This window comes from Pseudomonas sp. HY2-MNA-CIBAN-0224 (assembly GCF_040310285.1).
Lineage (GTDB): Bacteria > Pseudomonadota > Gammaproteobacteria > Pseudomonadales > Pseudomonadaceae > Aquipseudomonas > Aquipseudomonas helleri.
Genome location: NZ_JBEOPQ010000043.1, coordinates 1 through 48,677, shown reverse-complemented (window position 1 = coordinate 48,677; position 48,677 = coordinate 1). Strand labels below are relative to the sequence as shown.

39 protein-coding genes are annotated in these 48,677 nt (G+C 58.8%); 30 read left to right on the top strand and 9 right to left on the bottom strand.

Translation table 11 applies throughout. The features are described from left to right. Window positions 1-252: 252 nt before the first annotated feature. Entirely contained in the window at window positions 253-1,779 is a 1,527-nt protein-coding gene (pap, locus tag AAEZ03_RS18175; RefSeq protein WP_123750424.1) for a polyphosphate:AMP phosphotransferase, read from the bottom strand. Between the two features lie 138 nt (window positions 1,780-1,917). Here pap and mnmC point away from each other — a divergent pair, with 138 nt between their 5' ends. The 4 genes from mnmC to AAEZ03_RS18155 all read left to right on the top strand — a co-directional run bounded on the left by mnmC (window position 1,918) and on the right by AAEZ03_RS18155 (window position 9,001). Next, complete coding sequence (gene mnmC, locus AAEZ03_RS18170) at window positions 1,918-3,897, top strand: bifunctional tRNA (5-methylaminomethyl-2-thiouridine)(34)-methyltransferase MnmC2/FAD-dependent 5-carboxymethylaminomethyl-2-thiouridine(34) oxidoreductase MnmC1 (protein WP_350580449.1); 1,980 nt, start codon at window positions 1,918-1,920, stop codon at window positions 3,895-3,897. 308 nt (window positions 3,898-4,205) lie between these two features. Next, window positions 4,206-5,978, top strand: coding sequence for an N-acetylglutaminylglutamine amidotransferase (locus AAEZ03_RS18165; RefSeq protein ID WP_350580447.1), 1,773 nt, complete (start codon window positions 4,206-4,208; stop codon window positions 5,976-5,978). A gap of 3 nt (window positions 5,979-5,981) precedes the next feature. After that, window positions 5,982-7,727 carry an N-acetylglutaminylglutamine synthetase gene (gene ngg / locus AAEZ03_RS18160; protein WP_350580445.1) on the top strand — a complete coding sequence of 582 codons (1,746 nt, stop codon included), beginning with the start codon at window positions 5,982-5,984 and terminating at the stop codon, window positions 7,725-7,727. An 86-nt stretch (window positions 7,728-7,813) separates the two neighbouring features. Next, a complete protein-coding gene (locus AAEZ03_RS18155; protein ID WP_048387757.1) occupies window positions 7,814-9,001 on the top strand; it encodes an osmoprotectant NAGGN system M42 family peptidase in 1,188 nt (395 codons plus the stop codon). Between the two features lie 92 nt (window positions 9,002-9,093). Here AAEZ03_RS18155 and cysG read toward each other — a convergent pair whose 3' ends face one another. Genes cysG through AAEZ03_RS18125 form a run of 6 tightly spaced genes read right to left on the bottom strand, consistent with a single transcriptional unit; the run spans window position 9,094 to window position 16,630 of the window. Continuing rightward, a complete protein-coding gene (cysG, locus tag AAEZ03_RS18150; protein WP_048368530.1) occupies window positions 9,094-10,488 on the bottom strand; it encodes a siroheme synthase CysG in 1,395 nt (464 codons plus the stop codon). Beyond that, window positions 10,489-11,769, bottom strand: a complete 1,281-nt coding sequence (serS, locus tag AAEZ03_RS18145; protein ID WP_123750419.1) for a serine--tRNA ligase — start codon at window positions 11,767-11,769, stop codon at window positions 10,489-10,491. A gap of 16 nt (window positions 11,770-11,785) precedes the next feature. After that, complete coding sequence (crcB, locus tag AAEZ03_RS18140; RefSeq protein ID WP_048368532.1) at window positions 11,786-12,160, bottom strand: fluoride efflux transporter CrcB; 375 nt, start codon at window positions 12,158-12,160, stop codon at window positions 11,786-11,788. Then, window positions 12,157-13,482, bottom strand: coding sequence for a replication-associated recombination protein A (locus AAEZ03_RS18135; RefSeq protein WP_048368533.1), 1,326 nt, complete (start codon window positions 13,480-13,482; stop codon window positions 12,157-12,159). The genes crcB and AAEZ03_RS18135 overlap by 4 nt, the downstream gene beginning before the upstream one ends. 27 nt (window positions 13,483-13,509) lie before the next feature. Beyond that, window positions 13,510-14,133, bottom strand: coding sequence for an outer membrane lipoprotein periplasmic chaperone LolA (lolA, locus tag AAEZ03_RS18130; protein WP_350580440.1), 624 nt, complete (start codon window positions 14,131-14,133; stop codon window positions 13,510-13,512). A 52-nt stretch (window positions 14,134-14,185) separates the two neighbouring features. Next, complete coding sequence (locus AAEZ03_RS18125; protein WP_502947931.1) at window positions 14,186-16,630, bottom strand: DNA translocase FtsK; 2,445 nt, start codon at window positions 16,628-16,630, stop codon at window positions 14,186-14,188. A 372-nt stretch (window positions 16,631-17,002) separates the two neighbouring features. On the opposite strand from AAEZ03_RS18125, the gene aat reads away from it, so the two are divergent. The 3 genes from aat to infA all read left to right on the top strand — a co-directional run bounded on the left by aat (window position 17,003) and on the right by infA (window position 18,764). After that, a complete protein-coding gene (gene aat, locus AAEZ03_RS18120; RefSeq protein WP_123750417.1) occupies window positions 17,003-17,680 on the top strand; it encodes a leucyl/phenylalanyl-tRNA--protein transferase in 678 nt (225 codons plus the stop codon). A gap of 58 nt (window positions 17,681-17,738) precedes the next feature. Next, window positions 17,739-18,446: an arginyltransferase gene (locus AAEZ03_RS18115; protein ID WP_153327865.1), complete on the top strand. Its 708-nt coding sequence runs from the start codon at window positions 17,739-17,741 to the stop codon at window positions 18,444-18,446. A gap of 99 nt (window positions 18,447-18,545) precedes the next feature. Continuing rightward, entirely contained in the window at window positions 18,546-18,764 is a 219-nt protein-coding gene (gene infA, locus AAEZ03_RS18110) for a translation initiation factor IF-1 (RefSeq protein ID WP_002553999.1), read from the top strand. 284 nt (window positions 18,765-19,048) lie between these two features. On the opposite strand, the gene clpA is transcribed toward infA, so the two are convergent. Together clpA and clpS are read right to left on the bottom strand one after the other, a co-directional pair. Then, entirely contained in the window at window positions 19,049-21,319 is a 2,271-nt protein-coding gene (gene clpA / locus AAEZ03_RS18105; RefSeq protein WP_123750415.1) for an ATP-dependent Clp protease ATP-binding subunit ClpA, read from the bottom strand. Between the two features lie 29 nt (window positions 21,320-21,348). Next, window positions 21,349-21,711 (bottom strand): ATP-dependent Clp protease adapter ClpS, encoded by a 363-nt coding sequence (gene clpS / locus AAEZ03_RS18100; protein WP_048368539.1) that lies wholly within the window; start codon window positions 21,709-21,711, stop codon window positions 21,349-21,351. 225 nt (window positions 21,712-21,936) lie between these two features. Between clpS and AAEZ03_RS18095 the strand changes: the two genes are divergently transcribed. From AAEZ03_RS18095 to nuoN, 23 genes are all read left to right on the top strand, one after another. Continuing rightward, the gene (locus tag AAEZ03_RS18095) at window positions 21,937-22,215 is read left to right on the top strand and encodes a cold shock domain-containing protein (protein WP_123750414.1); all 279 of its coding nucleotides are present in this window, start codon (window positions 21,937-21,939) and stop codon (window positions 22,213-22,215) included. 462 nt (window positions 22,216-22,677) lie between these two features. Beyond that, entirely contained in the window at window positions 22,678-24,903 is a 2,226-nt protein-coding gene (locus AAEZ03_RS18090) for an NADP-dependent isocitrate dehydrogenase (RefSeq protein ID WP_123750413.1), read from the top strand. 193 nt (window positions 24,904-25,096) lie between these two features. Further along, entirely contained in the window at window positions 25,097-25,543 is a 447-nt protein-coding gene (locus tag AAEZ03_RS18085; RefSeq protein WP_350580430.1) for an NUDIX hydrolase, read from the top strand. A 59-nt stretch (window positions 25,544-25,602) separates the two neighbouring features. Then, the gene (gene mnmA, locus AAEZ03_RS18080) at window positions 25,603-26,736 is read left to right on the top strand and encodes a tRNA 2-thiouridine(34) synthase MnmA (RefSeq protein ID WP_048368543.1); all 1,134 of its coding nucleotides are present in this window, start codon (window positions 25,603-25,605) and stop codon (window positions 26,734-26,736) included. Next, window positions 26,733-27,356 carry a high frequency lysogenization protein HflD gene (gene hflD / locus AAEZ03_RS18075; protein WP_048368544.1) on the top strand — a complete coding sequence of 208 codons (624 nt, stop codon included), beginning with the start codon at window positions 26,733-26,735 and terminating at the stop codon, window positions 27,354-27,356. The genes mnmA and hflD overlap by 4 nt, the downstream gene beginning before the upstream one ends. Before the next feature lie 128 nt (window positions 27,357-27,484). Then, window positions 27,485-28,855: an adenylosuccinate lyase gene (purB, locus tag AAEZ03_RS18070; protein WP_048368545.1), complete on the top strand. Its 1,371-nt coding sequence runs from the start codon at window positions 27,485-27,487 to the stop codon at window positions 28,853-28,855. An 83-nt stretch (window positions 28,856-28,938) separates the two neighbouring features. Continuing rightward, the gene (locus tag AAEZ03_RS18065; protein ID WP_350580426.1) at window positions 28,939-30,105 is read left to right on the top strand and encodes a ribosomal protein uL16 3-hydroxylase; all 1,167 of its coding nucleotides are present in this window, start codon (window positions 28,939-28,941) and stop codon (window positions 30,103-30,105) included. Continuing rightward, entirely contained in the window at window positions 30,098-30,520 is a 423-nt protein-coding gene (locus tag AAEZ03_RS18060; RefSeq protein WP_123750410.1) for a GNAT family N-acetyltransferase, read from the top strand. Before AAEZ03_RS18065 ends, AAEZ03_RS18060 begins: the two co-directional genes overlap by 8 nt. A gap of 202 nt (window positions 30,521-30,722) precedes the next feature. Beyond that, window positions 30,723-31,466, top strand: coding sequence for a secretin N-terminal domain-containing protein (locus tag AAEZ03_RS18055; RefSeq protein ID WP_350580423.1), 744 nt, complete (start codon window positions 30,723-30,725; stop codon window positions 31,464-31,466). Window positions 31,467-31,698: 232 nt separating this feature from the next. Then, window positions 31,699-33,024, top strand: coding sequence for an isocitrate lyase (gene aceA, locus AAEZ03_RS18050; RefSeq protein ID WP_048387738.1), 1,326 nt, complete (start codon window positions 31,699-31,701; stop codon window positions 33,022-33,024). Between the two features lie 557 nt (window positions 33,025-33,581). Then, window positions 33,582-33,995 (top strand): NADH-quinone oxidoreductase subunit A, encoded by a 414-nt coding sequence (locus AAEZ03_RS18045; protein ID WP_003446990.1) that lies wholly within the window; start codon window positions 33,582-33,584, stop codon window positions 33,993-33,995. 10 nt (window positions 33,996-34,005) lie between these two features. After that, window positions 34,006-34,680, top strand: a complete 675-nt coding sequence (locus tag AAEZ03_RS18040; protein WP_350580418.1) for a NuoB/complex I 20 kDa subunit family protein — start codon at window positions 34,006-34,008, stop codon at window positions 34,678-34,680. Between the two features lie 74 nt (window positions 34,681-34,754). Continuing rightward, the gene (nuoC, locus tag AAEZ03_RS18035) at window positions 34,755-36,539 is read left to right on the top strand and encodes an NADH-quinone oxidoreductase subunit C/D (protein ID WP_048368795.1); all 1,785 of its coding nucleotides are present in this window, start codon (window positions 34,755-34,757) and stop codon (window positions 36,537-36,539) included. A 2-nt stretch (window positions 36,540-36,541) separates the two neighbouring features. Then, the gene (gene nuoE, locus AAEZ03_RS18030; protein WP_048368551.1) at window positions 36,542-37,039 is read left to right on the top strand and encodes an NADH-quinone oxidoreductase subunit NuoE; all 498 of its coding nucleotides are present in this window, start codon (window positions 36,542-36,544) and stop codon (window positions 37,037-37,039) included. After that, on the top strand, window positions 37,036-38,391 hold the full coding sequence (gene nuoF, locus AAEZ03_RS18025; RefSeq protein WP_048387736.1) for an NADH-quinone oxidoreductase subunit NuoF: 1,356 nt from the start codon (window positions 37,036-37,038) through the stop codon (window positions 38,389-38,391). The genes nuoE and nuoF overlap by 4 nt, the downstream gene beginning before the upstream one ends. Window positions 38,392-38,524: 133 nt before the next feature. Continuing rightward, on the top strand, window positions 38,525-41,239 hold the full coding sequence (gene nuoG, locus AAEZ03_RS18020) for an NADH-quinone oxidoreductase subunit NuoG (RefSeq protein ID WP_048368553.1): 2,715 nt from the start codon (window positions 38,525-38,527) through the stop codon (window positions 41,237-41,239). Further along, complete coding sequence (nuoH, locus tag AAEZ03_RS18015) at window positions 41,236-42,243, top strand: NADH-quinone oxidoreductase subunit NuoH (protein ID WP_048368554.1); 1,008 nt, start codon at window positions 41,236-41,238, stop codon at window positions 42,241-42,243. The genes nuoG and nuoH overlap by 4 nt, the downstream gene beginning before the upstream one ends. A 12-nt stretch (window positions 42,244-42,255) precedes the next feature. Further along, the gene (gene nuoI, locus AAEZ03_RS18010) at window positions 42,256-42,804 is read left to right on the top strand and encodes an NADH-quinone oxidoreductase subunit NuoI (RefSeq protein ID WP_016780194.1); all 549 of its coding nucleotides are present in this window, start codon (window positions 42,256-42,258) and stop codon (window positions 42,802-42,804) included. A gap of 9 nt (window positions 42,805-42,813) precedes the next feature. Next, entirely contained in the window at window positions 42,814-43,317 is a 504-nt protein-coding gene (gene nuoJ, locus AAEZ03_RS18005) for an NADH-quinone oxidoreductase subunit J (protein ID WP_048368555.1), read from the top strand. A gap of 1 nt (window position 43,318) precedes the next feature. Next, on the top strand, window positions 43,319-43,627 hold the full coding sequence (gene nuoK / locus AAEZ03_RS18000; RefSeq protein ID WP_003446970.1) for an NADH-quinone oxidoreductase subunit NuoK: 309 nt from the start codon (window positions 43,319-43,321) through the stop codon (window positions 43,625-43,627). Beyond that, complete coding sequence (gene nuoL / locus AAEZ03_RS17995; RefSeq protein WP_350580412.1) at window positions 43,624-45,477, top strand: NADH-quinone oxidoreductase subunit L; 1,854 nt, start codon at window positions 43,624-43,626, stop codon at window positions 45,475-45,477. The genes nuoK and nuoL overlap by 4 nt, the downstream gene beginning before the upstream one ends. A 38-nt stretch (window positions 45,478-45,515) precedes the next feature. Further along, a complete protein-coding gene (gene nuoM, locus AAEZ03_RS17990) occupies window positions 45,516-47,048 on the top strand; it encodes an NADH-quinone oxidoreductase subunit M (protein WP_048387732.1) in 1,533 nt (510 codons plus the stop codon). A 7-nt stretch (window positions 47,049-47,055) separates the two neighbouring features. Further along, window positions 47,056-48,525 (top strand): NADH-quinone oxidoreductase subunit NuoN, encoded by a 1,470-nt coding sequence (gene nuoN / locus AAEZ03_RS17985; RefSeq protein ID WP_350580410.1) that lies wholly within the window; start codon window positions 47,056-47,058, stop codon window positions 48,523-48,525. Window positions 48,526-48,677: the final 152 nt, after the last annotated feature.

Below are 48,677 nucleotides of genomic sequence, written 5' to 3'. Positions count from 1 at the left end.
CACTTTGCGCTTTTCAAAGTGGCACGGCGTAAGGCCGGAACCCTAAGTGGCCGTTGCCGCAGCAACGGATATGTACATAAAAGCCAAAGCCCCCTCACCCTAGCCCTCTCCCGAAGGAGAGGGAACCGATTGGGGGATGCTGAAGATACTCGCTGTCCTGATTGCTGCGCGACAGCGCGGCGTCGAAGACGGGGCGGCCCCTCCTACAGATCGTATGAAATCGGATTCAGGAGGCGTAGCGCAGTTCAACGCCTAGATACGAATCATGGCCTTGCCCTTCTTAACGTGTTTGTCGCTTTTGGCAAACGCGGCTTCCAGCGCTTCGTTGATGGTGCGCAACACTTTGACCCGTGCACAGCGTTTGTCATTGGCCGCGACCAGTGTCCAGGGCGAAATTTCCGTGCTGGTGCGGTCAACCATGTCGCACACAGCGGTGCGGTACAGGTCCCACTTCTCGCGGTTACGCCAGTCTTCCTCGGTAATTTTGAAACGCTTGAACGGGATAGCTTCCCGCTCCTGAAAACGCTCCAGTTGCGTGTCTTTATCGATCGCCAGCCAGAACTTGACGACGATCACCCCCGAATTTTTCAGTTGTTCTTCGAAATCATTGATTTCGCCGTAGGCGCGCATCCAGTCGGCCTGGGTGCAAAAATCCTCGACCCGCTCTACCAGCACCCGCCCATACCATGAGCGGTCAAAGATGGTGAATTTTCCGCGCCCCGGGATCTGTCGCCAAAAGCGCCAGAGGTAAGGTTGTGCGCGCTCGTCCTGGGACGGCGCAGCAATCGGCACGATGTTGTATTGACGCGGGTCGAGTGCCGCCGCAACGCGGCGAATGGCACCGCCCTTGCCCGCCGCATCGTTGCCCTCGAACACCGTAATCAAGGCATGACGGCGCATGCGCTTGTCACGCATCAGGCCCGATAGCCGTGCCTGTTCGGTGACCAGTTGCTCTTTATAGTCATCCTTCTCCAGTACCTGGGTCATGTCCAGACAGTCGAGCAGGCTCAACCCATCTCGGCTTTCAGGCAGCAACGGCACGTTGATTGAGCGCGGGCGAGCCTTGGGTGCGCTTAACGCGGCTTGCAGCCCTTCGAGTAAAATCTTGCCCACGGTCAGGCCGCGGTAGTGCGGGTCTACACCCTCAACGATGTGCCAGGGCGCGTAATCACGGCTGGTGCGACGCAGTACACGCTCGCCGTAACGCACAAACTTGTCGTAGGTTTTGGATTGCTGCCAGTCCAGCGGGCTGATTCGCCAGCTGTGCAGCGGGTCATCCTTCAAAGCTTTGAGCCGTGCTTTCATTTGTTTTTTGGACAAGTGAAACCAGAATTTGAAAATGACCGCGCCTTCGTCACAGAGCATGCGCTCCAGGCGCTCGGCCCCGGTGATCGCTTGATCCAGCACCGCGTCCTTGATCACCCCGTGCACCCGGGCCTGGAGCATCTGGCTGTACCAATTGCCGAAAAACACGCCCATGCGGCCTTTGGCCGGCAAATGACGCCAGTAACGCCACGCCGGCGGACGCGCCAGTTCTTCGTCCGATTGCTGATCAAAGGTACGCACCTCAATCAGCCGAGGGTCCATCCACTCACTCAGCAGCTTGACTGTTTCACCCTTGCCAGCGCCCTCGATGCCGTTGATCAGCACAATCACCGCTGCGCGCTTTTGCTGGTGCAAGTCGTACTGCGCCTCAAGCAAAGCCTCGCGTAGGGCAGGAACTTCTCTGTCGTAGGTTTCTTTGTCGACGCAATGACCGATTTCTGCAGATTCGAACATGGAAAGCTCCCTGGCAAGATGTCACAAGCCTAGACGATTGATGCCTGCGCGTAACAACAAAACGCATAAAACTGTCATCAATCCGTCGTGCTGTGGCCGATCAGCTAGAATGGCCGCCTTGCCGATGCAGAGCCTCACATGACCATTGAAATGCCCAATGCCCAGCTCGACTGGGATGACCAGGGTCGCCCCCATTCGCGACTGTTTGACGACGTGTATTTTTCAGACAAGTCCGGCCTTGAAGAAACCCGTTACGTCTTTATTGAACAGAATGCCTTGCGCGAGCGCTTCAGCGCCTTGCCCGCAAACGCGCATTTTGTGATTGGTGAAACCGGCTTCGGGACCGGCCTCAACTTTCTCTGTGCGTGGCAACTGTTCGACGAAACGGCGCACCCTGAGGCCCGGCTGCATTTCATCAGTGCCGAAAAATACCCGCTGACCCGCGCTGACCTGCAACGCGCCCTCGCCCTCTGGCCGGAGCTGGCGCACTACAGCGAGCAACTGCTGGCCAGCTATTGGGCCATTCATCCGGGGTTTCAAACCCTAAGCCTGGCCAATGGCCGGGTCACGCTCACGCTGCTGATCGGCGATGCGCTGGAGCAACTGCCACAGCTCGATGCTCAAGTCGACGCGTGGTTTCTGGACGGCTTCGCGCCCGCGAAAAACCCGGACATGTGGACGCCAGAACTGTTCGCACAATTGGCCCGTTTGGCGGCTCCCGAGTCCACCCTCAGCACCTTTACCAGCACCGGCTGGGTACGCCGCGCCCTGAATGAGGCCGGGTTTAAAATGCGCCGCACGCCGGGTATCGGCCATAAGTGGGAGATCCTGCGCGGGGTCTTTCTCGGCCTGCCGGACACCGCTGCGCCCGGCGCCACGGTCAAACCCTGGTTCGCTCGCCCACCACAGATCAGCGGCCCGCGCACCGCGCTGGTGATCGGCGGTGGTTTGTCGGGTTGCGCCAGCGCCAACAGCCTGGCCAAGCGCGGCTGGAAGGTGCTGCTGCTGGAGCGTCACGAACGCTTGGCCAAAGAAGCCTCCGGCAACCCGCAAGGGGTGTTGTATCTCAAACTGTCCGCCCACGGCACGGCACTGTCGCAAATGATCGTCTGTGGCTTTGGCTACACCCGCCGCGTGCTCGAGCACTTGCAGCGCGGACGCGACTGGGATGATTGCGGCGTGTTGCAACTGGGCTTCAATGCCAAAGAGGCCGAGCGTCAGGAGCAACTGGCCGCTGCCTTCCCGCCCGCGCTGGTGCACGTGCTGGATCAACCCCAGGCACAAGCCTTGGCAGGCATAGACCTGGCCCATGGCGGGCTTTTTTACCCGGAAGGCGGCTGGGTGCATCCGCCCGCTTTATGCCAGTTTCAGACGCTGCACCCCAACGTCAGCGTCTTGACCCACCATGATGTGCTGCAACTCAATAAAGTGCAGGGCCAATGGCAGGCATGCCAGGGTGAACAGGTACTGGCCAGCGCACCTGTGGTGATTCTGGCCGGGGCGGCCGAGGTCAAACGCTTCCCGGCCAGCAGCGGTTTGCCGCTCAAGCGCATTCGCGGGCAAATCACCCAACTGCTCGAAACCCCGCAAAGCGCGGCGCTTAACACCGTGGTGTGCGCCGAAGGTTATGTGGCGCCGGGGCGTTTGGGCGAACACACGGTGGGCGCCAGCTTCGATTTTCATAACGAAGACCTGACCACCACACCTGAAGGCCATCAGGGCAATCTGGATTTGCTTGAAGAAATTTCGCCTGACCTGGTACAGCGTCTCGGCGGAGCAAACCTCAACCCGCAGACCTTGCAAGGCTGGGCCGCGTTTCGTTGCACCAGCCCCGACTACTTGCCGATTGTCGGGCCGCTGGCCGATCCCGAAGTATTCAGCCAGGCCTATGCCGTGCTCAGCAAAGACGCCCGGCAGGTGCCCGATACCCAATGCCCGTGGCTTGACGGTTTGTATGTCAACAGCGGCCATGGCTCACGCGGCTTGATCACCGCACCGCTGTCCGGCGAACTGCTTGCCGCCTGGATCAACGACGAACCCCTGCCTCTGCCCCGCCCCGTCGCCGAAGCCTGCCACCCCAACCGTTTTGCTGTGCGCGCCTTGGTGCGCAGGCTTTAGAACCGGCCTTCAACCCGGCAGTGCGCCCCCGCACTGCCGGGGCCAACCGCCCCTTGTGTAGACCCGATCCACGCCGCGAACAATCACCGTTGGTAAATTTTATTGAACGATCCAGACCACGATCACTCGATAAAACACGGTCATTCATCGCGGCGCGCGGCATTTTTATCGCCTGTGCGTCGTTTGGGCTGAAGGCATGGCAACCCGCCAAGTCTTCTCTAAACCGTGCCCGCGCTGCCCGCATCCCCTAGGGATGGCGACTGAAGCGGTAGTGACACACATGCCGAAATACCAAGGATTTACACACCATGTGCGGATTAGCTGGCGAGTTACGTTTTGATCATCAACCTGCCGACCTGGCGGCCATCGAACGCATCACCCACCACCTTGCTCCACGTGGCCCCGATGCCTGGGGTTTTCATAGCCAAGGGCCAATAGCCCTGGGCCATCGTCGTCTGAAAATCATGGATTTGTCGGACGGCTCAGCGCAACCCATGATCGACAACCAGTTGGGCCTGTCGCTGGCGTTCAACGGGGCGATCTACAACTTCCCGGAATTGCGCGCCGAACTGGAAGCACTCGGCTACGCCTTTTACTCCGGCGGCGACACCGAGGTCCTGCTCAAGGGCTACCACGCGTGGGGCGAAGCCTTGCTGCCCAAGCTCAATGGCATGTTCGCTTTTGCCATATGGGAGCGAGATGCAAAACGCTTGTTCATTGCCCGCGACCGTCTGGGCGTAAAACCCCTGTACCTGTCACGCACCGGCGAACGCCTGCGCTTTGCCTCCACCCTGCCCGCCCTGCTTAAAGGCGGCGATATCAACCCGATGCTCGACCCGGTCGCGCTGAACCACTACTTGAACTTCCACGCCGTGGTCCCGGCCCCGCGCACGCTGATTGCAGGCATTGAAAAACTGCCGCCTGCTACGTGGCTGCGCATTGACGCCGACGGCACCACCGAGCAGAAAACCTGGTGGACACTGCCCTACGGCCCGCATGCAGATGAGACCAATCTAACATTTGAAGACTGGCGCGAACGCGTACTGGACAGCACCCGTGAAGCCGTCGCCATTCGCCAGCGCGCTGCGGTCGATGTCGGGGTGCTGCTGTCAGGCGGTGTCGACTCCAGCCTGCTGGTCGGTTTGCTGCGGGAAGTCGGCGTACAAGACCTGTCGACCTTTTCCATTGGCTTTGCAGACGCAGGCGGCGAGCGCGGGAATGAATTCGAGTATTCGGACCTTATTGCCGAGCATTACGGCACCCGTCATCACCAGTTACGCATTGGCGAAAACGAAATCATCGAGCAATTGCCGGCGGCCTTCCGGGCCATGAGCGAGCCGATGGTCAGCCACGACTGCATCGCCTTTTACCTGCTGTCGCGCGAAGTCGCCAAACATTGCAAGGTGGTGCAAAGCGGCCAGGGTGCTGATGAACTGTTTGCCGGTTACCACTGGTACCCGCAAGTTGACGGCGCCAGCGATCCTTACGCGGCCTACCGCGAGGCCTTTTTTGATCGCAGCTATGCCGAGTACCAGGCCACGGTGCAGCCACAATGGCTGACCGCCAACGATGCTGCCGGTGACTTTGTGCGCGAGCACTTTGCCCAGCCCGGCGCGGATGCGGGCGTCGACAAGGCGCTGCGTCTGGACAGCACCGTCATGCTGGTGGATGACCCGGTGAAACGCGTCGATAACATGACCATGGCCTGGGGCCTTGAAGCGCGTACACCGTTTCTGGATTACCGCCTGGCGGAACTGTCGGCGCGCATCCCGGCACGTTTCAAGCTGCCTAACGGCGGCAAGCATGTGCTCAAGGAAGCCGCTCGCCTGGTGATCCCCAGCGAAGTCATCGACCGCAAAAAAGGCTATTTCCCGGTACCCGGTCTCAAGCATCTGGAAGGCAACACACGCAATTGGGTCCGTGATCTATTGCTGGACCCAAGTCAGGATCGCGGGCTGTTTCAGCCGGCCATGCTGGACCGCCTGCTGAGCCATCCGCAAAGCCAACTGACGCCACTGAACGGTTCCAAACTGTGGCAATTGGCAGCCCTGAATCTGTGGCTGAGCGAACAAGGAATTTGATCAATGAAACCCCTTGCCACCGCCTATAGCCAACGTTTACTGCGCGGGCAAACGCCCTCCTACGAGCGACTCCAGGCGCGCTTTGCCGAAGATGGCAGCGCGCTGGATACGCAACCGGTCGCCGTGCACTGCGGCTGGGGCCGCTTGCTGATCGGGCACACCTTCCCCGACCCGGCCCGCTTGGCCAACGAACTGCTGAACGAACAAGCCGGGGAACGCGATATCGCCCTGTATGTGGCCGCGCCGCAACAGGTCTTGGCGCAGTCACCGCAACAACTGTTTCTCGACCCTTCGGACACCTTGCGCCTGTGGTTCACCGATTACCGCCCGGCGACCCGGGTGTTTCGCGGTTTCCGCATTCGTCGCGTGCGCAGCGAAGCCGACTGGAGCGCGGTCAATGCCTTGTATCAGGCACGCAACATGCTGCCCGTCGATCCGGACTTGCTGACCGCGCGTCATAACGGTGGCCCGGTGTACTGGCTGGCCGAAGACGAGGACAGCGGCGCGGTCATTGGCAGCGTCATGGGCCTGAACCACCACACGGCATTCCATGACCCGGAAAACGGCAGCAGCCTGTGGTGCCTGGCGGTTGACCCACAGTGCTCGCGCCCCGGTGTCGGCGAAGTGCTGGTGCGGCACTTGGTCGAACACTTTATGAGCCGCGGTTTGAGTTATCTCGATCTGTCGGTGCTGCACAACAACCAGCAAGCCAAGAACCTCTACCGAAAATTGGGCTTTCGCACCCTGTCGACATTTGCCATCAAACGTAAAAACGGTATCAACCAACCGCTGTTTCTCGGCCCAGGCCCGGAGGCAGGGCTTAACCCGTATGCGCAGATTCTGGTCGAAGAAGCCTATAAACGCGGCATCGATGTGCACATCGATGACGCCAACGCCGGGCTGTTCACCCTCAGCCATGGCGGACGGCGCATTCGCTGTCGCGAGTCGCTGACCGATCTGACCAGTTCCATCAGCATGAGCCTGTGTCAGGACAAAAGTTTGACCCACAAAGTGCTGAGCGCCGCAGGTTTGAACGTGCCCACGCAACAACGCGCAGGCAATGCCGATGACAACCTCGCGTTTCTCGAAGAACACCTGCGGGTGGTGGTCAAACCGCTGGATGGCGAACAAGGCAATGGGGTGGCAGTTGATCTGCAAACCATTGAACACGTCCAGGATGCGATCAAGGCGGCGCAGGCTTTTGACAGCCGGGTGTTGCTCGAAAGCTTCCACGAAGGCCATGACCTGCGCATCGTAGTGATCGGTTATGAAGTGGTCGCGGCCGCCATCCGGCGCCCGGCGCAGGTTATCGGCGATGGCCAGCACAACGTCCGCCAATTGATCGAAGCCCAAAGCCGTCGCCGCCAGGCCGCCACCCAAGGCGAAAGCCGCATCCCGCTGGACGCCGAAACCCTGCGTGCCGTGCAAGCGGCAGGTTACGACTACGACAGCATTTTGCCTGCTGGCCAGTTGCTGGCGGTGCGTCGTACCGCCAACTTGCATACCGGTGGCTGCCTGGAAGACGTCACGGCCATCCTTCATCCGGTACTCGCCGATGCGGCCGTGCGGGCCGCCCGGGCGCTGGATATCCCGGTGGTCGGGCTCGACATGATGGTGCCTGGCGCCGACCAGCCCGAGTACGTGTTTATCGAAGCGAACGAGCGCGCCGGGCTGGCTAATCATGAACCGCAGCCCACCGCCGAGCGCTTTATCGACTTGCTGTTTCCGCACAGCCAGCCCGCCCCCTGAACAGCGGGGTCTGTTGACGTTTCTTCGCGCCTGCATTGAAGCGTCAACAGCCCCTATGTACCGCCTCTCCCGCAAAAGGAGCTTTTATGAGTCATGCCCTACCAGAACCGGACCTTGAGTACCTGCAACGGGTTCTCCTTGAAATGCTCGCCATCCCCAGCCCGACCGGGTTTACCGACACCATCGTGCGTTACGTCGCTGAGCGGCTTGAAGAATTGGGCATCCCCTTTGAATTGACCCGCCGCGGCACCTTGCGCGCCACGATTAAAGGCCAGCAGAGCGGCCCGGACCGCGCCGTGTCAGCTCACCTGGACACCATTGGCGCCAGCGTTCGGGCCATCAAAGACAACGGCCGCCTGGTGCTGGCCCCGGTCGGCTGCTGGTCCAGCCGCTTTGCCGAAGGCAGCCGGGTTAGCCTGTTTACCGACAACGGCGTGATTCGCGGCAGCGTGTTGCCGTTAATGGCGTCCGGCCATGCGTTTAATACCGCCGTGGATGAATTGCCAGTGAGCTGGGACCACATTGAGTTGCGCCTGGACGCCTACTGCGTGACACGTGCCGACTGCGACTCATTGGGGGTCAATATTGGGGATTTTGTCGCCTTTGACCCGCTGCCCGAGTTCACCGAAAGCGGCCATATCAGCGCCCGACACCTGGACGACAAAGCCGGTGTTGCTGCCTTGCTGGCCGCACTCAAGGCCATCGTCGAGAGTGGTGAACAGCCGCTGATCGACTGCCACCCGCTGTTCACCATCACCGAAGAAACCGGCAGTGGCGCGGCGGCGGCCTTGCCGTGGGACGTGAGTGAGTTTGTCGGCATTGATATTGCGCCCGTCGCCGAGGGCCAGCATTCCAGTGAACATGCGGTCAGCGTGGCCATGCAGGATTCGGGCGGCCCGTATGACTACCATTTGTCGCGGCACCTGTTGGGGTTGGCCACCCACAACGACATACCGGTACGCCGCGATATGTTCCGTTACTACTTCAGTGATGCGCATTCAGCCGTCACGGCGGGGCATGACATTCGCTGTGCGTTGCTGGCCTTTGGTTGCGACGCGACCCACGGCTATGAGCGCACGCACATTGATAGCCTGGCGGGGTTGAGCCGTTTATTGAGTGCTTACCTACTGAGCCCGCCGGTCTTTGCCAGCGACGCCCAACCGGCGCAAGGCTCACTGGACCGTTTTAGTCACCAGTTGGAGCATGATGCCCAGATGGAAAGCGATACCCGCGTGCCGTCGGTCGACAGCCTGGTGGGGGAAAACAGGAGCTGAAAATAATTTGCAGGAGCTAACTTGCCTCGTGATCTTTTAAAGGATCAAAAGATCGCGAGACGAGCTCGCTCCTACAGTGTTTTGCACCGCAGTTAAACCTGCGACTGGGCGCCTTCGAACCACGCAAGTTTCTCACGCAGCAACACCACTTCGCCGACGATCACCAAGGTCGGGGCATGCACTTCGTGCTCTGCGACCAAGGTCGGCAGGTCTTTCAACGTGCCGGTAAACACTCGTTGGTTAGACGTGGTGCCTTGCTGGATCAATGCAGCCGGGGTGTCTGCAGAACGACCATGGGCAATCAGTTGCTCGCAGATAATCGGCAAGCCAATCAGGCCCATGTAGAACACCAAGGTTTGCGCCGGAGCGACCAGGTCGTTCCATGGCAAGTTGCTGGTGCCGTCTTTAAGGTGGCCCGTGACGAAACGCACGGATTGCGCGTAGTCACGATGGGTCAACGGAATACCGGCATAGGCCGCGCAACCGCTGGCGGCGGTAATGCCCGGCACCACCTGGAAGGGAATCCCGTGGGCTGCCAGCTCTTCGATTTCTTCGCCACCACGGCCAAAGATAAACGGATCACCGCCTTTGAGCCGCACCACGCGTTTGCCTTGCTTGGCCAAGTCCACCAGTTGCTGGTTGATCTGGTCTTGCGGCACCGCGTGATCAGCACGTCGCTTGCCTACGTAAATACGCTCGGCATCGCGGCGGCACAGTTCCAGAATCGCCGGCGCCACCAGACGGTCGTAGAGCACCACGTCCGCCTGCTGCATGAGGCGCAAGGCGCGGAAGGTCAGCAGATCCGGGTCACCCGGCCCGGCACCCACGAGGTAAACCTCACCCGTGGTCACCGTCGCTTCGCCATTGATCTTGGCCTCTAGCAGACGTTCTGCCTCAGCACCCTGCCCGGCCAGCTGACGGTCGGCAATCGGGCCCTGAAACACGTCTTCCCAGAAGCCGCGACGCTGTTGCACATCCGGGAACAGGTTTTTTACCTGACTGCGAAAACGCGCAGCCAAGCCCGCCAGTTGCCCGTACGTCGAGGGGATCCAGGTTTCAATCTTGGCCCGAATCAATCGCGCCAGCACCGGCGCATCGCCGCCACTGGAAATGGCAACGATCAACGGCGAGCGATCAACGATGGCAGGGAAAATCACGCTGCACAGCGCAGGCGCGTCGACCACGTTGACCGGTACACAACGTCGATGGGCATCAGCAGACACTTGAGCGTTGAGCGGCTCATCGTCGGTGGCGGCGATGACCAGCCCGCACCCGTCAAGGTCGGCTTCGACATAACCGCGCAATACCTGCTCACCGCCGCTACTGTTTACCAACTCGCACAACTGTGGCTCTATCGCGGGCGCAACGACCCGCAACACCGCACCGGCATCGGCCAGCAGGCGAGATTTGCGCAAGGCAATCTCGCCACCGCCGACCACCAGGACACGGCGGCCACGCAGGTTATGAAACAGCGGCAGAAACTCCATTTAGCCGATGACCTCAATACCGCCCATGTAAGGCTTGAGCACTTCTGGCACACGGATCGAGCCGTCGGCCTGCTGGTAGTTTTCCAGCACGGCCACCAGCGTACGACCGACCGCCAGACCGGAACCATTGAGCGTGTGAACCAGCTCAGGCTTGCCGGTTTCGGTGTTACGGAAACGCGCCTGCATACGACGGGCCTGGAAATCGCCGCAGTTGGAGCACGACGAGATCTCGCGGTACTTGTCCTGGCTCGGGATCCACACTTCCAGATCGTAGGTTTTGCTTGCGCTGAAGCCCATGTCGCCGGTGCACAGCGCCAAGGTGCGGTATGGCAGTTCGAGCAGTTGCAGGACTTTTTCGGCGTTGCCGACCAGGCCTTCCAGTGCGTCCATCGAGGTCGAAGGCTCGACGATCTGCACCATTTCAACCTTGTCGAATTGGTGCTGGCGAATCATGCCGCGCGTGTCGCGCCCCGAAGCACCGGCCTCACTGCGGAAACATGGCGTGTGCGCCACAAACTTGATCGGCAGCGATTTGTGATCGACGATCTCGCCCGCAACGATGTTGGTCAGCGACACTTCAGCGGTCGGGATCAAGTACAGATCGGCTTCGCCTTCACGGCTGATCTTGAACAGGTCTTCTTCGAACTTGGGCAACTGGCCAGTGCCCTGCAGCGCAGGCGCTTGAACCAGGTACGGCGTGTATGCCTCTTCGTAGCCGTGTTCGTTGATGTGCAGGTTGATCATGAACTGCGCCAGGGCGCGGTGCAGGCGAGCGATCGGCCCACGCAGCAAGGCAAAACGGGCGCCGGACAATTTGGCGGCAGTTTCAAAATCCAGCCAGCCGTGTTGCTCGCCCAGGGCGACGTGGTCCTTGATCTCGAAATCAAAGGCTTTTGGCGTGCCCCAGCGGCGAACTTCGACGTTGTCGTCTTCGTCCGCACCCACCGGCACCGATTCATCCGGCAGGTTCGGCAGGCTCAACAGAATCGAGTCCAGTTCGGTCTGGATGGCATCCAGCTCAACCTTGCCGCTGGCCAGATCGCTGCCCATGGTTTCAACACTGGCCATCAGTGGCGCGATGTCTTCGCCGCGCGCCTTGGCCTGGCCAATGCTCTTGGAGATGGCATTGCGCTCAGCCTGCAGACGCTCGGTCAGGGTTTGAACTTCTTTACGCTTGGCTTCCAGCGCGTCGATGCGCGCCACGTCCAGCTTAAAGCCACGGGATGCCAGGCGATCCGCTACGTCCTGCAGGTTCGTACGTAACAGTTTGGAATCGAGCATGTCGGTTTCTCGTTTATCAAAGTTTGGTCAGGGACAGGCCAGCCCAGGTTGCAAGCAGCCCGCCGAATACGCTGATGGCTGCATAGCCCAGTGCCAAAGGCACTTGCCCGCTTTCCAGCAGGCGCACCGTATCCAGTGAAAAGGATGAAAAAGTGGTCAAACCACCCAGGAAACCGACCATTAATCCGGCGCGGACTTCAATCGGTACTTCCGGGCGGATTAAAAAAAGTCCGTAAAGGATGCCAATCAGCAGGCAGCCCACGATATTAACGGCCAATGTCGCGGTATAGAAGTGCTTTGGCCAATTGGCGTTCACCCAATTGCCCGTGGCGAAACGCAACAATGTACCTGCAATACCGCCCACCGTTACCGCAGCGATCAAAGGAATCAAGGTTTTCTCCGCTGTAGAGGGCTGGCCCGATCAAGTGCAGCCAGGTGTTTAAGCTTCTCGCCAATCTTCAATTCGAGCCCGCGCGGGACGGGCTGATACAACGGTAACGGCTCCAGCTCATCCGGGAAGTAGTCTTCACCGGCAGCATAGGCATCAGGCTCATCGTGGGCGTAACGGTATTCGTCGCCATAACCCAATTGCTTCATGAGCTTGGTCGGCGCATTGCGCAAATGCAGCGGGACTTCGAGCGAACCGTATTCGGCGGCGCTGCGCAGCGCGGCCTTGAAGCCCATGTACACCGCATTGCTTTTCGGCGCACAGGCCAGGTAAGTGATGGCTTGGGCCACGGCCAGCTCGCCTTCGGGGCTGCCGAGTCGCTCTTGCACGTCCCAGGCTGACAGGCACAGGCTCAAGGCCCTCGGGTCAGCATTGCCGATATCTTCACTGGCCATGCGCACCACCCGGCGAGCGATGTACAGCGGGTCGCAACCGCCGTCGATCATGCGCGCAAACCAGTACAGCGCACCGTCCGGGTTGGAGCCACGTACCGATTTGTGCAAGGCCGAGATCTGGTCGTAAAACGCCTCCCCGCCTTTGTCGAAGCGACGCTGGGTATCGCCCAGCAAGTCATGCAACAGATCGACGCCGATTTCACTGTGGTCTTCGGCCAGGTCAGAGGCGTTCTCCAGCAGATTAAGCAAACGTCGACCATCGCCATCAGCGGCCCTGAGCAACGTCTGGAAACCCTCATCGCCCAAGGTCAAGCCGCGTTTGCCCAGGCCTTTGTCTTCGGTCAACGCCCGGTGTACCAGCTTGCGCAACGCCGCCTCGTCGAGGCTTTTGAGCACGTAGACCCGCGCCCGTGACAACAGCGCGTTGTTGAGTTCAAAGGAGGGGTTTTCGGTGGTCGCACCGATAAAAATCAGGGTGCCGTCTTCAACGTACGGCAAGAATGCATCTTGCTGCGACTTGTTGAAGCGGTGCACTTCGTCGACAAACAGGATGGTCCGCCGCCCGTACTGGCCGGCTTGCTGCTTGGCGATTTCCACCGCCTGGCGGATCTCTTTGACCCCGGCCAGGACGGCCGAGACCGTTTCAAAATGAGCATCCGACACTTCAGCCAGCAGCCGCGCCAGTGTTGTTTTACCCACACCGGGCGGCCCCCAGAAGATCATCGAGTGCAGCGCGCCCTGCTCCAGCGCTTCACGCAGGGGCTTGCCCCGGGCGAGCAGGTGTTGTTGACCGACATACTCATCCAGATTGGTCGCCCGTAGACGGGCGGCCAAGGGCTGGGCAATCGGTGCACTTCGAAACAGATCCATAGCAGCGTTTGAAACCTCGTCCAGGGCTTATTCCTGGATGACATCAGCCCCTTTCGGGATATCGAACTTGAATTTGGACGCCGGGATCGGCTCGTTGGCCTTGACCCCGGTGAACAGCAGGTCAGTGCGCTGACCCACGCTATCAACCAGACGCATGTTATTGATCAGGCCATTGCGAAACGACAGGTTCAGCGAGTCAAACAGGGTGTCTTTGGTTTTTGGCTTGAGCGTGAAGTCGATCACTTCACCCGACTGTTTGGAGGTGATATCAAAACTTTCGCTGATTTTTGAGACATCACCCGAGAGCAGCAAGGCCGGGGTCTGGGTCAGGCGCTGATCAAGCTTCTTGATGGTGACTTGCTCCAGGTCCGGGTCCCACAAGGTGACTTTCTGGCCATCGGAAACCATGGTCTGCTCATTCGGCGCATCAGTGTGCCAGTAGAACAGCCCCGGACGCTGCAAGGCCATTTGCCCTTTAGTGTCCTGGAGCTGTGTCCCGCCACCATCCAGGGTCAACTGAGAAAAATTGGCCGTCAACGTTTTCGACCGTTCCAGAAGGTTGGTCAGACTCTGTACATCCGCCGGAGCGGCACTGGCGGAAAAGGCTGTGAAGGCCAAAACCGGTAGCAACAACATGCTGACAAAACGCATGGAAATCCTCATTGATTAGTTAAACCCTGCTTGCAGATTACCTGCGAGCAGATCAGTCGCGCATTGGAGCCGGCGCTATCACTTCGCGCGAGCCGTTGGTATTCATTGCGGTCACGACCCCGGCCATTTCCATGGACTCGATCATGCGTGCCGCGCGGTTGTAACCGATCTTCAGTTTGCGTTGAACCGCAGAGATCGAAGCGCGACGGCTTTCGAGCACGAACTGCACAGCCTCGTCGTACAGCGCGTCGGTTTCAGCGTCATCGCCGCCATCACTGCTGCCGCCATCAAAGCCGCTGCCCGGCTCTTCGACGCCCGCCAGGATGTCATCGTTGTAGTCCGGTGTACCACGCTGTTTCCAGGCTTCAACCACACGGTGCACTTCATCGTCAGACACGAACGCGCCGTGCACACGAATCGGCAGGCTGGTGCCTGGCGGCATGTAGAGCATGTCACCGTGGCCCAGCAGTTGTTCGGCGCCGCCTTGGTCGATGATAGTCCGCGAGTCAATTTTGCTCGATACCTGGAACGCCATACGGGTCGGGATGTTGGCCTTGATCAGACCGGTGATCACGTCCACCGATGGGCGCTGGGTCGCGAGGATCAAGTGAATCCCGGCAGCACGCGCTTTCTGGGCAATACGGGCAATCAGTTCTTCGACCTTTTTGCCGACGATCATCATCATGTCGGCAAATTCATCGACCACCACGACGATGGTCGGCAGTTTGGTCAGCAGCGGCGCTTCGTCATGGATGCTTTCACGCTTGTACAGCGGGTCGCTGATCGGCTCACCTGCCGCTTCGGCATCTTTGATCTTCTGGTTGAAACCGGCCAGGTTACGCACGCCCATCTTGGCCATCAGCTTGTAGCGGCGCTCCATCTCGGCAACGCTCCAGCGCAGAGCGTTGGCCGCGTCTTTCATGTCGGTCACAACCGGGCAGAGCAAATGCGGAATGCCTTCGTAGATCGACAGCTCAAGCATTTTCGGGTCGATCATGATCAGCTTGGCGTCTTCCGGGCCCGACTTGAACAGGATCGACAGGATCATCGCGTTCACGCCCACCGACTTACCGGAACCGGTGGTACCGGCCACCAACAGGTGCGGCATTTTTGCCAGGTCGGTGATCACCGCCTTGCCGCCGATGTCATGGCCCAAGGCCAAGGTAACCGGCGATTTGGCATCGTCGAACTCAGGGGTCGACAGCACTTCGGAGAAGCGCACGATCTGGCGATCTTCGTTGGGGATTTCGATGCCCACCGTGGTTTTACCCGGAATCACCTCAACCACCCGCACGCTGGTCACGGCCAGCGAACGTGCCAGGTCTTTGGCCAGGTTGGCGATACGGCTGACCTTGACCCCGGCCGCTGGCTGGATTTCATAACGGGTGATGACCGGACCCGGATGAATCGAGTCCACCGCCACCTCGACGCCGAACTCCTTGAGCTTGATCTCAAGCAAATGGCCAACGGCTGCGAGGGATTCAGGGGAATAGTTGAGCTGCTTCTTCTCGGCCGGGTCCAGAATCGAGATCGGAGGCAAAGTGCCTTCAACCGCGCTGTCGACAAACAGCGGCACTTGTTTCTCTTTTTGCACACGCTTGCTCGGCTCCGGCGCTTTGGCCGGTGCCGGGGCGATCACTGCCGGCACGTGTTTTTCACGCTCGGTCATGTGTTTGGTCAGCGCCTGTTCACGTTCGATCAGGCGTTCTTTGGCCTTGGCCTGCTCACGCTTGTCGGGAACGCTTGGGGCGACCACTTCGTTAACCCGGGTGTCGACTTCACGCAGTTGCGCAACCAGTTGCTTGCGCTCGTTACGGTCAGACCACCAGCGATTCGCGGCGCCCTGGATCAACTCGAACAGATCAAGGGTGATTTTGCCGGTCACGTCCATGACCTTAAACCACGACAAATCGGTAAAAACAGTCAAACCGAACAGGAACAAGGCAATCAGCAGCAAGGTACTGCCTTGAATGTTCAGCGCGTTCTTCGCCAGATCCCCCAGGCTTTCGCCCAGCGCACCACCAGCACCGGCGGGCAAGCCGCTGGCAGAATGGAAGTGAATGTGCGCCAGCGCGGCACCTGAAAGCACCAGAAAAATCAAGCCGACCAGCCGCCACGAAAACAGCAGGCCGCTCCACTGCCACGGCTGATGCCGCTCGCGGAAAATCTGATACGCCTTGATCGCCAGCAGCAGCGGGAAGATGTAGGCAAAATAGCCGAGCACCATGAACAGGATGTCCGCACTGTAGGCGCCCGCAGGCCCGCCAAAGTTCTGCACATCCACTACGCGGCTGTTGTGGCTCCAGCCGGGGTCGTCCTTACCGTAGGTCAGCAAGGCCATCATCATGAACAGGCATAGAGCGCCAATAGCGAGCAGTGCACCTTCCTTGAGCCGGTAGTGCAATTGCTGACGCCAGAGTGGAACTGTTTTAGGTGCTGCTGTGGATTTCTTCAAAACGCGTCTTTTCCTGCGCCTGTGGCGCGCCCAACAATTGATTGACTGCAAAATACTGCTCAATTCGAGCAGGTGACAAGTTCAGACATGAAACTGGACTAGCCTTGCACACAGCCTTGTAATATGACTCGTCACCCCAAGACCAGCCCGCCAGGGAGTGAGGCGAATGTTGTGCAGTTTAGAACAGCTCAAACAGGCGGGCCATTGTACGGGTTTAAGCCGTGGATGCCACGCTGACGCCAGCGCCGGGCGCGATCATCATGTGCCCGCCCGAGAGCCGCCAATTTGAGCATGCATTGCCTTGTGTGACAAAGACTTATAGCACTGCCGCGACAGCCACGGACCCGCTCGACTCAGACCGCGGCAACGCGACAGAGTTGCAGCCCCCTCCCCTCTTCTGTAAGACCGATTGCCATGCTGACCTGGTTAAAACGCGACACCCTGACATTCCCGCCACTGACAACGGCCATGCGCGAACCCAATGGCTTGCTCGCCGCCGGCGGCGATCTGTCCCCTGACCGGCTGATCCAGGCCTATCGCCATGGCTGCTTCCCGTGGTTTTCCGAAGGCCAGCCGATACTCTGGTGGTCGCCAGACCCGCGCACGGTGCTGTTCCCGCATGAGCTGCATGTCTCGCGCAGCCTGGCAAAACTATTGCGCCAGCAACGTTACCACGTGACGTTCGACCGCGACTTCGAAGGGGTTATAAGGGCCTGCGCCGAACCGCGAAGCTATGCCGACGGCACGTGGATTACCGAAAAAATGCAAGATGCCTACATCGAGCTTCACGCACGCGGCCACGCGCATTCGGTAGAAGTCTGGGACAACGGCGAGCTGGTTGGCGGTTTGTACGGCCTGGCGATGGGCCAATTGTTTTTTGGCGAGTCCATGTTCAGTCGCGCAGACAACGCCTCAAAAGTGGGCTTTGCGACGCTGGTCAGTCACTTGAAGGCCTGGGGCTTTGTGCTGATCGACTGTCAAATGCCGACCAATCACCTCGAAAGCCTGGGCGCACGTTCAATTCCACGGCAACAATTCGCCGATTACCTACACAAACATCTCGATCTACCTACAAACGCAGAGTGGGTTTGATAGGCGAGTTTTGCTGGCTGGCTTACACTTAATTCAAAGATTTCCCTGAGGGCCCATCATGACCGAGCTGGCGCGCTTGAAGTTTTATGCCACTCAACCTCACGTTTGCAGCTACCTGCCCGATGAACAGGCGACCACGCTGTTCCTCGACCCCAGCCAGCCGATGGATGTGCAGGTCTATGCCGACTTGTCCGAAATGGGCTTTCGTCGCAGTGGCGACCACCTTTATCGCCCCCATTGCGTGAAATGCGATGCGTGTACGCCTGCGCGCATTCCGGTACAGACGTTTATCCCCAACCGCCAGCAAAAGCGTATTTTCAAACGCAATGCCGACCTCCAGGTCAAGGCAGCCAAACCCGGCTTTAGCGATGAGTACTTCGCCCTCTACAAGCGCTACATCGAACAACGGCACGCGGACGGCGACATGTACCCGCCAAGCCGTGAGCAATTTTCTACGTTTTTGGTGCGCGACTTGCCGTTCTCGACGTTCTACGAGTTCCGCCTCGACGGACGGTTACTGGCCGTGGCGGTCACTGACGTGCTGCCCAATGGTTTGTCGGCGGTGTATACGTTCTACGAGCCTGACGAAGAGCGCCGCAGCCTGGGCCGCTACGGAATTCTCTGGCAAATTGCCGAAACCCGCCGCCTGGGCCTGAATGCGCTGTACCTCGGGTACTGGATCAAGAACTGCAAAAAGATGAATTACAAGACTGAATATCGGCCCATTGAGCTGCTGATTAATCAGAGATGGAGCACTCTTTACTGAACCCCTTGGCTTAAACCCTACTTTTCGGGCACAATGCACGCCGCTTTTGCCTGGCGCAGTTGCACCGGGCCATTCACTGGACACCGAGGGCTTTACTGCATGTCGAAAGAAGACAGCTTCGAAATGGAAGGCACTGTCGTCGACACCCTGCCCAACACCATGTTTCGTGTGGAGTTGGAAAATGGGCACGTCGTAACCGCGCATATTTCCGGCAAGATGCGCAAGAACTACATTCGTATTCTTACCGGTGACAAAGTGCGCGTCGAACTGACGCCCTATGACTTGAGCAAAGGGCGCATCACTTACCGCGCTCGTTAATCAAGTCAATACAAGACGCCCGGCTCTGCCGGGCGTTTTTGTTTGTCTGCGATATGGCGAGCGCCAGCCCTGACTGTAGGAGCGAGCTTGCCTCGCGATCTCTTGATCTAAGCCACCTCGCCCTAGCCCTCTCCCGCAGGAGAGGGAACCGATTGGGGGATGCTGAAGATACTCGCCGGCCTGCTTGCTACGCGACAGCGCGGCGTCGAAGACGAGGCGGCAGCCCTACAGTGCTTACCTATAAAAAAAGCGCCTTTCGGCGCTTTTTTTATTTCACGGTCACATCAAGCCATCTCAACGTCTGTTTCGAACTCGAAGATCAGCTCGCCATCTTTGAGGTCGATGTTAACCACGCCGCCATGATCGGCCAGCTCACCAAAGAGAATCTCTTCAGCCAGTGGACGCTTGATTTTGTCCTGAATCAGGCGCGCCATCGGGCGGGCGCCCATGGTCACGTCGTAGCCGCCAGCCGCCAGCCAGCCACGCGCGGCATCGGTCACCACCAGCTGCACGTGCTTGTCTTCCAACTGCACTTGCAACTCGGTGAGGAACTTGTCCACCACGTGCTTGATCACTTCATGACTGAGGCGACCAAATTGAATGATGGTGTCCAGGCGGTTACGGAACTCAGGAGTGAAGCTCTTCTTGATCACTTCCATTGCATCGGTGGCGTGATCCTGCAAGGTAAAGCCGATCGATGCCCGCGAAGCCGTCTCTGCACCCGCGTTGGTGGTCATGATGATGATCACGTTACGGAAGTCAGCCTTGCGCCCGTTGTTGTCGGTCAGCGTGCCGTGGTCCATGACCTGCAGCAGCAAGTTGAAGACCTCAGGGTGCGCCTTCTCGATTTCATCCAGCAGCAGAACGCAGTGCGGTTGCTTGGTGATGGCTTCGGTGAGCAGGCCGCCCTGATCAAACCCGACATAGCCTGGAGGCGCACCGATCAGACGCGATACGGTGTGGCGCTCCATGTACTCGGACATATCAAAGCGAATCAGCTCGACACCCAACGCCTTGGACAACTGGCGCGCAGCTTCGGTTTTACCCACACCGGTCGGACCTGCGAACAGGAACGAACCGACAGGCTTGTCTGGCGACTTGAGGCCGGCACGCGACAGCTTGATGGCCGTCGACAAGGAGTCAATCGCCGCATCCTGGCCAAACACCGTCAACTTAAGGTCGCGCTCAAGGTTACGCAGCAGCTCTTTATCGGAGCTGGAGACGCTCTTAGGCGGAATACGGGCGATTTTCGCCACGATGTCTTCGACCTGCTGCACATCGATACGCAGAGCGCGCTTTTCAACCGGCTGCAGGCGCTGATACGCCCCCGCCTCGTCGATCACGTCAATGGCTTTGTCCGGCATGTGCCGGTCGTTGATGTAGCGAGATGCCAGCTCGGCCGCCGCACGCAGGGCTTCATCACTGTATTCGATCCCGTGATGCTGCTCGAAACGCCCTTTAAGGCCGCGCAGAATACCGATGGTGTCTTCAACCGAAGGTTCGGACACGTCGACTTTCTGGAAGCGTCGCGCCAGGGCACGGTCTTTTTCAAAGATCCCGCGAAATTCCTGGAACGTGGTCGAACCAATGCAACGGATCTCACCCGAGGACAGCAGGGGCTTGAGCAGGTTGGAAGCGTCCATGACGCCACCGGACGCCGCGCCCGCACCAATAATGGTGTGGATCTCGTCGATGAACAAAATGGCCTGCGGACGTTTTTTCAGCTCGCCGAGCAACGCCTTGAAGCGCTTCTCGAAATCGCCGCGGTACTTGGTGCCGGCCAGCAAGGCACCCAGGTCCAGCGAATAAACGATGCTATTGGCCAGCAGGTCCGGCACCTGGTTATCAACGATGCGCTTGGCCAGACCTTCAGCAATCGCGGTTTTACCCACGCCCGCCTCGCCCACCAGCAGCGGGTTATTTTTACGGCGACGCGCCAGAATCTGCGCAACGCGCTCAACTTCGTTTTCACGCCCCACCAGCGGATCAATCCGGCCCTGGCGGGCCAGCTCGTTCAGGTTGCTGGCGTAAGCATCCAGAGGATTGCTTGAAGACGACGACTCACCGCCCTCTTCATCCTGCATTTCGTTCTCGTTTTCAGCGTGATCGCCATGGCCCGGCACTTTGGAAATACCATGCGCGATAAAGTTGACCACATCGATGCGGGCAACGCTCTGCTGCTTGAGAAAGAACACCGCCTGGCTTTCTTGCTCACTGAAAATCGCCACCAGCACATTCGCGCCGGTGACTTCACGTTTGCCGGAGCTTTGTACGTGGAACACAGCGCGCTGCAAGACGCGTTGAAAACCCAGGGTTGGCTGAGTTTCACGGTCTTCGTCGTGGACAGGGATCAGGGGGGTGGTGGAATCAATAAACTCTTGCAGGTCATGCTTGAGTTTGTCGAGGTTTGCGCCACAGGCGCGTAGAACGGTTGCGGCCGCCTCATTATCCAGAAGCGCTAGAAGGAGGTGCTCGACCGTCATGAACTCATGACGCTTTGAGCGTGCTTCCTTGAAGGCCAGATTGAGGGTGACTTCGAGCTCGCGATTTAACATGGCTTCACCTCATACCCAAGTGGTCGGCGTTAACCGTCCTTCTCGATTTCACAGAGTAGCGGATGCTGGCTTTCGCGTGCGTACTGGTTTACCTGCGCCGCCTTGGTCTCGGCGATGTCGCGGGTAAAGATGCCGCACACTGCCCGTCCTTCTGTATGAACGGCCAGCATGACCTTGGTCGCCAATTCGCGATTCAAGTTAAAAAACACCTCAAGCACTTCGACAACGAAATCCATGGGTGTGTAGTCATCGTTGAACAAAACCACCTTGTACATCGGCGGCGCCTGAAGCGCAGGCTTAGCCTCTTGCACAGCCAAGCCAGCGGAATCTTCGTCATCATAATCGGGCTGATCATGATTGGATGTTAGTCGAATCTGGCTGATTGCATGCATGGAAAGAAAGGTTCGTCTTTGATCGATTACAGTGATGGAGGCAGACGTAGCAAATTTCAACTGCGCCGCCGCGTGACCTTGACTATCGGTAAAACGGTGTTACAACCAATAGAACCCACAGTGGGTAATAAAGGTCCGTGCAGTCAACCATATTTCGTGGTTTCTGCGCGAGTGAACTGGATGATACTCCAGTGATGGAGTTGTTTGCAGCAGAGGGAGATGAGTATGCAAGGCAAGGTCAAGTGGTTTAACAACGCCAAAGGCTTCGGCTTTATCAATACGGAAGCCAAGGAAGGCATCGACGAGCATGGACATCCAATCGACTTCTTCGCCCATTTTTCCGCCATTCAGATGGACGGCTACAAAACGCTGAAAGCAGGCCAGCCTGTCAGCTTTGAAATCATTCAAGGGCCCAAAGGCCTGCACGCTGTGGCAATCACCGACGCCAAGGTGCTGACGCCACCACCCGTGACTGCATCAGGGGCCACCCGCCTGTCGGTCTGAGCCCGCGAGCACAGCCCGTCATGAAGAACGGCCGATTCTCACACACGAATCGGCCGTTTTTTTATTGCACTTACCGCCATGCACGTGCGCATCCCACCTTCAAAACCCCAGAAAAACCCCGTAACCACGGGCGCATCAGGCCAAAACCAAGGGCATTTTGCCGCAGGTTCTTAGACCAATTGATGATTTGTGTTAGGCCACCCCCCTCGCAGCAACCTTAGTGACCTATGTATACTGCGCCGGTGACCACGGAGTCACTCAGCAACACCTACTGGAATGAGTCTTTCAGGCCTAGAAAGGCTGAGCCGTTACCCCGGCTCGACCGCTTGACGCTCTACTGATGCATTCACATCACAGCGAAGAACCTCGACTTTCGGCTCATTGTTCACTGTGTACGAAAGCGCCTACCCTGCGCATCTCGAGTATCTGAGCACGCTCAGCAAAGAAGAGAGTTAATCCGAAATGCCCAACCGTTCGAAGATCATCTACACCTTCACCGACGAAGCTCCGGCGCTCGCCACCTATTCACTGCTGCCTATCATCGAGGCTTTCACCGCCAGCGCTGATATTGACGTTGAGACGCGCGACATCTCTTTGGCAGGCCGCATCCTCGCCAGCTTCCCCGAGCAATTGGGTGACAAGGCCGTAGCAGACCACCTCGCCGAACTGGGCGCCCTGGCTGTTACCCCTGAAGCCAACATCATCAAGCTGCCTAACATCAGCGCCTCGGTTCCTCAGCTGCAAGCTGCCATCAAGGAACTGCAAGCACAGGGCTTCAACATCCCTGACTACCCGGACACCGCGACGACTGACGCCGAGAAAGACATCAAGGCGCGTTACAGCAAAGTCATGGGCAGCGCCGTAAACCCGGTACTGCGCGAAGGCAACTCAGACCGCCGCGCCCCGCTGTCGGTTAAAAACTACGCTCGCAAGCACCCGCACAAAATGGGCGCCTGGGCTGCAGACTCCAAGTCTCACGTGGCTCACATGAGCGAAGGCGACTTCTACGGCAGCGAAAAAGCGGCCCTGATCGAAGCCCCGGACAGCGTTAAAATCGAACTGATCGCTCAAGACGGCACCACCACCGTCCTGAAGGAAAAAACCGCCGTACAAGCCGGCGAGATCATCGATTGCTCCGTCATGAGCAAAAATGCCCTGCGCAAGTTCGTAGCGGCCGAAATCGAAGACGCCAAAAAACAAGGCGTGCTGTTCTCGGTTCACTTGAAAGCCACCATGATGAAGGTTTCCGACCCGATCATGTTTGGTCAGATCGTGGCTGAGTTCTACAAGGACGCGCTGGCCAAACACGCTGACGTCCTGAAAGAAATCGGTTTCAACCTGAACAACGGTATTGGCGACCTGTACGCCCGTATCAAGGCACTGCCAGCCGAGAAGCAAGCTGAAATCGAAGCTGACATCCAGGCTGTCTACGCCAACCGCCCTGCTCTGGCGATGGTCAACTCTGACAAAGGCATCACCAACCTGCACGTACCAAGCGACGTGATTGTTGACGCCTCGATGCCAGCGATGATTCGTGATTCCGGCAAGATGTGGAACACCGAAGGCCAACTGCAAGACACCAAGGCCATCATCCCGGATCGCTGCTACGCAACCATCTACCAGGCCACGATCGAAGACTGCAAAAAGCACGGCGCTTTCGATCCAACCACCATGGGCAGCGTGCCAAACGTTGGCCTGATGGCGCAAAAAGCCGAAGAGTACGGCTCGCACGACAAAACCTTCCAGATCAAAACCCCTGGCGTTGTTCGGGTAACCGACAGCAACGGCAACGTGCTGATGGAACAAAAGGTTGAGGAAGGCGACATCTGGCGTATGTGCCAGGCCAAAGACGCGCCGATCCGCGACTGGGTCAAACTGGCCGTTAACCGCTCCCGCGCCAGCAACACCCCGGCTGTATTCTGGCTGGACCCTAAGCGTGCCCACGACGCACAGATGATCAAGAAGGTTGAAACCTACCTGAAAGATCACGACACCAGCGGTCTGGACATTCGCATCATGTCGCCTGTAGACGCCATGAAGTTCACCCTGGAACGCACCCGTGCCGGCCTGGACACCATCTCGGTAACCGGTAACGTACTGCGCGACTACCTGACTGACCTGTTCCCGATCATGGAACTGGGCACCAGCGCCAAAATGCTCTCGATCGTCCCGCTGATGAATGGCGGCGGCCTGTTCGAAACGGGCGCAGGCGGTTCGGCACCCAAGCACGTGCAACAACTGCTGGAAGAAAACTTCCTGCGCTGGGACTCGCTGGGTGAGTTCCTGGCACTGGCTGCTTCCCTGGAGCACCTGGGCACCACCTACAACAACGCAAAAGCGTTGGTGTTGGCCAAAACCCTGGACCAGGCCACTGGCCAGTTCCTCGACAACAACAAATCGCCATCGCGCAAAGTCGGCAACATCGACAACCGCGGCAGCCACTTCTACCTGGCACTGTACTGGGCTCAAGCCTTGGCGGCGCAGACTGAAGACAAAGAGCTGCAAGCCCTGTTTGCCCCAGTGGCAAAAGCCATGACCGAGAATGAGGCAAAAATCGTTGCCGAACTCAACGCCGTGCAGGGCAAGCCTGTGGACATCGGTGGTTACTACCACGCCGACGCCGACAAGGTGAGCACCGTAATGCGCCCTAGCGCCACGCTGAACGCGATCATCGCTTCTCTGGTGTAAGAGCAACAGGCAACAGCACAGACCCCGGCCCACGACGCCGGGGTTTGTGTTTTTACGGGCCATACAAACCCTGTAGGAGCGGGCTTGCTCGCGATAGCATCAGCGCGTAAAAAGCACAGACTGAAGCGCCTGCATCGCGAGCAAGCCCGCTCCCACAGGGGATTTGCATCCACCAATAAACCGAGACCTTCACATGGAATGGAAACCCCACATCACCGTCGCCACGGTCGTTGAAGACAATGGCCGTTTTTTGATGGTTGAGGAATACAGCGGCGAGCGCGCCGTGCTTAACCAGCCCTCCGGGCACCTGGACCCGAACGAAACCCTGATTGAAGCAGCGATCCGCGAAACCCTCGAAGAAACCGGCTACGACGTCGAACTGACCGGGGTCATCGGTATTTACCTCTACACCGCCCCGAGCAACGGCGTGACGTATCAGCGCGTATGCTTTGCCGGCAAAGCCGTCAAACATCACCCCGAATACACCCTGGACACCGGCATCATCGGCCCGCAATGGCTGACCCGCGACGAGCTGATAGCGCAACGCCAGCGCTGGCGCAGCGAGCTGAGCTTGCAGTGCATCGACGATTATCTGAGCGGCCAATTGTTCGACCTCACGTTAATCCGCCCTTCGGTTTAGCCTTGAGCGCTCGGGCCTGATAGAATCGCGTCCTTTTTCAAGGCACTCATTGAAACCCTATGCGTGATCCAGCCTTAGTCGCCCCCGAACAACAGCGCGTCATCGTCGGCATGTCCGGCGGTGTAGACTCTTCCGTTTCCGCCGTTCTGCTCATGGAGCAGGGCTATCAGGTGGAAGGCCTGTTCATGAAGAACTGGGAGGAAGACGACGGAACGGATTACTGCACCGCCATGGATGACCTGGCTGACGCCCAGGCCGTGTGCGACAAAATTGGCATCAAGCTGCACACTGCCAACTTTGCCGCCGAATACTGGGACAACGTCTTTGAGCACTTCCTGGCCGAATACAAGGCCGGGCGCACGCCCAACCCGGACATCCTGTGCAACCGCGAAATCAAGTTCAAGGCATTCCTCGACTACGCCCTGATGCTCGGCGCAGATCTGATCGCTACCGGCCACTACGTGCGCCGTCGTGACATTGACGGCCGCACAGAGCTGCTCAAGGGCCTCGACCCGAACAAGGACCAGAGCTACTTCCTGCATGCCGTGGGTGGCGAGCAGATTGCCAAGACCTTGTTCCCGGTAGGCGAACTGGAAAAACCGGAAGTGCGCCGCATCGCCGAAAAACACGGCCTGGCCACCGCCAAAAAGAAAGACTCCACCGGTATCTGCTTTATTGGCGAGCGCCGCTTCAGCGACTTCCTCAAGCAGTACCTGCCCGCGCAGCCGGGTGAAATCAAAACCACCGAAGGTGAAGTGATCGGCCGCCACCACGGCCTGATGTACCACACCATCGGCCAACGCCAGGGCCTGGGCATCGGCGGCCTCAAAGACGCCAGTGACGAGCCGTGGTACGTGCTGATCAAAGACCTTGAGCATAACGAACTGATCGTTGGCCAGGGCAATGATCACCCGTGGCTGTTCTCCCGCGCCCTGCTCGCCTCCGAGATCTATTGGGTCAACCCGATCGACCTGAGCAGCCCGCTGCGTCTGACCGCCAAGGTCCGCTATCGCCAGAGCGACCAGCCGTGCACCCTTGAAAAAACCGCTACCGGCTATCGCGCCACCTTCGACGACCCGCAGCGCGCGGTCACCCCCGGCCAGTCCGTGGTGTTTTACGACGGTGAAGTGTGCCTGGGCGGCGGCGTGATTGAAGTGGCCGAGCCGTGGACCAGCAAGGGCCACCGCGCATGAACCCGATTCAGGAGCAACTGGTAGCCCTGGGCGGTGTGTTTTTTGCCGCGGTGCTGGTCGACAAGATCGCCAAGACCGGCCAGATCAGCGAAGCCGACCTGGCCTGCATGCTGGGCAGCCTGCTGGTACGCGACCCCAAGGACACCCTTGAGGTCTATGGCGGGGACGACAGCAACCTGCGCGAAGGCTATCGTGCACTGATTGGCGCCCTTGAGCGCGACCCGAACACCCTGCAGCGCGAACCGCTGCGCTACGCCCTGTCGATGCTCGGGCTTGAGCGTCAACTGGCCAAGCGCGATGACATGCTTGAGCTGATTGGCAAGCGCCTGCCGCAAATCCAGTCCCAGGTTGAGCACTTCGGCCCCGCCCACGAAAACGTGGTGGCGGCCTGCGGCGGGCTGTATCAGGACACCCTGAGCACCCTGCGCCAACGCATTCAGGTACACGGCGACATGCGCAACCTGCAACAACCGAACAATGCGGCAAAAATTCGCGCGCTATTGCTGGCCGGTATTCGTTCCGCGCGGCTGTGGCGCCAATTGGGCGGTCATCGCTGGCAGCTGGTTTTCAGCCGCCGCAAGCTGCTCAAAGAGCTTTATCCGATGCTGCGTGGCAACTGAAACACGCCAGTACCAACACGTTGCAACCTCGTTACGCGTAAGACGCCGGTCAGTTGGCAGCGGACCGGCTGTTTTTTTCATGTATGATACGCGCCCCATTTCGTTGCCCGACTGTCCGAGAACACCCCATGCAGCTCTCTTCGCTCACTGCGGTTTCCCCTGTTGACGGCCGCTACGCCGGCAAAACCCAGGCCCTGCGCCCAATTTTCAGCGAGTACGGCCTGATCCGTGCCCGCGTTCTGGTTGAAGTTCGCTGGCTCCAGCGCCTGGCCGCTCACGCTGCCATCCCTGAAGTTCCGGCCTTCTCCGCCGAAGCCAACGCCGTTCTGAACGAACTGGCCGAAAACTTCTCTCTGGAGCACGCCGAGCGCGTCAAAGAGATCGAGCGCACCACCAACCACGACGTTAAAGCCATTGAGTACCTGCTCAAGGAACAGGCCGCCAAGCTGCCTGAGCTGGCCAACGTCAGTGAATTCATCCACTTTGCCTGCACCAGCGAGGACATCAACAACCTGTCCCACGCCCTGATGCTGCGCGAAGGCCGTGATGACGTGATGCTGCCGCTGATGCGCCAGACCGCTCAAGCCATCCGCGAACTGGCCATCCGTTTCGCTGACGTGCCCATGCTGTCGCGCACCCACGGCCAACCGGCTTCGCCTACCACTCTGGGCAAAGAGCTGGCCAACGTGGTGTACCGTCTGGAGCGTCAAATCGCTCAAGTCGCTGCAGTACCGCTGCTGGGCAAAATCAACGGCGCTGTCGGCAACTACAACGCCCACCTGTCGGCCTACCCGCAGATCGACTGGGAAGCCAACGCCCGCGCCTTCATCGAAGACGAGTTGGGCCTGGGCTTCAACCCGTACACCACGCAAATCGAACCGCACGACTACATTGCCGAGCTGTTTGACGCCATTGCGCGCTTCAACACCATCCTGATCGACTTCGACCGCGATATCTGGGGCTACATCTCCCTTGGCTACTTCAAGCAGCGCACCATCGCAGGCGAAATCGGTTCGTCGACCATGCCGCACAAGGTCAACCCGATCGACTTCGAAAACTCCGAAGGCAACCTGGGTATCGCTAACGCCTTGTTCCAGCATCTGGCCAGCAAATTGCCAATCTCCCGCTGGCAGCGCGACCTGACCGACTCCACCGTACTGCGCAACCTCGGTGTCGGCTTCGCCCACAGCGTGATCGCGTACGAAGCCAGCCTCAAAGGCATCAGCAAGCTTGAGCTGAACGCTCAAAAAATCGCTGCTGACCTGGACGCGTGCTGGGAAGTATTGGCCGAGCCAATCCAGACTGTGATGCGTCGCTACAACATTGAAAACCCGTACGAGAAGCTCAAAGAGCTGACACGCGGCAAGGGCATCAGCCCTGAAGCACTGCAAACGTTCATCGACGGCCTTGAAATGCCGGAAGCGGCCAAGGCCGAGCTGAAGCTGCTGACGCCTGCCAACTACATTGGCAACGCGGTCGAGCAAGCCAAGCGTATCTGATCGCTGCAACGACCTATTAACGCCCGGCCGTGCCGGGCGTTTTTATTCCTGATTACAAAGCGCATTTTTTCAATAGGTTACACATGAATCCTGATACTCCTCTTCAACTTCTGGGCGGCATCACGGCGCGCGAGTTCATGCGCGACTACTGGCAGAAAAAACCACTGCTGATCCGCCAGGCAATTCCTGACTTCGAAAGCCCGATCGATGCCGACGAACTGGCCGGTCTGGCGCTGGAAGAAGAAGTCGAATCGCGCCTGATCATCGAGCACGGCGAGCGCCCATGGGAACTGCGCCGCGGCCCGTTCGCAGAAGACGAATTCGGCAAACTGCCAGAGCGCGAGTGGACCCTGCTGGTTCAAGCCGTTGACCAGTTCGTCCCGGAAGTCGGTGAACTGCTGGAAAACTTCCGCTTCCTGCCAAGCTGGCGCATCGATGACGTAATGATCAGCTACGCAGCCCCGGGCGGCAGCGTTGGCCCGCACTTCGACAACTACGACGTGTTCCTCCTGCAAGGCCACGGCAAACGCCACTGGCAGATCGGCCAGATGTGCGACGCCGACAGCAAGCTGCTGGAACATGCCGACCTGCGTATTCTGGCTGAGTTCGAGGCCACCGATGAGTGGACCCTGGAACCCGGCGACATGCTCTACCTGCCGCCACGCCTGGCCCACTGCGGCGTTGCCGTGGACGACTGCCTGACCTACTCGGTCGGTTTCCGCGCCCCGAGCGCAGCCGAAGTACTGACCCACTTCACGGACTTCCTGAGCCAGTATCTGCCGGACGAATACCGCTACACTGACGCTGACGCGCAGCCTGTAAGCGATCCGCACCAGATTCAGCACGACGCTCTGGGGCGCCTGAAGAACCTGCTGACCGAGCACATGAGCGACGAGCGCATGCTGCTGACCTGGTTCGGCCAGTTCATGACCGAGCCACGCTACCCGGAACTCGTGGTCGGCCCGGAACTCGAAGAGCCCGAGCTGATCGACAGCCTGGAACAGGGCGCCATCCTGATCCGCAATCCGAGCGCCCGCCTGGCCTGGTCTGAAGTGGACGAAGACCTGCTGTTGTTCGCCAGCGGCCAAAGCCGCCTGTTGCCGGGTAAACTGCGCGAATTGCTGAAAATGATTTGCGCGGCCGATGCCCTGCACAGTGATAACCTCGGCCCATGGCTGGCCGATGAAGACGCAAGCAACCTGCTCTTCGAGCTGGTTAAACAAGGAAGCTTGGGGTTTGCTGATGAATAAGACTCACGTAAGTGTCGCCGACTGGAAAAAGGACAACTCCGATATTCGACGCATTCGTGAGACGGTGTTTATTGCCGAACAACAAGTCCCGCCCGAACTGGAATGGGACGCAGACGACGCAGATGCCGTGCATTTTCTGGCTTATGAGGGCGATTTCCCGATTGGTACTGCCCGGCTGCTGCCGGACGGCCACATTGGACGAGTGTCTGTCCTCAAAGACTGGCGCGGCCTCAAAGTGGGCGACGCCTTGATGCAGGCCGCGATCAGCGAAGCTGAAAAACGCGGCCTCAAAAAGCAGCAGCTCAGCGCGCAAGTGCACGCAACGCCGTTCTATGAGCGCCTGGGTTTCAAAATCGTCAGCGACGAATTCCTCGAAGCAGGCATTCCGCACGTTGATATGGAACGCGTTAGCTAACCACTACGCCCACCTTTGTGGGAGCGGGCTTGCTCGCGATACGGATAACGCTGCTTTGCAGAAAGAATGAGTCGTCTGCATCGCGAGCAAGCCCGCTCCCACATGCGTGACAACAAAACGCCCTGCCATCTTCGGATCGCAGGGCGTTTTGCTATCTGCCACACTCCGCAGATACTTTTCACGTATTGCGGAGATAACGGACATGTCCCTACGCCCCTTCATCGCCAGCCTGCTCATGGTCTTCAGCATGAGCGCACTGGCCGATACCAAAGTCATTACCTTACAAAACCGTACCAGCGCCGATCTACTGCCGATTGCGCAGAACTTTATCGGTAAAAACGGCAAAGTCAGCGCCTATGGCAACCAACTGATTGTCGAAGCAGCTCCCTCGAAAATTCAAAACCTGGAAAACCTGCTAGCGCAACTCGACACCCCCGCCAAGCGCTTGCTGATTACGGTCGATACGCGCGACAACAGCCTGCCCGAATCCAATTCAGACAACCGCGTGATCAGCACCGCCAGCCGTGAAGGCGGCATTCAGCAAATCGAGGCCACTGAAGGTGTGCCCGCGCAAATCCAGATCGGCCAGAGCGTGCCCCTCACCAGCACCCAGACAGACGCTTATGGCCGACTGCTCACACAGACCGAATACCGCGATGTCACCCAGGGTTTTTTCGTCACCGCCACCGTCACAGGTGAAACGGTACACCTCGCGATCAGCACGCATCTGGACAGCATGAGCCAGGAGCGTCCCGATGTAGTGAACATGCAAAATTCCAACACACAGATCAGCGGCCCCCTCGGCCAGTGGATCACCGTGGCAGGCAGCAGCAACCAGAGCCAGACCGAAAATAACGCTACAACCCTTACGTACTCTACTCAAGGGCGCAACGACATGACGGTGCGGGTCAAAGTAAACACTCTCGACCAGAGGACCCAAAACTGACTGACGGGTCGTATTAGACTAAATATGTAGTACCGCGAAAAAAGCACTACAAAGTGTTTGACGACACAAAAATGCAAAGGCATGATGGCCCCGCTCCCGCCAATCAGAGCCCCGTAAAAGGGCCCTGGATGACTCTTGGCGAGCAGCCATTCACGCACTTACACAAACACAATTGCTGTGTGCTGGCGGAGCAAATTTTTCAACCCAGACCTATGCGACGAGGTTTATCTCCATGGCACTGACACGCGAACAGCAAATTGCAGCCCTTGAAAAAGACTGGGCCGAAAACCCACGCTGGAAAGGCGTGAAACGCGATTATTCCGCTGCTGACGTGGTCCGCCTGCGTGGTTCGGTTCAACCCGAGCACACCTTTGCAAAATTGGGCGCTGACAAGCTGTGGAAACTGGTGACACAGGGCGCACACCCGTCCTTCCGTCCTGAGAAAGATTTCGTCAACTGCATGGGCGCCCTGACCGGGGGCCAGGCAGTTCAACAGGTTAAAGCCGGCATCCAGGCTATCTACCTGTCGGGTTGGCAAGTGGCAGCAGACAACAACTCTGCTGAATCCATGTACCCCGATCAGTCGCTGTACCCGGTGGACTCGGTTCCAACCGTGGTCAAGCGCATCAACAACTCGTTCCGTCGTGCCGACCAGATCCAGTGGAAAGCCGGCAAAAACCCGGGCGACGCAGGCTACATCGACTACTTCGCTCCTATCGTGGCAGACGCTGAAGCCGGTTTCGGCGGCGTACTGAACGCTTACGAACTGATGAAGAACATGATCGAAGCAGGCGCCGCCGGCGTGCACTTCGAAGACCAACTCGCCTCGGTAAAAAAATGCGGCCACATGGGCGGCAAAGTACTGGTACCTACCCAGGAAGCCGTACAAAAGCTGACTGCAGCGCGTCTGGCTGCTGACGTGGCTGGCGTACCGACCATCATCCTGGCCCGTACCGACGCTAACGCCGCAGACCTGTTGACTTCTGACTGCGACCCGTACGACCAGCCGTTCGTGTCTGGCGAGCGCACCAAAGAAGGCTTCTACAAAGTCCGTGCAGGCCTGGACCAAGCCATTGCCCGCGGCCTGGCCTACGCCCCTTACGCCGATCTGATCTGGTGTGAAACCGCCAAACCGGACCTGGACGAAGCACGCCGCTTTGCCGAAGCGATCAAAAAGGAATACCCGGACCAACTGCTGTCGTACAACTGCTCGCCTTCCTTCAACTGGAAGAAAAACCTGGACGACGCGACCATCGCCAAGTTCCAGCGCGAACTGTCAGCCATGGGCTACAAGCACCAGTTCATCACCCTGGCCGGCATTCACAACATGTGGCACAGCATGTTCAACCTGGCGCACGACTACGCCCGCAACGACATGACCGCCTACGTGAAACTGCAAGAGCAGGAATTCGCTGACGCAGAAAAAGGCTACACCTTCGTGGCGCACCAACAAGAAGTGGGCACCGGCTACTTCGACGACATGACCACCGTTATTCAAGGTGGCTCTTCATCGGTAACCGCCCTGACCGGCTCGACCGAAGAAGAACAGTTCCACTGATAGCTGCTCCTCAGTGATTGGCGCCCCGACTGGTTCGGGGCGTTTTTTTGTGTGCCCGAACAACCCTGTAGGAGCGAGCTTGTCTCGCGATCTTTTGATCTTTTAAAGATCACGAGGCAAGCTCGCTCCTACAGAGGGGTGAGCATTCACGAAAACCCTGACCCAGATCCATAAACTGAAACGTGAAGCAGGTTACAAAGCCAAGTTCAAAACTTGCCAAGTGCGTCTATATAAGCCAAGTTCAACGGGTTAACCGTACTGCGTCACAACATCGCAGCCCTTAAACGATATTAATTATCATTTAGAGTTGCTTTTGTTGATTACCTGCGCCGTAAAACATAATCCTTGAAACACGCTGTAATCCACGGAACACAAGGCCTGCGCAGACTTTGAGGAGTGCTATACCACTAAAGGATTGAATTAATTCATCTTAGAAAATTTACTTGCTGGGTGTTTAGCCATAAAATCCCGGCAATCAATAGCGCTGCGACATATCGTCACTGCTTTATTACCTTTTTAAGCTCAGAGACCTTTGCTCTCTGTTAAGGATTTCCAGCATGCCCGAAGCGACAGGACTCATAGCCCACAACTGGGGCTTTGCCATTTTCCTTCTCGGCGTTGTCGGCCTCTGCGCCTTCATGCTCGGCGTCTCCAGCCTCCTTGGGTCAAAAGCCTGGGGCCGCAGCAAAAATGAACCGTTCGAGTCCGGCATGCTGCCTACCGGTGGCGCCCGCTTGCGGCTCTCTGCAAAATTCTATCTGGTCGCGATGCTGTTCGTGATCTTCGATATCGAAGCCCTCTTTCTCTTTGCATGGTCTGTGTCTGTTCGCGAAAGCGGCTGGACCGGATTCGTCGAAGCTCTCGTTTTCATAGCAATTCTGTTGGCAGGCCTTGTCTACCTATTTCGGGTGGGTGCTCTTGATTGGGCACCGGAAGCTCGTCGTAAGCGGCAGGCCAAGCTGAAACAATGAGGCTTTGGCAATGCAATACGAACTCACCAGGATCGACCCGGATGCTCCTAACGAGCAATACCCGATCGGCAATCGGGAAACCGTTGCCGATCCGTTAGAAGATCAAGTCCACAAAAACATTTTCATGGGCAAGCTGGAAGACGTGCTGAACGGCACGGTCAACTGGGGGCGTAAAAACTCCTTGTGGCCGTACAACTTCGGCTTGTCGTGCTGCTACGTGGAAATGACAACCGCCTTCACAGCGCCCCACGACATCGCGCGCTTTGGCGCCGAAGTGATCCGGGCATCGCCGCGTCAGGCGGATTTCATGGTTATTGCCGGTACCTGCTTCATCAAGATGGCGCCGATCATTCAGCGTCTCTATGAGCAAATGCTTGAGCCTAAGTGGGTTATCTCCATGGGTTCTTGCGCCAACTCCGGTGGCATGTACGACATCTACTCCGTGGTTCAAGGGGTCGACAAGTTCCTGCCCGTGGACGTTTACGTGCCAGGCTGCCCACCCCGCCCAGAGGCTTTTCTGCAAGGCTTGATGCTCTTGCAAGAGTCGATTGGCCAGGAGCGTCGCCCACTTTCCTGGGTTGTCGGTGAACAAGGCGTGTACCGCGCCAAGATGCCGTCCCAAAAGGAACAGCGCCGCGAACAGCGTATTCAGGTCACTAACCTGCGCAGCCCCGACGAAGTCTGATCCAGCGCCGCTTCTATACATAGAACGAAACACTGGCTTCATTCTTTACGTTGAACGAAAGCGATAAAAAAACCATGACTACAGGCTCCGCTCTGTACATCCCGCCTTACAAGGCTGACGACCAGGATGTGGTTGTCGAACTCAATACCCGTTTTGGCCCTGAAGCGTTCACCGCACAGGCCACACGCACCGGCATGCCGGTGCTTTGGGTTACCCGCGCAAAATTGGTTGAAGTACTGACCTTCCTGCGCAACCTGCCAAAACCTTACGTCATGCTCTATGACTTGCACGGTGTGGACGAACGTCTGCGCACCAAGCGTCAGGGCTTGCCATCGGGTGCAGACTTCACGGTCTTCTACCACCTGATGTCGCTTGAGCGTAATAGTGACGTAATGATCAAGGTTGCCTTGTCCGAGAGCGACCTCAGCCTGCCGACCATCACCGGTATCTGGCCAAATGCCAACTGGTATGAGCGTGAAGTCTGGGACATGTTCGGTATCGACTTCAAAGGCCACCCGCACCTGTCGCGCATCATGATGCCGCCGACCTGGGAAGGTCACCCGCTGCGCAAGGACTTCCCGGCGCGTGCGACCGAGTTCGATCCGTACAGCCTGACCCTGGCCAAAGTACAGCTGGAAGAAGAAGCCGCGCGCTTCCGCCCTGAAGACTGGGGCATGAAGCGTTCCGGCGAAAACGAGGACTATATGTTCCTCAACCTGGGCCCGAACCACCCTTCGGCTCACGGTGCCTTCCGCATCATTCTGCAACTGGACGGCGAAGAGATCGTCGACTGCGTGCCAGACATCGGCTACCACCACCGTGGTGCCGAGAAGATGGCCGAGCGCCAGTCCTGGCACAGTTTCATCCCGTATACCGACCGTATCGACTACCTCGGTGGCGTGATGAACAACCTGCCCTACGTGCTCTCGGTCGAGAAGCTCGCCGGGATCAAGGTGCCGGACCGGGTCGACACCATCCGCATCATGATGGCCGAGTTCTTCCGTATCACCAGCCACCTGCTGTTCCTGGGTACCTATATCCAGGACGTGGGCGCCATGACCCCGGTGTTCTTCACCTTCACCGACCGTCAGCGCGCTTACAAAGTGATCGAAGCCATCACCGGTTTCCGCCTGCACCCGGCCTGGTATCGCATCGGTGGCGTTGCCCACGACCTGCCAAATGGCTGGGAGCGTCTGGTCAAGGAATTCGTCGAGTGGATGCCAAAGCGTCTGGACGAATACCAAAAAGCCGCACTGGACAACAGCATTCTGCGTGGCCGTACCATCGGCGTCGCCCAGTACAACACCAAAGAGGCCCTGGAATGGGGCGTCACCGGTGCTGGCCTGCGTTCCACCGGCTGCGACTTCGACGTGCGTAAAGCGCGTCCGTACTCCGGCTACGAGAACTTCGAATTCGAAGTTCCGCTGGCAGCCAACGGCGATGCCTACGACCGCTGCATCGTGCGTGTCGAAGAAATGCGTCAGAGCCTGAAAATCATCGAGCAGTGCATGCGCAACATGCCCGCCGGCCCGTACAAGGCGGATCACCCGCTGACCACGCCGCCGCCTAAAGAGCGCACGCTGCAGCACATCGAGACCTTGATCACGCACTTCCTGCAAGTTTCGTGGGGCCCGGTCATGCCGGCCAACGAATCCTTCCAGATGATCGAAGCGACCAAGGGCATCAACAGTTACTACCTGACGAGCGATGGCGGCACCATGAGCTACCGCACCCGGATTCGCACCCCGAGCTTCGCCCATTTGCAGCAGATCCCTTCGGTGATCAAAGGCGAAATGGTCGCGGACTTGATTGCGTACCTGGGGAGTATCGATTTCGTTATGGCCGACGTGGACCGCTAAGCATGAACAGCACGCTTATCCAGACAGACCGTTTCGCCCTGAGCGAAACCGAGCGCTCGGCCATCGAGCACGAGATGCATCACTACGAAGATCCACGCGCAGCGTCGATCGAAGCCCTGAAGATCGTTCAGAAGGAACGCGGCTGGGTGCCGGATGGCGCGGTATACGCCATCGGCGAACTGCTGGGCATCCCTGCCAGCGACGTTGAAGGCGTGGCCACGTTCTACAGCCAGATCTTCCGTCAGCCGGTGGGCCGCCACATCATTCGCGTGTGCGACAGCATGGTGTGCTACATCGGTGGTCACGAGTCCGTGGTCGGCGAAATCCAGAGCAAGCTGGGCATCGGCCTGGGTCAGACCACTCCGGACGGCCGCTTCACGCTGCTGCCGGTGTGCTGCCTGGGCAACTGCGACAAGGCGCCGGCGTTGATGATCGACGACGACACATTCGGTGACGTGCAGCCTGCTGGCGTCGCTACGTTGTTGGAGGGCTACCCATGACCCTGACTTCTTTCGGCCCTGCCAACCGCATTGCGCGTTCGGCAGAAACCCACCCGCTGACCTGGCGCCTGCGTGACGACGGCGAGCCTGTATGGCTCGACGAGTATCAGGCCAAAGACGGCTACGCGGCGGCGCGCAAAGCGTTCGCGGACATGGCGCAGGACGATATCGTCCAGACCGTGAAAGACGCGGGCCTCAAGGGTCGTGGTGGTGCGGGCTTCCCCACGGGCGTGAAGTGGGGGCTGATGCCTAAAGACGAATCCATGAACATCCGTTACCTGCTGTGTAACGCCGATGAAATGGAACCCAACACCTGGAAAGACCGCATGCTGATGGAGCAACTGCCCCATCTGCTGATCGAAGGCATGCTGATCAGTGCTCGCGCGCTTAAAACCTACCGTGGCTACATCTTCCTGCGCGGTGAATACACCACCGCCGCCGTGCACCTGCGTCGTGCGGTCGAAGAAGCCAAGGCAGCCGGCCTGCTGGGCAAGAACATCCTCGGTTCGGGCTTTGACTTCGAACTGTTCGTGCACACCGGCGCCGGGCGTTACATCTGCGGCGAAGAAACCGCACTGATCAACTCCCTCGAAGGCCGTCGCGCCAACCCGCGTTCCAAGCCGCCCTTCCCGGCCGCTGTGGGCGTATGGGGCAAGCCGACCTGCGTGAACAACGTAGAAACCCTGTGCAACGTACCGGCCATCATTGGCAACGGCGTTGACTGGTACAAATCCCTCGCCCGCGAAGGCAGCGAAGACCACGGCACCAAGCTGATGGGCTTCTCCGGCAAAGTGAAGAACCCTGGCCTGTGGGAACTGCCGTTCGGCGTCACCGCACGCGAGCTGTTCGAAGACTACGCCGGTGGCATGCGCGACGGCTTCAAGCTCAAGTGCTGGCAGCCAGGCGGCGCCGGTACCGGCTTCCTGCTGCCAGAGCACCTGGACGCACAAATGTACGCCGGCGGCATCGGCAAAGTCGGTACCCGTATGGGTACGGGCCTGGCGATGGCGGTGGACGACAGCGTCAACATGGTCTCCCTGCTGCGCAACATGGAACAGTTCTTTGCCCGTGAATCGTGCGGTTTCTGCACCCCTTGCCGTGATGGTTTGCCATGGAGCGTCAAGCTCTTGATGGCCCTGGAGAAAGGCGAAGGTCAGCCCGGCGATATCGAGACCCTGCTGGGTCTGGTCGGTTTCCTCGGCCCAGGCAAAACCTTCTGTGCTCACGCACCGGGCGCCGTGGAGCCATTGGGCAGCGCGATCAAGTACTTCCGTCCAGAGTTCGAAGCCGGTATTGCGCAAGCAAAACCTGGCGCCGTACCGCTGGCTCGCCCGATTGTAATCGGCGCGTAACGCTTTGACTGAGGGTGGTCCGTACCACCCTTTGATCGTTCGATGACGCCGTAAAGGCTGTGTTGATTCGAACGCATAACAAGATTCCATTAGCCACGCCCGCTGACACCGGGCCAACGAAGAACTTTGAACCATGGCCACTATCCACGTAGACGGCAAAGAGCTCGAAGTCGATGGGGCAGACAACCTGTTACAGGCCTGTTTGTCGCTAGGACTCGATATTCCGTATTTCTGCTGGCACCCTGCCCTGGGCAGCGTCGGCGCCTGCCGCCAGTGCGCAGTCAAGCAGTACACCGACGAGAACGACACCCGTGGTCGTATCGTCATGTCCTGCATGACCCCGGCCACTGACGGAAGCTGGATTTCCATCGAAGACGAAGAAGCGAAAGTGTTTCGCGCCAGCGTCGTCGAATGGCTGATGACCAACCACCCGCACGACTGCCCTGTGTGCGAAGAAGGCGGTCACTGCCACCTGCAAGACATGACCGTGATGACCGGCCACAACGAGCGCCGTTATCGCTTCACCAAGCGTACCCACCAGAACCAGGAACTCGGCCCGTTCATCGCTCACGAGATGAACCGCTGCATCGCCTGCTATCGCTGCGTGCGCTACTACAAAGACTACGCAGGCGGTACCGACCTGGGTGTGTTCGGCGCTCACGACAACGTGTACTTCGGTCGCGTTGAAGACGGCGTGCTTGAAAGCGAGTTCTCCGGCAACCTCACCGAGGTCTGCCCGACCGGTGTGTTCACCGACAAGACTCACTCCGAGCGCTACAACCGTAAGTGGGACATGCAGTTCGCGCCAAGCATCTGCCACGGTTGCTCCAGCGGCTGCAACATCAGCCCGGGCGAACGTTATGGCGAGCTGCGCCGCATCGAAAACCGTTTCAACGGTTCGGTGAACCAGTACTTCCTGTGCGACCGTGGCCGTTTCGGCTATGGCTACGTCAACCGCACCGACCGTCCACGTCAGCCGCTGCTGGCCGACGGCACCAAACTGGGCCTCGACGCGGCGCTGGACAAAGCGGCTGAACTGCTGCGCGGTCGCAACATCGTCGGTATCGGTTCGCCACGTGCCAGCCTCGAAAGTAACTACGCGTTGCTTGAGCTGGTCGGCGCCGAGCACTTCTACTCCGGCATCGAAGCCGCTGAGCTGGAGCGCATCCGCCTGGTGCTGCAAGTACTCAAAGACAGCCCGCTGCCAGTGCCTAACCTGCGCGAGATCGAAGATCACGACGCCGTGTTCGTGCTGGGTGAAGACCTGACCCAGACCGCCGCCCGTATGGCGCTGTCGCTGCGTCAATCGGTCAAGGGCAAAGCTGAAGACATGGCCGACGCCATGCGCGTTCAGCCTTGGCTCGACGCTGCGGTGAAAAACATCGGCCAGCACGCGCTGAACCCGCTGTTTATCGCCAGCCTGGCTGAAACCAAGCTCGATGACGTGGCTGAAGAGTGTGTACACGCTGCCCCTGAAGACCTGGCGCGCATCGGTTTCGCCGTGGCTCACGCCATTGACGCCAGCGCACCGGCCGTACCGGGCCTGGACGCCGAAGCCCTTGAGCTGGCCCAGCGCATCGCTGACGCCCTGCTCGCAGCCAAACGCCCACTCATCGTGGCCGGTACTTCGCTAGGCTCCAAGGCCCTGATCGAAGCCGCAGGCAACATCGCCAAAGCTCTGCACCTGCGTGAGAAAGCCGGCTCCATCAGCCTGGTGGTGCCAGAGGCCAACAGCCTCGGCCTGGCCATGCTCGGCGGTGATTCGGTTGATGCGGCGCTGCAAGCCGTTATCGACGGCAAAGCCGATGCCATCGTGGTGCTGGAAAACGACCTGTTCACCCGTGTTGACGCGATCAAGGTCAATGCGGCACTGGACGCTGCCAAAGTCGTCATCGTTGCCGATCATCAAAAGACCGCGACCACAGACCGCGCTGACCTGGTTCTGCCAGCGGCCAGCTTCGCCGAAGGCGACGGTACTCTGGTCAGCCAGGAAGGCCGCGCCCAGCGCTTCTTCCAGGTCTACGAGCCGCGCTACCTGGACTCGAGCATTTTGATCCACGAAGGCTGGCGCTGGCTGCACGCCCTGCGCAGCACCCTGCTGAACAAGCCGGTTGACTGGACCCTGCTCGACCACGTGACTCAGGCCACCGCCGCCAGCACCCCGGAACTGGCCCAGATCGTTGATGCTGCGCCGTCCGCTGCGTTCCGTATCAAAGGTTTGAAACTGGCCCGTGAACCGCTGCGTTACAGCGGCCGCACAGCCATGCGCGCCAACATCAGCGTGCACGAGCCACGTATTCCACAAGACCCGGACACCGCGTTCGCGTTCTCGATGGAAGGTTACTCGGGCTCGGTAGAACCGCGTAAACAAGTGCCGTTCGCCTGGTCGCCGGGCTGGAACTCGCCACAAGCGTGGAACAAGTTCCAGGACGAAGTTGGTGGTCACATCCGCGCTGGCGACCCGGGCACCCGCCTGATCGAAAGCAAAGGTGATGCACTGAGCTGGTCCGCCAACATTCCGGGCGCGTTCAACCCGGCACGTGGCACCTGGCAAGTGGTGCCGTTCTATCACCTGCTGGGCAGCGAAGAGAACTCTTCGAAAGCCGCGCCGGTACAAGAGCGTATCCCTGCCGCCTACGTGGCCCTGGCCAAGTCCGAAGCCGACCGTCTGGGTGTCAACGACGGTGCGCTGCTGAGCTTGAACGTGGCGGGCCTGACCCTGCGTCTGCCGCTGCGTATCAATGAAGAGCTGGGTGCAGGTCTGGTGGCATTGCCAGCCGGTCTGCCAGGTATTCCGCCGGCTATCTTTGGCCTTACCGTTGACGGTTTGCAGGAGGCAGCCCAATGAGCTGGTTTACGCCTGAAGTGATCGACGTGATCATCACGGTGGTGCAGGCCATCGTGATCCTGCTCGCCGTGGTGGTGTGCGGCGCGCTGCTGAGCTGGGTCGAGCGTCGTTTGCTCGCCCTCTGGCAAGACCGTTACGGCCCGAACCGCGTAGGCCCGTTCGGCGCGTTTCAGATCGCCGCCGACATGATCAAGATGTTCTTCAAGGAAGACTGGACCCCTCCGTTTGCCGACAAGATGATCTTCACCCTGGCACCGGTTGTGGCCATGAGCGCTTTGCTCATCGCCTTTGCGATTATCCCGATCACCCCGACCTGGGGCGTGGCGGATCTGAACATCGGTATCTTGTTCTTCTTCGCCATGGCCGGCCTATCGGTGTACGCGGTGTTGTTCGCTGGCTGGTCCAGTAACAACAAGTTCGCCCTGCTCGGCAGCTTGCGTGCTTCGGCGCAGACCGTGTCGTACGAAGTGTTCATGGGCCTGTCGCTGATGGGCATCGTGGTGCAGGTTGGCTCGTTCAACATGCGCGACATCGTTGAATATCAAGCGCAAAACCTGTGGTTCATCATTCCGCAGATCTTCGGTTTCCTGACCTTCTTCATCGCTGGCGTCGCTGTGACTCACCGTCACCCCTTCGACCAGCCAGAAGCAGAACAGGAACTGGCCGATGGTTACCACATTGAATACGCCGGCATGAAATGGGGCATGTTCTTCGTCGGTGAGTACATCGGGATCGTGTTGATCTCGGCGTTGCTGGTGACTTTGTTCTTCGGTGGCTGGCACGGGCCTTTCGGCATCCTGCCGCAGATCCCGTTTATCTGGTTCGCCCTGAAGACCGCGTTTTTCATCATGATCTTCATCCTGCTGCGCGCTTCTATTCCGCGTCCACGGTATGACCAAGTGATGGATTTCAGCTGGAAGTTCTGCCTGCCGCTGACCCTGATCAATTTGCTGGTAACCGCTGCAATCGTGTTGATGAACACGCCTGCAGTCGCGGTTCAGTGAGGATAGAGACCCATGTTCAAGTACCTGTTTGACATCGTGCATGGCACCTACACCCAGCTTCGCAGCTTGGTGATGGTGTTTGGCCATGCCTTCCGCAAGCGTGACACGCTGCAATACCCGGAAGAACCGGTCTATCTGCCACCGCGTTACCGTGGCCGAATCGTCCTGACCCGCGACCCGGACGGCGAAGAGCGTTGTGTAGCCTGTAACCTGTGCGCCGTAGCGTGCCCGGTAGGCTGCATCTCGCTGCAAAAAGCCGAAACCGAAGATGGCCGTTGGTATCCGGAGTTCTTCCGCATCAACTTCTCACGCTGCATTTTCTGCGGTCTGTGTGAGGAAGCCTGCCCGACCACCGCGATCCAGCTCACACCGGATTTCGAAATGGCCGAGTTCAAACGTCAGGATCTGGTTTACGAGAAGGAAGATCTGCTGATCTCCGGCCCGGGCAAGAACCCTGATTACAACTTCTATCGTGTTGCGGGTATGGCCGTAGAAGGCAAGCCGAAAGGCGCTGCCCAGAACGAAGCCGAGCCGATCAACGTGAAGAGCTTGCTGCCTTAAGGAAGAACGATGGAATTCGCTTTCTATTTCGCATCGGGTGTCGCTGTCGTGTCCACGCTACGCGTGATCACCAACACCAACCCTGTGCACGCCCTGCTCTACCTGATTATTTCGCTGATTGCCGTAGCGATGACCTTTTTCAGCCTCGGCGCACCGTTTGCCGGTGTGCTCGAAGTGATCGCCTACGCCGGTGCCATCATGGTGCTGTTTGTGTTCGTGGTGATGATGCTCAACCAGGGCCCGGCCTCGGTGACGCAAGAACGCCACTGGCTCAAGCCCGGCATATGGGTTGGCCCGAGCATTCTGTCGGCCTTGCTGCTGGCTGAACTGCTGTATGTGCTGTTCGCTCACCAGAGCGGCGCGGCTATCGGTCAAACCACCATTGATGCAAAAGCCGTGGGCATTAGCCTGTTCGGCCCGTATCTGCTGGTGGTCGAACTCGCCTCGATGCTGCTGCTGGCTGCAGCGGTGACGGCGTTCCACTTGGGCCGCACTGAGGCGAAGGAGCAATAAGATGCCTGGAATACCTTTGGAACACGGGCTTGCGGTAGCAGGCGTACTGTTCTGCCTCGGTCTGGTTGGACTGATGGTTCGCCGTAACATTCTCTTCGTATTGATGAGTCTGGAAATCATGATGAACGCCGCGGCACTGGCGTTCATTGTTGCCGGTGCACGTTGGGCGCAGCCGGATGGACAAGTGATGTTCATCCTGGTGATCACCCTGGCAGCTGCCGAGGCCAGTATTGGCCTGGCGATCCTGCTGCAACTGTATCGCCGCTTCCACACGCTTGATATCGATGCTGCCAGTGAGATGCGCGGATGAACCTTCTCTTTCTGACTTTCGTATTCCCCCTGATCGGCTTTTTGCTGCTGTCGTTCTCCCGTGGACGCTTCAGCGAAAACCTCTCGGCACTGATCGGCGTCGGCTCCATTGGCCTGTCGGCCATCGTTGCCGCGTACGTGATCTGGCAATTCAACGTTGCGCCACCTGAAGGCGGCCACTACAGCCAAGTGCTGTGGCAGTGGATGTCGGTAGGCGACTTCAAGCCTAGCTTCACCCTGTACCTCGACGGCCTGGCAGTGACCATGCTCGGCGTTGTTGTCGGCGTGGGCTTCCTGATCCACGTGTTTGCCTCCTGGTACATGCGCGGTGAAGACGGCTACTCGCGCTTCTTCTCCTACACCAACCTGTTTATCGCCAGCATGCTGTTCCTGATCCTGGCCGATAACCTGCTGTTCGTGTACTTCGGTTGGGAAGGCGTGGGCCTGTGCTCTTACCTGTTGATCGGTTTCTACTACAGCAACCGCAACAACGGTAACGCCGCACTCAAAGCCTTTATCGTGACCCGTATCGGTGACGTGTTCCTGGCCATCGGCCTGTTCATCCTGTTCCAGCAACTGGGCACACTGAACATTCAGGAACTGCTGGTGCTGGCGCCGCAGAAATTCCAGACCGGTGACTTCTGGATCGTTCTGGCGACCCTGATGCTGCTGGGTGGTGCGGTCGGTAAATCGGCGCAACTGCCCCTGCAAACCTGGTTGGCAGACGCGATGGCGGGCCCGACACCTGTTTCGGCACTGATCCACGCCGCAACCATGGTAACCGCCGGTGTTTACCTGATCGCGCGGACCCACGGCCTGTTCACCCTGGCCCCTGAAGTGCTGCACCTGGTCGGCATCGTCGGCGGTGTGACACTGGTGCTGGCAGGTTTCGCAGCGCTGGTACAAACCGACATCAAACGTATCCTCGCCTACTCGACCATGAGCCAGATCGGCTACATGTTCCTGGCGCTGGGCGTTGGCGCCTGGGACGGGGCGATCTTCCACCTGATGACCCACGCCTTCTTCAAGGCCCTGCTGTTCCTTGCATCGGGTGCGGTGATTGTTGCCTGCCACCACGAGCAGAACATCTTCAAGATGGGCGGCCTGTGGAAAAAACTGCCACTGGCTTACGCCAGCTTCATCGTCGGCGGCGCGGCCTTGTCGGCCTTGCCATTGCTGACAGCAGGCTTCTACTCCAAGGACGAAATTCTTTGGGAAGCTTTCGCCAGCGGTCACAGCGGTCTGCTGTATGCCGGTCTGGCCGGTGCGTTCATGACCTCGCTGTACACCTTCCGTCTGATCTTCGTCACCTTCCACGGTGAAGCCAAGACTGAAGCCCACGCAGGCCACGGCGTAACCTACTGGCTGCCACTGAGCATCCTGATTGTGCTGTCGACCTTCATCGGCGCCCTGATCACGCCTCCGTTGGCTGGCGTACTGCCACAAAGCGTTGGCCATGCAGGCGGCGAAGCCAAACACAGCCTGGAAATCGCCTCGGGTGCCATTGCCCTGGCCGGTATCCTGCTCGCGGCTCTGCTGTACCTGGGCAAACGTCGTTTCGTTACCGCTGTTGCCAATAGCGGCATCGGTCGCTTCCTCTCGGCCTGGTGGTTCGCTGCCTGGGGCTTCGATTGGCTGTACGACAAACTGTTCGTCAAACCGTACCTGTTGATCTGCCGCGTGCTGCGCAAAGATCCGCTGGACCAGACCATTGGTTTGATCCCGCAGATGGCCAAGGCCGGGCATAACGCCCTGAGCCGCAGCGAAACCGGTCAACTGCGTTGGTACGCTGCTTCCATGGCCGCCGGTGCTGTACTGGTCATGGGCGCCATCGTACTGGTAGCGGTCTGATATGAACCTTCGACATTGCGAAAGGAATTGAGCCCGTCATGATTCTGCCTTGGCTAATCCTGATCCCCTTTATCGGCGGCCTGCTGTGCTGGCTGGGTGAGCGCTTCGGCCCTACCCTGCCACGCTGGATTGCGTTGCTGACCATGTCCCTCGAACTTGCCCTTGGCCTTTGGCTGTGGGCGCACGGGGACTACCATCTGGCACCGAACCCGGGCGCTGCCCCGGCGTGGGCGCTTGAGTTCCAGCACACCTGGATCGAGCGCTTCGGCATCAGCGTGCACCTGGCGCTGGACGGCCTGTCGCTGCTGATGATCCTGCTGACCGGCCTGTTGGGCGTGTTGTCGGTACTGTGTTCCTGGAAAGAAATTCAGCGTCACGTAGGCTTCTTCCACCTGAACCTGATGTGGATCCTGGGCGGCGTAGTTGGCGTGTTCCTCGCCATCGACCTGTTCATGTTCTTCTTCTTCTGGGAAATGATGCTGGTGCCGATGTACTTCCTCATCGCGCTCTGGGGTCACAGCTCATCCGACGGTAAGAAAACCCGTATCTACGCCGCGACCAAGTTCTTCATCTTCACTCAGGCTTCCGGCTTGATCATGTTGGTGGCGATCCTGGGCCTGGTGCTGGTTAACTACAATGAAACCGGTGTGCTGACCTTCAGCTACGCCGAGTTGCTGAAAACCAAGATGTCGCTCACCACCGAGTACATCCTGATGCTTGGCTTCTTCATTGCGTTTGCGGTGAAACTGCCGGTTGTACCGTTCCACTCCTGGTTGCCGGACGCTCACGCCCAGGCACCTACCGCAGGTTCGGTCGACTTGGCCGGTATCCTGCTCAAGACCGCTGCTTATGGTCTGCTGCGTTTCGCCTTGCCGCTGTTCCCGAATGCCTCGGCCGAGTTTGCGCCGATCGCCATGACCCTGGGTCTGATCGGGATTTTCTACGGCGCTTTCCTGGCCTTCGCACAAACCGATATCAAGCGTCTGATCGCGTTCTCCAGCGTTTCGCACATGGGCTTCGTCCTGATCGGCATCTACTCCGGTAGCCTGCTGGCATTGCAAGGCGCAGTGATCCAGATGCTCGCGCACGGTGTTTCGGCAGCGGCGCTGTTTATCCTCAGCGGCCAGCTGTACGAGCGCCTGCACACCCGTGACATGCGTGAAATGGGTGGCTTGTGGTCGAAAATCGCTTACTTGCCGGCCATCAGCCTGTTCTTTGCTGCCGCGTCGCTGGGCTTGCCAGGCACCGGTAACTTCGTGGGTGAGTTCCTGATTCTGATGGGCTCGTTCGCCAGCTTCCCTTGGGTCACGGCCATTGCAACAACCGGTCTGGTGTTTGGTTCGGTTTACTCGCTGATCATGATTCACCGCGCCTACTTCGGCCCGTCCAAATCGGACGCGGTACTGGCCGGCATGGATGCTCGTGAACTGATCATGGTGCTCGGTCTGGCGGTACTGCTGATTTTCATCGGCGTGTACCCGCAACCGTTCCTCGATACCTCTGCTGCGACCATGCATGGCGTGCAGCAATGGCTCGGCACCGCCTTCACTCAACTCGCTTCGGCCCGGTAAGAGCGCTATGGAATTCACGATCCAACACTTTATCGCGCTTGCTCCACTGCTGATTACCAGCCTCACCGTTGTGGTGGTGATGCTGGCAATCGCGTGGCGCCGCAATCACTCACAGACCTTCCTGCTTTCGGTGGCGGGTCTTAACCTGGCACTGCTGTCGATTTTCCCGGCATTGAAAGTGGCACCGCTGGCTGTCACCCCGCTGTTGATGATGGACAACTTTGCCTATCTGTACACCGGGCTGATCCTGGTCTCGACCCTGGCTTGTGTCACTCTCGCCCATGCTTACCTGGGCGAAGGCGGCACCGGCTACCCGGGCAACCGCGAAGAGCTTTACCTGCTGATCCTGCTGGCTGCGGCTGGCGGTATCGTGCTGGTGAGCGCGCAACACCTGGCGAGCTTGTTCATCGGCCTGGAGTTGCTCTCGGTTCCAGTCTACGGCCTGGTGGCTTACGCCTTCTTCAACAAGCGTTCGCTGGAAGCCGGCATCAAGTACATGGTGCTGTCAGCAGCAGGTTCTGCGTTCCTGCTGTTCGGTATGGCCCTGCTGTACGCCGAAGCCGGTAGCCTGAGCTTCAGCGGTATCGGCCACGCCCTGGCGTCGACAGGCGCGCCAAGCGCCATCGCACAGCTGGGTCTGGGCATGATGCTGGTGGGTCTGGCCTTTAAACTGTCGCTGGTACCGTTCCACCTCTGGACGCCAGACGTGTACGAAGGTGCTCCGGCGCCTGTGGCGGCTTTCTTGGCCACCGCTTCGAAAGTTGCCGTGTTTGCCGTCATCGTGCGTTTGTTCCAGATCTCCCCGGCCGCGACTACCGGTGTGATGAGCGACGTACTGACCGTGATCGCGATTGCTTCGATCCTGTTCGGTAACCTGCTGGCCCTGACCCAAAACAACCTCAAGCGTCTGCTGGGTTTCTCATCCATCGCCCACTTTGGCTACCTGCTGATCGCCCTGATTGCGAGCAAAGGCATGGCCGTTGAAGCGATCGGCGTGTACCTGATCACTTACGTGCTCACCAGCCTCGGTGCATTCGGCGTCATCACCATGATGTCGTCGCCGTACAAAGGCCGTGACGCAGACGCACTGTACGAGTACCGCGGCCTGTTCTGGCGCCGTCCGTACATGACCGCCGTACTGACCGTAATGATGCTGTCGCTGGCCGGTATCCCGCTGACCGCTGGCTTTATCGGCAAGTTCTACATCATTGCGACCGGCGTTGAAGCTCACCAATGGTGGCTGGTCGGTTCCCTGATCCTGGGTAGCGCCATTGGCGTGTTCTACTACCTGCGTGTGATGGTGACCCTGTACCTGGTCGAGCCGAAACTGCATCGCCACGATGCTCCGCTGAACTGGGAGCAGAAAGCAGGTGGCGTGATGCTACTGGCGGTTTCGATTCTGGTGTTCGTACTGGGCGTATACCCACAACCGATGCTGGAACTGGTGCAACACGCAACGCTGTACATGCATGGTTAAGCGTTAAACGGTTGTCCCGATACCCCGTGAAGGCCCGGCCTTCACGGGGTATTTTTTTGATCCTGCCAGCCCCTGTAGGAGCGAGCTTGCCTCGCGATCTTTTAAAGATCAAAAGATCGCGAAGGAGCGAGCTGGCCACGCGATCTTTTAAG

What these genes read in the sequence shown, in the direction of transcription:
- pap (WP_123750424.1), bottom strand. Translation starts at nt 1,779, where the DNA reads ATGTTCGAATCTGCAGAAATCGGTCATTGCGTCGACAAAGAAACCTAC.
- mnmC (WP_350580449.1), top strand. Translation starts at nt 1,918, where the DNA reads ATGACCATTGAAATGCCCAATGCCCAGCTCGACTGGGATGACCAGGGT.
- AAEZ03_RS18165 (WP_350580447.1), top strand. Translation starts at nt 4,206, where the DNA reads ATGTGCGGATTAGCTGGCGAGTTACGTTTTGATCATCAACCTGCCGAC.
- ngg (WP_350580445.1), top strand. Translation starts at nt 5,982, where the DNA reads ATGAAACCCCTTGCCACCGCCTATAGCCAACGTTTACTGCGCGGGCAA.
- AAEZ03_RS18155 (WP_048387757.1), top strand. Translation starts at nt 7,814, where the DNA reads ATGAGTCATGCCCTACCAGAACCGGACCTTGAGTACCTGCAACGGGTT.
- cysG (WP_048368530.1), bottom strand. Translation starts at nt 10,488, where the DNA reads ATGGAGTTTCTGCCGCTGTTTCATAACCTGCGTGGCCGCCGTGTCCTG.
- serS (WP_123750419.1), bottom strand. Translation starts at nt 11,769, where the DNA reads ATGCTCGATTCCAAACTGTTACGTACGAACCTGCAGGACGTAGCGGAT.
- AAEZ03_RS18135 (WP_048368533.1), bottom strand. Translation starts at nt 13,482, where the DNA reads ATGGATCTGTTTCGAAGTGCACCGATTGCCCAGCCCTTGGCCGCCCGT.
- lolA (WP_350580440.1), bottom strand. Translation starts at nt 14,133, where the DNA reads ATGCGTTTTGTCAGCATGTTGTTGCTACCGGTTTTGGCCTTCACAGCC.
- aat (WP_123750417.1), top strand. Translation starts at nt 17,003, where the DNA reads ATGCTGACCTGGTTAAAACGCGACACCCTGACATTCCCGCCACTGACA.
- AAEZ03_RS18115 (WP_153327865.1), top strand. Translation starts at nt 17,739, where the DNA reads ATGACCGAGCTGGCGCGCTTGAAGTTTTATGCCACTCAACCTCACGTT.
- infA (WP_002553999.1), top strand. Translation starts at nt 18,546, where the DNA reads ATGTCGAAAGAAGACAGCTTCGAAATGGAAGGCACTGTCGTCGACACC.
- clpA (WP_123750415.1), bottom strand. Translation starts at nt 21,319, where the DNA reads ATGTTAAATCGCGAGCTCGAAGTCACCCTCAATCTGGCCTTCAAGGAA.
- clpS (WP_048368539.1), bottom strand. Translation starts at nt 21,711, where the DNA reads ATGCATGCAATCAGCCAGATTCGACTAACATCCAATCATGATCAGCCC.
- AAEZ03_RS18095 (WP_123750414.1), top strand. Translation starts at nt 21,937, where the DNA reads ATGCAAGGCAAGGTCAAGTGGTTTAACAACGCCAAAGGCTTCGGCTTT.
- AAEZ03_RS18090 (WP_123750413.1), top strand. Translation starts at nt 22,678, where the DNA reads ATGCCCAACCGTTCGAAGATCATCTACACCTTCACCGACGAAGCTCCG.
- AAEZ03_RS18085 (WP_350580430.1), top strand. Translation starts at nt 25,097, where the DNA reads ATGGAATGGAAACCCCACATCACCGTCGCCACGGTCGTTGAAGACAAT.
- mnmA (WP_048368543.1), top strand. Translation starts at nt 25,603, where the DNA reads ATGCGTGATCCAGCCTTAGTCGCCCCCGAACAACAGCGCGTCATCGTC.
- hflD (WP_048368544.1), top strand. Translation starts at nt 26,733, where the DNA reads ATGAACCCGATTCAGGAGCAACTGGTAGCCCTGGGCGGTGTGTTTTTT.
- purB (WP_048368545.1), top strand. Translation starts at nt 27,485, where the DNA reads ATGCAGCTCTCTTCGCTCACTGCGGTTTCCCCTGTTGACGGCCGCTAC.
- AAEZ03_RS18065 (WP_350580426.1), top strand. Translation starts at nt 28,939, where the DNA reads ATGAATCCTGATACTCCTCTTCAACTTCTGGGCGGCATCACGGCGCGC.
- AAEZ03_RS18060 (WP_123750410.1), top strand. Translation starts at nt 30,098, where the DNA reads ATGAATAAGACTCACGTAAGTGTCGCCGACTGGAAAAAGGACAACTCC.
- AAEZ03_RS18055 (WP_350580423.1), top strand. Translation starts at nt 30,723, where the DNA reads ATGTCCCTACGCCCCTTCATCGCCAGCCTGCTCATGGTCTTCAGCATG.
- aceA (WP_048387738.1), top strand. Translation starts at nt 31,699, where the DNA reads ATGGCACTGACACGCGAACAGCAAATTGCAGCCCTTGAAAAAGACTGG.
- AAEZ03_RS18045 (WP_003446990.1), top strand. Translation starts at nt 33,582, where the DNA reads ATGCCCGAAGCGACAGGACTCATAGCCCACAACTGGGGCTTTGCCATT.
- AAEZ03_RS18040 (WP_350580418.1), top strand. Translation starts at nt 34,006, where the DNA reads ATGCAATACGAACTCACCAGGATCGACCCGGATGCTCCTAACGAGCAA.
- nuoC (WP_048368795.1), top strand. Translation starts at nt 34,755, where the DNA reads ATGACTACAGGCTCCGCTCTGTACATCCCGCCTTACAAGGCTGACGAC.
- nuoE (WP_048368551.1), top strand. Translation starts at nt 36,542, where the DNA reads ATGAACAGCACGCTTATCCAGACAGACCGTTTCGCCCTGAGCGAAACC.
- nuoF (WP_048387736.1), top strand. Translation starts at nt 37,036, where the DNA reads ATGACCCTGACTTCTTTCGGCCCTGCCAACCGCATTGCGCGTTCGGCA.
- nuoG (WP_048368553.1), top strand. Translation starts at nt 38,525, where the DNA reads ATGGCCACTATCCACGTAGACGGCAAAGAGCTCGAAGTCGATGGGGCA.
- nuoH (WP_048368554.1), top strand. Translation starts at nt 41,236, where the DNA reads ATGAGCTGGTTTACGCCTGAAGTGATCGACGTGATCATCACGGTGGTG.
- nuoI (WP_016780194.1), top strand. Translation starts at nt 42,256, where the DNA reads ATGTTCAAGTACCTGTTTGACATCGTGCATGGCACCTACACCCAGCTT.
- nuoJ (WP_048368555.1), top strand. Translation starts at nt 42,814, where the DNA reads ATGGAATTCGCTTTCTATTTCGCATCGGGTGTCGCTGTCGTGTCCACG.
- nuoK (WP_003446970.1), top strand. Translation starts at nt 43,319, where the DNA reads ATGCCTGGAATACCTTTGGAACACGGGCTTGCGGTAGCAGGCGTACTG.
- nuoL (WP_350580412.1), top strand. Translation starts at nt 43,624, where the DNA reads ATGAACCTTCTCTTTCTGACTTTCGTATTCCCCCTGATCGGCTTTTTG.
- nuoM (WP_048387732.1), top strand. Translation starts at nt 45,516, where the DNA reads ATGATTCTGCCTTGGCTAATCCTGATCCCCTTTATCGGCGGCCTGCTG.
- nuoN (WP_350580410.1), top strand. Translation starts at nt 47,056, where the DNA reads ATGGAATTCACGATCCAACACTTTATCGCGCTTGCTCCACTGCTGATT.